The 56,995-nt window shown below is 64.7% G+C and carries 47 protein-coding genes and 7 pseudogenes (2 of these 54 running past the window's edge); 23 read left to right on the forward strand and 31 right to left on the reverse strand.

The window, feature by feature from the left end; all coding sequences use genetic code 11:
* Positions 1-199, forward strand: partial view of an ATP-binding protein gene (locus ABIF91_RS20545; RefSeq protein ID WP_035669611.1) — the end only. It extends 2,855 nt beyond the left edge of the window; only the last 199 of its 3,054 coding nucleotides appear in the window; the start codon falls outside the window, past its left edge; its stop codon occupies positions 197-199.
* A gap of 143 nt (positions 200-342) precedes the next feature.
* Here the strand turns inward: ABIF91_RS20545 and ABIF91_RS20550 are convergent, their stop codons facing one another.
* The 4 genes and pseudogenes from ABIF91_RS20550 to ABIF91_RS20565 form a co-directional block, all read right to left on the reverse strand.
* Complete coding sequence (locus ABIF91_RS20550; RefSeq protein WP_028179948.1) at positions 343-1,455, reverse strand: ABC transporter permease; 1,113 nt, start codon at positions 1,453-1,455, stop codon at positions 343-345.
* 2 nt (positions 1,456-1,457) lie between these two features.
* A pseudogene (gene rbbA / locus ABIF91_RS20555) lies at positions 1,458-4,198 on the reverse strand (ribosome-associated ATPase/putative transporter RbbA).
* Positions 4,195-5,261 (reverse strand): annotated as a pseudogene (locus ABIF91_RS20560) (HlyD family secretion protein). The pseudogenes rbbA and ABIF91_RS20560 overlap by 4 nt, the downstream one beginning before the upstream one ends.
* A gap of 251 nt (positions 5,262-5,512) precedes the next feature.
* The gene (locus tag ABIF91_RS20565; protein ID WP_035669618.1) at positions 5,513-6,715 is read right to left on the reverse strand and encodes an ABC transporter substrate-binding protein; all 1,203 of its coding nucleotides are present in this window, start codon (positions 6,713-6,715) and stop codon (positions 5,513-5,515) included.
* A 212-nt stretch (positions 6,716-6,927) separates the two neighbouring features.
* On the opposite strand from ABIF91_RS20565, the gene ABIF91_RS20570 reads away from it, so the two are divergent.
* On the forward strand, positions 6,928-8,541 hold the full coding sequence (locus ABIF91_RS20570) for an acyl-CoA synthetase (protein WP_028179946.1): 1,614 nt from the start codon (positions 6,928-6,930) through the stop codon (positions 8,539-8,541).
* Between the two features lie 75 nt (positions 8,542-8,616).
* Here ABIF91_RS20570 and ABIF91_RS20575 read toward each other — a convergent pair whose 3' ends face one another.
* Positions 8,617-9,567 carry a helix-turn-helix transcriptional regulator gene (locus tag ABIF91_RS20575; RefSeq protein WP_028179945.1) on the reverse strand — a complete coding sequence of 317 codons (951 nt, stop codon included), beginning with the start codon at positions 9,565-9,567 and terminating at the stop codon, positions 8,617-8,619.
* A 158-nt stretch (positions 9,568-9,725) separates the two neighbouring features.
* Complete coding sequence (locus ABIF91_RS20580) at positions 9,726-10,928, reverse strand: MFS transporter (protein WP_424579337.1); 1,203 nt, start codon at positions 10,926-10,928, stop codon at positions 9,726-9,728.
* 172 nt (positions 10,929-11,100) lie between these two features.
* On the opposite strand from ABIF91_RS20580, the gene ABIF91_RS20585 reads away from it, so the two are divergent.
* The 4 genes from ABIF91_RS20585 to ABIF91_RS20600 all read left to right on the forward strand — a co-directional run bounded on the left by ABIF91_RS20585 (position 11,101) and on the right by ABIF91_RS20600 (position 15,550).
* Positions 11,101-11,904, forward strand: a complete 804-nt coding sequence (locus ABIF91_RS20585; RefSeq protein WP_028179943.1) for an MBL fold metallo-hydrolase — start codon at positions 11,101-11,103, stop codon at positions 11,902-11,904.
* Positions 11,905-12,066: 162 nt separating this feature from the next.
* On the forward strand, positions 12,067-13,083 hold the full coding sequence (locus ABIF91_RS20590) for an alpha/beta fold hydrolase (RefSeq protein WP_028179942.1): 1,017 nt from the start codon (positions 12,067-12,069) through the stop codon (positions 13,081-13,083).
* Positions 13,084-13,097: 14 nt separating this feature from the next.
* Complete coding sequence (locus ABIF91_RS20595) at positions 13,098-14,045, forward strand: fatty acid desaturase (protein WP_028179941.1); 948 nt, start codon at positions 13,098-13,100, stop codon at positions 14,043-14,045.
* 299 nt (positions 14,046-14,344) lie between these two features.
* Positions 14,345-15,550 carry an EAL domain-containing protein gene (locus tag ABIF91_RS20600; protein ID WP_424579338.1) on the forward strand — a complete coding sequence of 402 codons (1,206 nt, stop codon included), beginning with the start codon at positions 14,345-14,347 and terminating at the stop codon, positions 15,548-15,550.
* Positions 15,551-15,604: 54 nt separating this feature from the next.
* Here the strand turns inward: ABIF91_RS20600 and ABIF91_RS20605 are convergent, their stop codons facing one another.
* Together ABIF91_RS20605 and ABIF91_RS20610 are read right to left on the reverse strand one after the other, a co-directional pair.
* Complete coding sequence (locus tag ABIF91_RS20605; RefSeq protein WP_028179940.1) at positions 15,605-15,853, reverse strand: hypothetical protein; 249 nt, start codon at positions 15,851-15,853, stop codon at positions 15,605-15,607.
* Positions 15,854-15,990: 137 nt separating this feature from the next.
* The gene (locus ABIF91_RS20610) at positions 15,991-16,971 is read right to left on the reverse strand and encodes a helix-turn-helix transcriptional regulator (RefSeq protein WP_284282903.1); all 981 of its coding nucleotides are present in this window, start codon (positions 16,969-16,971) and stop codon (positions 15,991-15,993) included.
* Positions 16,972-17,056: 85 nt separating this feature from the next.
* Between ABIF91_RS20610 and ABIF91_RS20615 the strand changes: the two genes are divergently transcribed.
* Positions 17,057-17,701 (forward strand): glutathione S-transferase family protein, encoded by a 645-nt coding sequence (locus ABIF91_RS20615; protein ID WP_028179939.1) that lies wholly within the window; start codon positions 17,057-17,059, stop codon positions 17,699-17,701.
* Positions 17,702-18,028: 327 nt separating this feature from the next.
* Here the strand turns inward: ABIF91_RS20615 and ABIF91_RS20620 are convergent.
* The 4 genes and pseudogenes from ABIF91_RS20620 to ABIF91_RS20635 form a co-directional block, all read right to left on the reverse strand.
* Positions 18,029-19,074, reverse strand: a pseudogene (locus ABIF91_RS20620) (IS110 family transposase).
* 207 nt (positions 19,075-19,281) lie between these two features.
* Complete coding sequence (locus ABIF91_RS20625; protein WP_028182242.1) at positions 19,282-20,067, reverse strand: enoyl-CoA hydratase/isomerase family protein; 786 nt, start codon at positions 20,065-20,067, stop codon at positions 19,282-19,284.
* A gap of 126 nt (positions 20,068-20,193) precedes the next feature.
* Entirely contained in the window at positions 20,194-20,412 is a 219-nt protein-coding gene (locus tag ABIF91_RS20630) for a hypothetical protein (RefSeq protein ID WP_028182243.1), read from the reverse strand.
* 105 nt (positions 20,413-20,517) lie between these two features.
* Positions 20,518-21,962 (reverse strand): annotated as a pseudogene (locus ABIF91_RS20635) (TAXI family TRAP transporter solute-binding subunit).
* A 387-nt stretch (positions 21,963-22,349) separates the two neighbouring features.
* Between ABIF91_RS20635 and ABIF91_RS20640 the strand changes: the two are divergent.
* Positions 22,350-22,697, forward strand: a complete 348-nt coding sequence (locus tag ABIF91_RS20640) for a DUF3307 domain-containing protein (RefSeq protein WP_050995144.1) — start codon at positions 22,350-22,352, stop codon at positions 22,695-22,697.
* Positions 22,698-22,909: 212 nt separating this feature from the next.
* Here the strand turns inward: ABIF91_RS20640 and ABIF91_RS20645 are convergent.
* Positions 22,910-24,039 (reverse strand): IS3-like element ISRj2 family transposase gene (locus tag ABIF91_RS20645; RefSeq protein WP_129557670.1). Its coding sequence is split into 2 segments (ribosomal slippage): positions 22,910-23,787 and positions 23,787-24,039, totalling 1,131 coding nucleotides; the frame shifts between segments, so codons are not numbered across the junction.
* Positions 24,040-24,331: 292 nt separating this feature from the next.
* Here ABIF91_RS20645 and ABIF91_RS20650 point away from each other — a divergent pair.
* The gene (locus ABIF91_RS20650; protein WP_028180693.1) at positions 24,332-24,730 is read left to right on the forward strand and encodes a hypothetical protein; all 399 of its coding nucleotides are present in this window, start codon (positions 24,332-24,334) and stop codon (positions 24,728-24,730) included.
* Between the two features lie 97 nt (positions 24,731-24,827).
* On the opposite strand, the gene ABIF91_RS20655 is transcribed toward ABIF91_RS20650, so the two are convergent.
* Positions 24,828-25,142 (reverse strand): YkgJ family cysteine cluster protein, encoded by a 315-nt coding sequence (locus tag ABIF91_RS20655; protein ID WP_028180694.1) that lies wholly within the window; start codon positions 25,140-25,142, stop codon positions 24,828-24,830.
* A 5-nt stretch (positions 25,143-25,147) separates the two neighbouring features.
* Positions 25,148-25,846 (reverse strand): helix-turn-helix transcriptional regulator, encoded by a 699-nt coding sequence (locus tag ABIF91_RS20660; RefSeq protein ID WP_028180695.1) that lies wholly within the window; start codon positions 25,844-25,846, stop codon positions 25,148-25,150.
* A 127-nt stretch (positions 25,847-25,973) separates the two neighbouring features.
* Between ABIF91_RS20660 and ABIF91_RS20665 the strand changes: the two genes are divergently transcribed.
* Positions 25,974-26,249 carry a hypothetical protein gene (locus tag ABIF91_RS20665; protein ID WP_028180696.1) on the forward strand — a complete coding sequence of 92 codons (276 nt, stop codon included), beginning with the start codon at positions 25,974-25,976 and terminating at the stop codon, positions 26,247-26,249.
* Between the two features lie 38 nt (positions 26,250-26,287).
* Positions 26,288-27,014: pseudogene (locus ABIF91_RS20670) on the forward strand (glutathione S-transferase family protein).
* A gap of 193 nt (positions 27,015-27,207) precedes the next feature.
* Here ABIF91_RS20670 and ABIF91_RS20675 read toward each other — a convergent pair.
* The 9 genes from ABIF91_RS20675 to ABIF91_RS20715 all read right to left on the reverse strand — a co-directional run bounded on the left by ABIF91_RS20675 (position 27,208) and on the right by ABIF91_RS20715 (position 36,198).
* A complete protein-coding gene (locus tag ABIF91_RS20675) occupies positions 27,208-28,359 on the reverse strand; it encodes an ABC transporter substrate-binding protein (RefSeq protein ID WP_028180697.1) in 1,152 nt (383 codons plus the stop codon).
* A 90-nt stretch (positions 28,360-28,449) separates the two neighbouring features.
* Positions 28,450-28,869: an acyl-CoA thioesterase gene (locus tag ABIF91_RS20680; protein ID WP_024340606.1), complete on the reverse strand. Its 420-nt coding sequence runs from the start codon at positions 28,867-28,869 to the stop codon at positions 28,450-28,452.
* A gap of 10 nt (positions 28,870-28,879) precedes the next feature.
* On the reverse strand, positions 28,880-29,641 hold the full coding sequence (locus ABIF91_RS20685; protein WP_028180698.1) for an SDR family NAD(P)-dependent oxidoreductase: 762 nt from the start codon (positions 29,639-29,641) through the stop codon (positions 28,880-28,882).
* A gap of 25 nt (positions 29,642-29,666) precedes the next feature.
* Complete coding sequence (locus tag ABIF91_RS20690) at positions 29,667-31,550, reverse strand: feruloyl-CoA synthase (protein WP_028180699.1); 1,884 nt, start codon at positions 31,548-31,550, stop codon at positions 29,667-29,669.
* Positions 31,547-32,356: a crotonase/enoyl-CoA hydratase family protein gene (locus tag ABIF91_RS20695; protein WP_028180700.1), complete on the reverse strand. Its 810-nt coding sequence runs from the start codon at positions 32,354-32,356 to the stop codon at positions 31,547-31,549. The genes ABIF91_RS20690 and ABIF91_RS20695 overlap by 4 nt, the downstream gene beginning before the upstream one ends.
* 262 nt (positions 32,357-32,618) lie before the next feature.
* Positions 32,619-33,080 carry a DUF3237 domain-containing protein gene (locus tag ABIF91_RS20700; protein WP_028180701.1) on the reverse strand — a complete coding sequence of 154 codons (462 nt, stop codon included), beginning with the start codon at positions 33,078-33,080 and terminating at the stop codon, positions 32,619-32,621.
* A gap of 11 nt (positions 33,081-33,091) precedes the next feature.
* Positions 33,092-34,411, reverse strand: a complete 1,320-nt coding sequence (locus ABIF91_RS20705) for a TRAP transporter large permease (RefSeq protein WP_035669674.1) — start codon at positions 34,409-34,411, stop codon at positions 33,092-33,094.
* A 2-nt stretch (positions 34,412-34,413) separates the two neighbouring features.
* Entirely contained in the window at positions 34,414-34,923 is a 510-nt protein-coding gene (locus ABIF91_RS20710) for a TRAP transporter small permease (protein WP_028180703.1), read from the reverse strand.
* Between the two features lie 258 nt (positions 34,924-35,181).
* Positions 35,182-36,198 carry a TRAP transporter substrate-binding protein gene (locus ABIF91_RS20715; protein ID WP_028180704.1) on the reverse strand — a complete coding sequence of 339 codons (1,017 nt, stop codon included), beginning with the start codon at positions 36,196-36,198 and terminating at the stop codon, positions 35,182-35,184.
* A 261-nt stretch (positions 36,199-36,459) separates the two neighbouring features.
* Here ABIF91_RS20715 and pobA point away from each other — a divergent pair, with 261 nt between their 5' ends.
* The gene (pobA, locus tag ABIF91_RS20720) at positions 36,460-37,629 is read left to right on the forward strand and encodes a 4-hydroxybenzoate 3-monooxygenase (RefSeq protein WP_028180705.1); all 1,170 of its coding nucleotides are present in this window, start codon (positions 36,460-36,462) and stop codon (positions 37,627-37,629) included.
* Between the two features lie 218 nt (positions 37,630-37,847).
* A complete protein-coding gene (locus tag ABIF91_RS20725; protein WP_028180706.1) occupies positions 37,848-38,267 on the forward strand; it encodes a PaaI family thioesterase in 420 nt (139 codons plus the stop codon).
* A gap of 110 nt (positions 38,268-38,377) precedes the next feature.
* Here ABIF91_RS20725 and ABIF91_RS20730 read toward each other — a convergent pair whose 3' ends face one another.
* Positions 38,378-39,262 (reverse strand): LysR family transcriptional regulator, encoded by an 885-nt coding sequence (locus tag ABIF91_RS20730; RefSeq protein ID WP_028180707.1) that lies wholly within the window; start codon positions 39,260-39,262, stop codon positions 38,378-38,380.
* Between the two features lie 123 nt (positions 39,263-39,385).
* On the opposite strand from ABIF91_RS20730, the gene ABIF91_RS20735 reads away from it, so the two are divergent.
* Complete coding sequence (locus ABIF91_RS20735; protein WP_028180708.1) at positions 39,386-40,015, forward strand: pyridoxamine 5'-phosphate oxidase family protein; 630 nt, start codon at positions 39,386-39,388, stop codon at positions 40,013-40,015.
* A gap of 255 nt (positions 40,016-40,270) precedes the next feature.
* Positions 40,271-41,095 (forward strand): IS5 family transposase, encoded by an 825-nt coding sequence (locus tag ABIF91_RS20740; protein ID WP_424579276.1) that lies wholly within the window; start codon positions 40,271-40,273, stop codon positions 41,093-41,095.
* 135 nt (positions 41,096-41,230) lie between these two features.
* Here the strand turns inward: ABIF91_RS20740 and ABIF91_RS20745 are convergent, their stop codons facing one another.
* From ABIF91_RS20745 to ABIF91_RS20755, 3 genes are read right to left on the reverse strand one after another with little or no spacing between them, the layout of a single operon-like run.
* Positions 41,231-41,962 carry an ABC transporter ATP-binding protein gene (locus tag ABIF91_RS20745; RefSeq protein WP_028181802.1) on the reverse strand — a complete coding sequence of 244 codons (732 nt, stop codon included), beginning with the start codon at positions 41,960-41,962 and terminating at the stop codon, positions 41,231-41,233.
* Positions 41,959-43,728, reverse strand: coding sequence for an ABC transporter permease subunit (locus ABIF91_RS20750; RefSeq protein ID WP_051394013.1), 1,770 nt, complete (start codon positions 43,726-43,728; stop codon positions 41,959-41,961). Before ABIF91_RS20750 ends, ABIF91_RS20745 begins: the two co-directional genes overlap by 4 nt.
* Before the next feature lie 7 nt (positions 43,729-43,735).
* On the reverse strand, positions 43,736-44,776 hold the full coding sequence (locus tag ABIF91_RS20755; RefSeq protein ID WP_028181801.1) for a branched-chain amino acid ABC transporter permease: 1,041 nt from the start codon (positions 44,774-44,776) through the stop codon (positions 43,736-43,738).
* A gap of 177 nt (positions 44,777-44,953) precedes the next feature.
* Between ABIF91_RS20755 and ABIF91_RS20760 the strand changes: the two genes are divergently transcribed.
* The 8 genes and pseudogenes from ABIF91_RS20760 to ABIF91_RS20795 all read left to right on the forward strand — a co-directional run bounded on the left by ABIF91_RS20760 (position 44,954) and on the right by ABIF91_RS20795 (position 53,134).
* A complete protein-coding gene (locus tag ABIF91_RS20760) occupies positions 44,954-45,475 on the forward strand; it encodes a MarR family winged helix-turn-helix transcriptional regulator (protein WP_028181800.1) in 522 nt (173 codons plus the stop codon).
* A 248-nt stretch (positions 45,476-45,723) separates the two neighbouring features.
* Entirely contained in the window at positions 45,724-45,993 is a 270-nt protein-coding gene (locus ABIF91_RS20765) for a helix-turn-helix domain-containing protein (RefSeq protein WP_028181799.1), read from the forward strand.
* A 34-nt stretch (positions 45,994-46,027) separates the two neighbouring features.
* On the forward strand, positions 46,028-48,034 hold the full coding sequence (gene hyfB / locus ABIF91_RS20770) for a hydrogenase 4 subunit B (RefSeq protein ID WP_424579339.1): 2,007 nt from the start codon (positions 46,028-46,030) through the stop codon (positions 48,032-48,034).
* The gene (locus ABIF91_RS20775; protein WP_035695233.1) at positions 48,031-48,987 is read left to right on the forward strand and encodes a respiratory chain complex I subunit 1 family protein; all 957 of its coding nucleotides are present in this window, start codon (positions 48,031-48,033) and stop codon (positions 48,985-48,987) included. Before hyfB ends, ABIF91_RS20775 begins: the two co-directional genes overlap by 4 nt.
* A 2-nt stretch (positions 48,988-48,989) precedes the next feature.
* Positions 48,990-49,652, forward strand: a complete 663-nt coding sequence (locus tag ABIF91_RS20780) for a hydrogenase-4 component E (protein ID WP_035671393.1) — start codon at positions 48,990-48,992, stop codon at positions 49,650-49,652.
* A pseudogene (locus tag ABIF91_RS20785) lies at positions 49,649-51,088 on the forward strand (hydrogenase 4 subunit F). The gene ABIF91_RS20780 and the pseudogene ABIF91_RS20785 overlap by 4 nt, the downstream one beginning before the upstream one ends.
* 3 nt (positions 51,089-51,091) lie before the next feature.
* Positions 51,092-52,606 (forward strand): NADH-quinone oxidoreductase subunit C, encoded by a 1,515-nt coding sequence (locus tag ABIF91_RS20790; protein ID WP_035671396.1) that lies wholly within the window; start codon positions 51,092-51,094, stop codon positions 52,604-52,606.
* A gap of 3 nt (positions 52,607-52,609) precedes the next feature.
* A complete protein-coding gene (locus ABIF91_RS20795) occupies positions 52,610-53,134 on the forward strand; it encodes an NADH-quinone oxidoreductase subunit B family protein (RefSeq protein ID WP_028179406.1) in 525 nt (174 codons plus the stop codon).
* 244 nt (positions 53,135-53,378) lie between these two features.
* On the opposite strand, the gene ABIF91_RS20800 is transcribed toward ABIF91_RS20795, so the two are convergent.
* The 3 genes and pseudogenes from ABIF91_RS20800 to ABIF91_RS20810 form a co-directional block, all read right to left on the reverse strand.
* Complete coding sequence (locus tag ABIF91_RS20800) at positions 53,379-54,662, reverse strand: glycerate kinase type-2 family protein (RefSeq protein WP_028179407.1); 1,284 nt, start codon at positions 54,660-54,662, stop codon at positions 53,379-53,381.
* A gap of 190 nt (positions 54,663-54,852) precedes the next feature.
* Positions 54,853-56,082, reverse strand: coding sequence for an ABC transporter substrate-binding protein (locus ABIF91_RS20805; RefSeq protein ID WP_028179408.1), 1,230 nt, complete (start codon positions 56,080-56,082; stop codon positions 54,853-54,855).
* Between the two features lie 175 nt (positions 56,083-56,257).
* Positions 56,258-56,995, reverse strand: a pseudogene (locus ABIF91_RS20810) (ABC transporter substrate-binding protein) (it continues 492 nt past the right edge of the window).

Raw genomic sequence — 56,995 nt, forward strand, 5'->3', positions numbered from 1 at the left:
GTTTTCAGGCCTCGAGGCCGAGGCCCTGTTCGGCGAAGCCGTCGTGACGCCGCCATCGGATGCGGCGAACAAGGCCACCATTCTCGTCGCTCTGCGCGCCGCCATCGCGATCGCTTCCGAACGCGGCGCGCTGCCGCTGAAGCAGAAAGCCGAGGCGATGCTGAACGAGATGCTCGCCCAGGACGATCGGCTCAGCTGAGCCGGCTCCCGGTCAGAGTGGCGATAGCGCCGCCGCGGGCAGGACCTTGCCCGACGCGTCGAATAAATTTCGCAGCTAAAGCAAAGGGATCGCTACTGTGCATGGGGTTGTTTTCGACCGTTTTGAAGCGAAGCCCTCGCGCCTCACGCCAGGAACGCGCGAAACCGCCGCAGCGCGATCACGAAGAAGACGCTGCCGATCACGGTGAGTGCGACGAGCTGCGGCCACACCGCCTCCAGCCCCGCGCCGCGGAACAGGATCGCCTGCGCGAGCATCACGAAATGCGTATTGGGTGCCGCCAGCATGATGTCCTGGACGAATTGCGGCATGCTCTCCCGCGGCGTCATGCTGCCCGACAGGGTCTGCAGCGGCAGCAGGATCATGATCAGCAGCAGTCCGAACTGCGGCATCGATCCGGCGACGGTGGCGAGGAAGATGCCCATGCTGGTGGTGGCGAAGAGCTGAAGTGCCGTCCCGACGAGAAACAGCGCCACCGAGCCGTCGATCGTGACCGCCAGCCATCCCTTGACGACGAAGGCAATCGACAGCGCCGAGGCGACCAGCACCACCGCTCCCATCGACCAGACCTTGCTCACCATGATCTCGAGCGGCGTGACCGGCATCACCAGGAGGTGCTCGATCGTGCCGTGTTCGCGCTCCCGGATCAGTGCGGCGCCGGTCAGGATGATCGAGAGCATGGTGATCGACATGATGAGGTGGTCGATCGCGCCGAACCAGGACCTCTTCAGCTCCGGATTGAAACGAGCGCGCAGCGCGAGGTCGATCTGCGGTGTTTGAGCTTCGCGGGTGCGCGCCAGGAACTCCGCGATCTCGGCGTTGACGATCTGCTCGACATAACCGCCACCGTTGAAGGCCTGTGAGATGCGCGTCGCGTCGACGTTGAGCTGGATCGTCGGCGCCTTCCGCGCCAGGAGGTCGCGCTGAAAGTCCGGCGGGATGTCGAGGGCAAACGTGTCGAGGCCGGCATCCATCCGTCTGTCCATCTCGTATTGCGAGATCAGCCGAGGCGTGGAGAAGTACGGGGCGGTGAACGCCATCCCGATGCGAGTCGAGATCGGCGAATGGTCTTCGTCGACGATGGCGATCGCAGCGCGGTTCAACGTCTCCGGCAGCGTGTTGGCACCCTCATAGACCGCGAACGTGAAGGAATATGCGATCAGCACGAGCAACACCGGGTCGCGCGCCAGTCCGCACAATTCCTTGATTCCGAGCTGTAGCAAGTTGCCAAGGCGCATGGTTAGCGGGCCTGTTTCTTCAGCAGCAGCGCACCTGTGGTGACGAGCACCGGGATCATGACAGCGAGCGCCAAGAGCTCGTTGTGAAGCGTGGCGAATCCCAGTGCCTTCGAGAACGTGCCGCGCGAGATGGTCACGAAATAGCTGGTCGGATAGACAAGACCGATCATCTTGCCCGCCCCCTGCAGCGAGGAGACCGGATCAATCAGGCCGGAATACTGGATCGCGGGAATCAGCGTGATCAGCACGGTGCCGAACAGCGCGGCGATCTGGCTCTTCATGAACGACGAGATCACCAGTCCGATGCCGGTGGTGGTCGTGACATAGAGCAGCGCGGCAGCCGCATAGGTCGGGAAGCTACCGGTGAAAGGCACGCGGAAGACGGTGAGCGCAAAGCCGACCAGCAGCAGGAAGTTGGCAAAGGCCAGCACCACATAGGGCAGCTGGATGCCGAGCAGGAACTCCAGCCGCGTCACCGGTGTGACGTAAAAATTGACGATCGAGCCGAGCTCCTTCTCGCGCACGACCGCGAGTGCTGCGAGCACCGCAGGGATCATGATCAGCAGCAGCGGAATGATGCCAGGCGCCATGGCGACGACGCTCCGGACGTCCGGATTGTAGCGGTAACGCAGCGCGAGCTGATAGGACCCGGCGATCGCCGCATCGCCATAGAGCTCGCGGCCTTTCTGCGCGAGCCAGTTCGCGTGGATCGCCTGGGCGTAGGAGCGCAGCGTCTCGGCCCGCGTCGGATTGGCGCCGTCGACCCAGGCGCCGATCTCGACATCGCGGCCGCGGCTGACGTCGCGGCCGAAGCCCGGCGGCAGCTCGATGGCGAGGCCGATCTCGCCGGCGCGCATGCGGCGGTCGAGAAATAGCGCGAGCCCGCGATCTGAAGGCTGTAGTCGCGGCTGATCGTGGTGTCGTCGCGGTCGAGCACCGCGAAGGTCAGGTTCTCGACGTCCATGCTGATGCCGTAGCCGAGCACGAACAGCAGCAGCACGCTGCCGAGGATCGCGAGCGTGGCGCGGATCGGATCGCGCCGCAGCTCGAGCGTCTCGCGGCGGGAATAGGCCAGCATGCGCGTCGGATTGAACGCGGCGCTGTGCCGACGGACCGTTGTGGGGCCTGCAGGTGCGGGCGGCGGCGAGGCGACCGCCGGCTGGCCGGTCGGCTCCGTCGTCTCCGCGATCGCCTCTTCCAGCCAGGCGATGAAGGCCTGCTCCAGCGTGGCGGTGCCGCGCGCGGCCACGATCGCGGCGGGCGTATCCGACGTCAGCACCTTGCCGGCGTGCATCAGCGAGATCCGATCGCAGCGCTCGGCCTCGTTCATGAAATGGGTGGAGACGAAGATGGTGACGTTGTCCTTGCGGGAGAGCTCGGCGAGGATCTGCCAGAAGCGGTCGCGGGCAACCGGATCCACGCCGGAGGTCGGCTCGTCGAGGATGAGGATGTCGGGCGCATGGATCATGGCGACCGCCAGCGACAGCCGCTGCCGCAGCCCGAGCGGCAGGGCATCGGGCAGGGCGTCGACGACATCGGCACGATCGAACCGGGCGATCATCTCGTCGATGCGCGCGGCGACGGTGTCCGCCGGCAGCTCGAACAGTCGCGCATGCAGATTGAGATTCTGCGCGACCGTGAGCTCGGAATAGAGTGAGAAGCCCTGCGACATGTAGCCGATGCGCCGCCGCACCGACATGTCGCCGGCATCGATGGTGTTGCCGAACAGCCGCGCGGTTCCTTCGCTCACGGGCAGGAGGCCGGTGAGCATCTTCATGGTCGTGGTCTTGCCGCAGCCGTTCGAGCCGAGAAAGCCGAAGATCTCGCCCTTCCTGATGCGGAAGCTGACGTCGTCGACGGCAACGAAACCATCGAACCGCCGCGTCAGGTGGTCGGCTTCGATCGCGATCTCCGCGTGGTCTTCGTCGCGCGGCGGGATGACGACATCGGTATGGTTGCTGCGCTCGGCCTCGGGCAGGAGACGGATGAAGGCGTCATCGAGCGTATCGGCTCCGGTCTGCCGCTTGAGTTCGGCGGGCGTTCCGGTCGCCAGCACGCGGCCGGCGTTCATCGCGATCAGGAAATCGAACTGCGCGGCCTCTTCCATGTAGGCGGTCGAGACAATGACGCTCATGCCGGGCCGGCTGTCGCGGATCGAGGCGATCAATTCCCAGAACTGGCGGCGCGACAGCGGATCGACGCCGGTGGTCGGCTCGTCCAGGATCAGGAGCTCGGGATCGTGGATCAGCGCGCAGCACAGGCCGACCTTCTGCTTCATGCCGCCGGAGAGTTTTGCCGCGGGCCGGTCGGCAAAGGGCGTGAGCCCCGTGTCGCGCAGCAGGCCCGCGATCCGCCTGTTCCGCTCCGCCTTGTCGTGCCCGAACAGGCGACCGAAGAAGTCGATGTTTTCGAACACCGACAATGTCGGGTACAGATTCTTGCCGAGGCCCTGCGGCATGTAGGCGATGTCGGGGCACACGTTGCGGCGGTGGCGCGCGCTCGCCATATCGCCGCCGAGCACGCCGATACGCCCCTCCTGGATCGTGCGCGCGCCCGCGATCAGGGCAAGCAGGCTCGATTTGCCGACGCCGTCGGGGCCGATCATCCCGACCATGCAGCCGGACGGTAGGTCGAGCGTGATGGACTCGAGCGCCCGGGTCTTGCCGTAGCTCAGGCCCACGCCTTCCAGATGCACCACGCTGCCGACGGCAGCCGGTGCTTCGGCTGCGGCAGTCGTGCTCATCTCGTCAACTTGATCTTGAGGTTGTCGGGCCATTGCGCCGCCGGATCGAGCTGCACATAGGCCATGCCGGGAAGGCCGGTCTTCACGTGCTCGATGTGCTGGCGCAACAGATCGGGCGCGATATGCGCCTTGATGCGGAACATCAGCTTTTGGCGTTCCTCCTCGGTCTCGACAGTCTTGGGCGTGAATTGCGCGACGTCTGCAACGAAGGTGGCCTTGGCGGGGATCACATATTTCGGGATGGCGTCTAGGACGAGGCGGACCTCGGCGCCGATCGCGACGCGGCCGGCCTCGGCCGTCGGCAGGAAGAACGTCATGTAGACGTCGCCGAGATCGACCATGTTGAGGACGCGCCCCCCGGCGGCGAGCACCTCGCCGGGCTGCGACACGCGATACTGCACGCGGCCGTCGCGCGGCGCCTTCAGCACGCTGTCGTTGAGGTCGGCGTTGATGCTTTCGATCGCGGCCTTTGCCGCGTCGACCGCTGCGCCGGCATCGATCACCAGGGCGCGGGAGAGCTGATCGCGGCTTCCGATGCCGCGACCTGGGCCTGGGAAGCGGCCAGCGCCGCTTTCGCCGTGGCGTTGGCGGAGCGGTCGTCGTCCAGGACCTGCTGGGATACCGCACTCGTCTTGATCAATTGTTCGGACCGGTCCAGCTTGCGGCTCGTGGTGTCGAGCTGGGCGATGCGCTGGTCGACCATGGCCTCCGCAGCCCGGCGTTCGGCCTCGCGCTGGTTCACCAGGCTCTTCGCGGTCTCGACATTGATCATTGCGCGCTGGAGCTGCGCTTCGGCCTGGCGGCGCTGAGCCTGCAGCTGCTCGGTATCCATGCGTGCCAGAACCTGGCCCGCGCTGACGAAATCGCCTTCGTTGACAAGGATCTCGCGGACCCGTCCCGGCGTCTTGGTGGCGATGTCGATCTCGACCGCTTCGATGCGGCCATTGCCGCGGGCGAAACCCGGTGGCAGCGCGTCGGCATCACGGTGCTGCCAATAGTAATAGCCGCCGCCCGCGAGTAGGATGGCGAGCGCGGCGACGACGCGACCCGGTGTAAAGTTCATCTGTGCACAACGCCGTGTGGTGGCGCCCACTGTTGAGATACGAACGCCCGACCGCGGATTGCGCGGAAAGGGCGGAGCTCAACATTGCAGCTAATTGTGCACCGCAGCTTGATGCAGATCAGACGGCGGTGCGCGGCGTGCTGCCTCTATTTTCGGCCGCGCGTCGTCATCCGCCGCTCGTCCGCCCTGATCGGCCGAGCGGACGCGCGAGCCTTGGTGGAGGGATTGCCGTCGGCTCGATCCGGGCTGCCTCACTTCACCAGCGGGCAGCCGCCGTCCTTCAGCGGCCGGAACGCCTGGTCGGCGGGAACTTCGGCGAGCAGCTTGTAATAATCCCACGGCCCCTTCGATTCCTCCGGCTTCTTCACCTGGAACAGGTACATGCTGTGCACCATGCGGCCGTCCTCGCGCAGCACGCCGTTGTCGGTGAAGGCGTCCCGCACCGGAAGCTCGCGCATCTTGGCCATCACCGTCCTGGTGTCGCGGGTGCCGGCGGCCTGCACGGCCTTGAGATAGTGCAGCGTGGCACTGTAGGTCGCGGCCTGGTTCATGGTCGGCATGCGCTTGACCCGCTCCAGGAAGCGCTTGCCGAAGGCGCGGGTCTTGTCGTTGAGGTCCCAATAATAGGCCTCGGTGACGATCAGCCCTTGCGCCAGCTTGAGCCCGAGGCTGTGCACGTCGGAGATGAACATCACGATCGCAGCCAGGTTCTGGCCCCCGGCAGCGATGCCGAACTCGCCGGCCTGCTTGATCGCGTTGATGGTGTCGCCGCCGCCGTTCGCGAGGCCGATGATTTTGGCCTTGGATGCCTGGGCCTGAAGCAGGAACGAGGAGAAGTCCGCCGTGTTGAGGGGATGCTTGACGCTGCCCAGCACCTTGCCGCCGGAGGCCTTCACGACGTCACCGGTGTCGCGCTCAACCGAATGGCCGAACACGTAGTCCGCGGTCAGGAAGAACCAGGTGTCGCCGCCGTTCTTGACGATGGCGCTGCCGACGGTGTGCGCGTTGGCATAGGTGTCGTAGGTCCAATGCGCGGTGTAGGGCGAGCAGGACTTTCCGGTGATGTCGGAGCTCGCCGCATCCGTCACGATCATGATCTTCTCGTACTGCTTCGACAGCTCCATCACCGCGAGCGCGGTTGCCGAGGTCGGCAGGTCGATGATCATGTCGACGCCTTCGGTCTCCCACCATTTGCGGGCGATGGTGGAGGCGACATCGGGCTTGTTGAGCACGTCGGCACTGAGCATGTCGATCGGCTTGCCGAACATCTGCCCGCCAAAATCCTCGATCGCCATTTTGGTGGCCTCGACATTCCCTATGCCGCCGATGTCTGAATAGACGGACGAGAAGTCGGAGAGCACGCCGATCTTGAGCGGTGCCTGCTGGGCATGAGAAGGGCAGATCGCAGACGCAGCGAGTGCGGCCGCAAATGCGGCGCACATAATCCGGCACATGGTATTTCCCCCGATATTATAGTTGGTGCACGAACCCAGATTTGCCGCTCCGGAGCGTCAATTCTTGCGTGACGGCGCCGCGCGGGCCGGTTGATTTGACGCAGCCAATCGCGCCGACTACGTTTGCGCAAACGCAAAATACGTTTGAATGCGGTGGGCCGACGAATGCCCACGCCGCCATTCACGCAGGCTAAAATCTCAGGGGGAAGGACATGACCGGCGACACCGCAGCCACCATCTCGAAAGCGCGCGAGCATTCGATCGGCGATCTCTTGCGCCGCTCGGCGGGCCGCGAGCCGAACAAGCTCGCGGTAAGGTGCGGCGGTGTGAGCTGGACCTTTGCCGAAATGGACGCGATCTGCAACCGGCTCGGCCGCGGCCTGCTCGGGCTCGGCGTCAGGATGGGTGACCGTGTTGCCGTGCTGTCGCGCAATTCGCACGCCTTCGCCGCGCTGCGCTTCGCGGTGGCGCGGATCGGCGCCGTGCTGGTGCCGATCAACTTCATGCTCAATCCGGACGAGATCAATTTCATCTTGAAGAGTTCCGGCGCGAAACTGCTCGCGACCGGACCGGACTTCCTCGAGCAGGCACGCGCGGCGAGCGCTAGGGATTGCGCGGTCGAGCAGATGATCTGGCTACCGGGCGAGGATGCTGCCACGGCGCCTGCGGGCCTCACCGCCTTCGACGATCTCCTCGACGCCGACGGCTCGTTCCTGGACGCATCGGTCGACAGCCGCGATCTCGCGCAGATCGTCTACACCAGCGGCACGGAGTCGCTGCCCAAGGGCGCGATGCTGACCCACGAGGCCGTGATGTGGCAGTATGTCAGCTGCATCATCGACGGCGGCATGAGCGCGGACGACAAGTTCCTGCACGCGCTGCCGCTCTATCATTGCGCCCAGCTCGACGTCTTCCTGGGCCCGCAGATCTATCTCGGCGCCTCGGGCGTCATCACCGGCAAGCCGACTGCCGACAACATCCTGGCGCTGATCGAGGCCCACAAGATCACGTCGTTCTTCGCGCCGCCCACGATCTGGATCGCGATGCTGCGCTCGCCGAATTTCGACAAGACCGATCTGTCGAGTTTGCAGAAGGGCTATTACGGCGCCTCCATCATGCCCGTGGAGGTGCTGCTCGAGCTCCAGCGCCGGCTGCCCAATGTCAAGTTCTGGAATTTCTACGGCCAGACCGAAATCGCGCCGCTCGCCACCGTGCTGCGGCCGGAGGACCAGCTGCGCAAGGCCGGATCGGCCGGCAAGCCCGTGCTCAATGTCGAGACGCGCGTGGTCAACACGGCGATGGAGGACGTCAAGGTCGGCGAAGTCGGCGAGATCGTGCATCGCTCGCCGCATCTGCTGTCCGGCTACTACAACGATCCCGTCAAGACCGCGGCGGCGTTCTCCGGCGGCTGGTTTCACTCGGGCGATCTCGCCACTGTCGACGACGAGGGTCACATCACCGTGGTCGATCGGGTCAAGGACATGATCAAGACCGGTGGCGAGAACGTCGCGAGCCGCGAGGTCGAGGAGATGGTCTACCGCATCCCCGCCGTCTCCGAGGTCGCCGTGGTCGGCCTGCCCGATCCGCGCTGGATCGAGGCGGTGACCGCGATCGTCGTGGTCAAGAGCGGGGAGATGCTGGACGAGGACGCCGTCATCAAGCACTGCGCCGGCCAGATGGCGCATTTCAAGGTGCCCAAGCGCGTCATCTTCGTCGATAGTCTGCCGAAGAATCCGAGTGGCAAGTTGCTGAAGCGCGAGCTGCGTCAGCGCTTCGTCGGCGGCGACACATTGGACAAGGCGATCCAGAAGAATTTTGGGACCTGAGACGGAGCGATCGTGCCGGAGCGATGCGCCTGATGCAGCACGGTGGCCATTCGGCAAGATCGTGGTCGAGTTCGCCTAGTTTGTCTCACCGGCCAGCTTCCTCACGTCGTCCGGCGTTTGTCCGAAGCGGCGGCGAAACGCGCGGTGGAAATAGGATACGTCGTGAAATCCCGCCAGATGCGCGATCTCGATGATCTTGCGCGTGCGCATGGCGGGATTTCGCAGCAACCGCTCGGCTCGCAGCAGCCGCTGCTCCAGCACGAAGCCGCTATAGGTGATGCCGGCGCGCTCGAACAGCAATTGGATGGTGCGCGGGCTGATCCGGTGCGCGGCGGCAAGATCGGACAGCGACAAGGCGGGGCTGTCCAGCTGCGCCAGGATGTCGGACTTCAGGGCTTCGAGACGCGCCGCGGCAAGGCCGCGCGTCCGCGCCTCCTCGGCGGCATCGCCGCGTGCTCCGATCATCAACACGGCGAGGTCGAACAAATGCTGCGAGACCGCATCGAGCTCCGTCGGGGCCAGCTTGTCCGCATGCGTATGTGCCAAGTCGTAGTACCGCAGGAACATCGATGTAATCGGCATGGCGCCAGGGATCGACTGGGCGATCAGGTCTTCGGCATTCGGGCAGGCGCGCAGCAGTGCCTTGCGAGGCAACAGTGCGGTTTGGAAGTTGCCGTACGCCGTCTGAGTGACTCGGGCGCCCCGGATCGACGGATCTCCGATCGTGAGGTCGCCGGCGGCGATGTTGAGCGCGCGCCTGCCCATGGTCCCGCTCAGAGCCGAATTCGGTGACGCGACGATCACCAACTCGTCGTTGGTGCCCATGGAGACGAAGCTCATCGGTGTACCGTAGGAGGCGGACAACCTCACGCGTGGAAGGATGGCGGGCGCGATGGTCCGCTGCACCGGGCCGTCCCCAACCGGGACGAAATCGGTCCCCATCACCTGCCGGCAGAACTGCTCGCGCCACCCCTCATAGGCCGGTCCCGTCGGATCGCCGCTGAATGAGAGCTGAGGCTGGATCATCGGTTGGAAAGCGCGGGTTTGACGGCAATTCGGCAGGTTGTATCGTTTAACCCGTACTCGGCAACGGTAAAAGCGCGGAATTGCGTGATACGCCATTCGCGACGGCGCGCTACGCCAGCGACCAGGTGCCGCAGCTCGGAAAGCCGCGCTGGCGAGCCTCAATATTTCTTCACCGCCGCCGCGAAGGCCAGCCACAGCGCGATCGACGCGAGCCCGAAGCCGCTGAGCAGCAGGAAGGTCGGTCCGTAGCCGATCCATTGCGCGATCCAGCCGCCAAGCGCGGGGCTTAAGCTTGCGCCGACGCCCTGCACGGTGATCACGGCGCCCTGGCCGAGATTGATGCGGCCGGTGCCGTTGAGCGCGCGCGCGACCATGCCGGGGACGGCGACCGTTTGCAGCCCGGTGCCGATGCCGTCGAGCACCTGCATCGGCACGACGCCCCACCATCCCGTGACGAAGAAGGCGAGCACGCCCCGGATCGGCAGGAACATGAAGGAGACCAGGATGATCGGCCAGTAGTTGCGCTTGCTCGCCGCCTTCATCGCGATCAGCGAGGTCACGACCATTACGCCCTGCGCGATCACGACGGTGTTCGCGACGAAGCTCGGGCCGTTGGCCTGTCCCTCCGCCACCGCCGCAAGTCCGTAGAGCGGAACGATGGCGGCGTTGCCGAGGTGAAACAGCGCCAGCGCGAGCGCCAGCACGAGTAGCGCCCGGTGCTTGAGCAGCATCGTGAACGCGTCCGGAGCGCTGTCCGGATCATCCTCCTTGCTGCCGCGTGCGGCACGGTCGTCGATCGCCTTGGCCGGAATCATCATGACGCAGGCGATCGCGATGGCGCCGAACACGGCGGCCAGCGCGAACACGGCGACATAGCCGAACTTGTAGCCGAGATAGCCGGAGAGCGCAGCGCCAACCATGTTGCCGGCGTGGTTGTAGGCCTGGTTGCGGCCGTTGAGCGCGTTGAAGCCCTTCTGCTTGGCGATGCCGAGCGTGATGCCGGTGACCGCGGGCACGATCGCGGCGCTCGCCAACGACTGCGCCACTTGCGAGAACGTCACCGCCCAGAAATTCTGGGAGATCAGGATAATCGCAGAGGCCGAGACCACGCAGATGCCGGGAATGACGACCCATAGCCGCTTGTTGCGGCTGGAATCGATGAAGCCGCCGATCGGCGTTGTGACCAGCATGCCCGCGACGTTGCCGATGGTCATCGCGGTGCCGATCAGCCCGGTCGCCCAGCCGCGTTCCTGGAGGAAGACGCCGACGAACGGCCCGATGCCCGACTGCATGTCGGCCATGAAGAAGTTGAGCGCGAACAAAGGCCAGATACGGGAGGAGGTGGGGGACCGCGATGCCATCGATACTCGAATATGCTCTTCGTGTGTCGTGATCCCCTTGGCCAATCGTTCTGGCGTGGACCTGAACGTAACGAGCGCTCACCGCGTTGGTTCCAGTCACTGCTGCCAGCCATCGATCTTGCCGGGTGCTTGTCCGCAATGTCATCCTGGATCTTCCCACGGAGCCCGAGTCATGCCTCTCTGGACCTGCGAAACCTGCGGCGCGCAATTTCCCTCGCGCGGAGCGCCGCCCGACTCCTGCCCGATTTGTGAGGACGAGCGACAGTTCGTGAACTGGAAAGGACAGACCTTTCTCGCGCGCGAGGAGCTCGCGCGGAGGCATCGACTGGTGGGCCGCGACGATCTTGGCCTCACCGGGATCGGGATGGAGCCGAGCTTTGCCATCGGGCAGCGCGCACTGCTGGTGCCTCAAGACGACGGCTGCGTGATGTGGGACTGCATTCCGCTTGCGACAGACGAGGCCATCCAATATGTCGCGGCACTCGGCGGGCTGAAGGCCATCGCGATCTCGCATCCGCACTACTACGGCGCGGTCGCGGACTGGAGCGATACGTTCGGCGGCGTGCCGGTCTACCTGCACGCCGATGACCGCGCCTTCGTCACACGGCCTCATCCGGCGATCGTGCACTGGACCGGCGAGCGCCATCGGATCACCGATGACGTGCTGCTGCTGCGCACCGGCGGCCATTTCGCCGGCGCCACCATGTTGCATTATGGGCGTGGTGCGGACGGCAAGGGCGCGTTGCTCACAGGGGACATCGCGCAGGTGACGATGGACCGCCGCTTTGTCAGCTTCATGTATTCCTATCCGAATTACATGCCGCTGGGCGCCGCCGCGGTGCGGCGGATCGCGGCCGCCGTCGAGCCGCTCGCCTTCGACCGGATCTACGGAGCCTGGTGGGGCCGCAACATCGCCAGCGGCGCCAAGGCCGCGTTCGCGGCGTCGGTCGCGCGCTATCTGTCGGCCATCGCCTGAGCCGGTGTGCGGACCGGATTTATCTTGCCGACCCAAAATAACTGTACTAATAGTACAATTATTTTGGTCTTGCCGCAAAACGACGCATCTGCGGGTCCGGCATGATCGATGCATCGCGGAAGCCGTGGGGTTTTGCGGCCTCCGTGAGCGGGAGCTGAATGCATGACGGGGCAGCGCGACTACGAGATCTTCGAGGCCGGCGACGTGCCGCTCCGGTCCGGGACCGTCCTTCCCGCCATGAAGCTCGCCTACAAGACCTACGGCACGCTGAGTCCGGCCCGGGACAACGTCATCCTCTATCCGACCTCGTTCGGTGCGCAGCACACCGATACGGAATGGCTGATCGGGCCCGACGGCGTGCTCGATCCCACGCGCTATTTCATCATCATCCCGAACCTGTTCGGCAACGGCCTGTCGTCCTCGCCCTCGAATACGCCCGCGCCATTTCCCGGGGTAACCTATCACGATGCCATCGCGGTCCAGCACCGGCTGCTTACCGAACGCTTCGGCATCTCCAGGCTTGCGCTGGTCTATGGCTGGTCGATGGGCGGTATGCAGGCCTATCACTGGGCGGCGCTGCACCCCGACGTGGTCGAGCGTGCGGCGGTCGTCTGCGGCAGCGCCCGCTGCGCGCCCTACAATTACGTCTTCCTGGAAAGCGTGAAGGCCGCGCTCACTGCCGATCCATCCTTCCGCGACGGCCGTTTCGCCGAAAGACCCGTCGCCGGCTATCGCGCCATGGGGCGCGTCTATGCCGGCTGGGCGATGTCGCACGGCTTCTACCGCGACGAGCTCTGGCGCGAGGCCGGCTTCAATTCGCTGGAGGATTATCTCGTCCGCGCCTGGGACGCGACGTTTGCGCGGCGCGACGCCAACGACCTCCTGGCGCAGATCGGGATCTGGCAGAATGGCGATGTCAGCCGCTGCCCGACATTCGCGGGCGATTTCGACCGGGCGCTGGCGGCGGTCAAGGCACACATGCTGCTGATGCCGGGCGCGACCGATCGCTATTTCGATGTCCGCGACAACGAGGACGAACTCGGCCGGCTCGTCAATGCGACATCAGCCGTGCTGCATCCGATCCCATCGCTGCATGGCCATCGCGCCGGCAACCCCGTCAACAATCCGCGCGACCAGGCCTTCATCAAGGCCGAGATCGCCGCGCTTCTCAGCAAGTAGGGCAGCAACCGATCATGAGCGACGCAACCGTTTCTGAGCCTGGCCATCGCCTGAAGCCGCTGACACCGGCCATGCTGCGCGAATTGTCGGTTCGCTCCAATGTCAGGGGTGCGGCGCAGAGCCTTGGCCATTACGGCGTGATCCTGCTGGTGGGCGCGTTGATCTGGAAGGTCTCGTCGACATGGGGCGTGCTCTGGGCGCTGCCGCTGATGGTGGTGCAGGGCTATGTCGTCGCCTTCCTGTTCATGGCGGTGCACGAGACCGCGCACAAGACCGCGTTCAGGAACCGTGGACTCAATCTCACGGTGGGCTATCTCTCGGCCTTCATCATCGGACTGCCTTACGAATATTACTGCCTGTTTCACTGGGACCATCACCGCTACACGCAGGATCCGGAAAGGGATCCCGAGCTGATCGTCGGGGTGAAGCCGGCATCCGACACGCATCTCGCGCTCGCCTATAGCGGCCTGCTCCAGGTCGCCGGCCGGCTGCGGCTGATGCTCGGCCATGCGCTCACCGGCACGGTCACCGTGCCCTGGATTCCCGAGAGCAAGCGCGCCGTCATCGTGACGGAGGCGCGGATCCATGTGGTCCTCTATGCGCTGCTGCTCGCGCTCTCACTCTGGTTTTCCTCGGCGCTGCTGCTCTGGGTCTGGATCGTGCCGCTGATCATCGGGCAGTTCTTCCTGCGGCCCTACCTCTATGCCGAGCATACCGGCTGTGACCACACCCGCAGCGCCTTCCACAACACCCGCACCACCTACACCGGCGCGGTCGTCAAATGGTTCGCGTGGAACATGCCCTACCATGTCGAGCACCACGCCTATCCCTCGATCCCCTTTCACGCGCTGCCGAAGCTGAACGAGATCGTCGACGGCGAGATCGTGCATCGCGGCCGCGGCTACATCAGGACGACGCGGGAGACCTGGGCCTGGTTTCGCCGGCAGCGGCAGGCCGGCTAGTCGCGCGCGCCTCTCCCGCACGCGTTTTGCCAGCTCCCGGTAGAAAGCTTCATTGCACGTTCATCACACGCGCTTGTCTCGCGGGTCATTTCGATACCGTCTCGCCGAGCGGTCGCGAGTGGTTCGAAATTTTATATTGAAATCAATGATTTGGGCCGGCCGCAAGACATGGCTAACAGGTGCTTCCCGATAGGGAAAGTTTTAGCCGTGTTGTATTCACGACCAAGCGAGGCCCGCCGCTCTAGCGTGCAAGCGGTCAAGGGAGATTGACGATGAGCGCGACGAGAGGCCGTCTTCTTGTGGTCGACGACGATCTGGTGCAGCGGGTTTTGATCAGCAAGATCGGCTCGAAGCTCGGGTACGATTCCGTCGTTGTTCCATCGTACGAGGCTGCAACCGAGCTTCTGGCGCGCGAAACCTTCGATATCATGGCGCTGGACCTGTCGCTCGGCGAGCGGGATGGGGTGGAGCTGTTGCGTTTCGTCGCAGAACGAGACCTCCGCGCGATGTCGATCGTGATCATCAGCGGCTGCGATGATCGCATCATGAAGGCGACGCGCCGGGTTGCCGTCGGGTTGAAGCTGCCGTTCGCTGGATGTCTGACCAAACCGCTCGATCTTAACCGCCTGCGCCGCGCGCTCGAACTGCCGCAGCGCTCGCCGCTGGTCGCGAAGACGGCCTCGCCGCCGCCCCGGATCACGCCGGACAGAATTGCGCGTGGTCTCGCCAATCGCGAGTTCTTCGTTGAGTTTCAGCCGAAGGTCGCGCTGCGGACCGGGAGAGTTGTCGGCGCCGAGGCCCTCGCACGCTGGCGCACCGCCGAGTTCGGCATGGTCTCGCCCATGGTCTTCATTCCGATCGCCGAGCAGGCCGGCCTCATGCGCGAGGTGACCGATTGCATCCTTTCATCGGCGCTGTCGCAGGGCCGAAAGATGATCGAGCGCAATCCCGGTTTCACCATCGCCGTCAACATCTCGGGCTCGCTGATGTCGGACTTGACCCTGCCCGACCGGATCGAGGAGATCCTGCGCCGCGAGAACGTGCCCCCGTCGTCGCTGACGGTGGAAATCACCGAAACCACGGCAATGGCCGACGTCGACCGCGCCAACGACATTCTGGTGCGTCTGCGGCTCAAGAACATCGGCACGGCAATCGACGACTTCGGCACCGGTTATTCATCGCTCGCAGTCCTGGCGCGGCTTCCGTTCAGCGAACTGAAGATCGATCAGTCCTTCATCAAGGGCTGCGAATCCGACGACGACATGATGAAGATCGTCGATGCGTCCGTTGCGCTTGCCAAGGCGTTCAACATGAAGGTCGTGGCCGAGGGTGTCGAGAACTCGGAAGCGCTCGAAATCATCCGCCGGGTCGGCTGCGACGTTGCGCAGGGCTTCTACTTTGCACCTTCGCTGCGGCGTTCGCGCGCCGAACGATGGATATCCGAACGCAATTCTCTTGCCGACGAGCAAGCCGCGTCGGCAACGCCGGCGGCTCTTGCGAGTTGAGACGACGAACCCCGGTCGCGGAGCGACCGGGGTTGCGCCAGCCGATCGATGTGCTCAGTAGATCCCGTAAGCGCAGACATTCACGACGCGCACGCGCAGGCCATGACGGGTGCGGACGAGGCGCTCCTGGTAGCAGTTGCTGACGCCCGTGTTGAGGTAGATACCGCCAACGCCCCAGCCGGGACCCCAGTGGTGATGACCGTGATGGTGATGGAAGCCGCCCGCCGAGGCCGCGGTGGGCGCGAGGGCGGCAACACCGAGCGAGCCGGCAGCGATCAGACCGAGAGCAAGCTTACGAAACATCTTCATTCTCCATTTGGCGCAGGGGCCATTGTTGTGTCCCTGCATCTCGGTCGAGATGAGATGCGATCGCGTTCACACGGGATGCGGAGAATCGTGTTTCAGGATTGTTTCGTGGGCTGCGGCAAAGTGTGCCGCCGTCAGGCTTTTCGCACCGCGCGATAGCGCACGGCCATCGCCTGCGTCATCTCCGCCATCTTCTCGCGGAGATCGGCAGGCTCCAGCACTTCGGCCTCGGGGCCGAGCCGCAGCAATTCCGCCGCGGCGTGCCACGACGTCTTGCCGACCGGGACTCGCGCAATGCGCCAGCCATCGGCATCTACGGTCTCTTCAAGCTGCGTGCGTGCCTTGACATAGGGCTGGCTCAGCGCGTCGAGCAATTTGACGCCAAACGGCGACAGCCGCACCATCGCGACATTGGGATGCATCTCGGCTTCCAGGCGCAGCGTCGCGGCCTGCCAATAGGCGGCGAGATCGAAGCCGGCGGGCCTGTCGAAGCGGTCGTCGAGCGCCGTGCAATCCAGCACGCGCGCGACGCGATAGGTGCGCACGCTGCCGTCGACCTGGCCGGCGAGATACCAGCTGCCGCCCTTCAGCACGAGGCCGAGCGGCGCGACGCGGCGTTGCTTCTCCGCGCGCCAGCTCTGGTAGCGGATCCTGATCTGCGTCCCGCGCAGCACGGCGCGGGCGATGGCGCGCAGGCGCTTTGGGTCTTCCGCCTCGCCGAACCAGCCCGGTGCGTCCAGATGAAAACGCTCCTGCATCCGGCCGGCGTCTTCGCGCAGAGTCTCGGGCAGGGCAGCCATCAGCTTGTTCTGCGCGGCGATCATCGCGGCGTCGAGCCCGAGCGCGGCCGCCGGGCCGGGCAATCCCGCCAGGAACAGCGCGCCCGCCTCGCTCTGCGACAGGCCGTTCAGCCGCACGCGATAGCCGTCGAGCAGGCGATAGCCGCCTTCGGCGCCGCGGTCGGCGTAAACGGGAACGCCGGACGTCGCGAGCGCATCGATGTCGCGATAGATCGTGCGCACCGAGACTTCGCAGGCCTCCGCGAGCGCAGGCGCGGTGACCCGTCCCCTGGCCTGGAGGGTGGTGAGGATCGACAGCATCCGGCTCGCGCGCATGATCCCTTAAACCATACCTGACAGAAGATGTCAGGTATGGTCGGCTACAAGCAGTCCCGCGCCAGCCGGCCAGAGGGAGACTGCCATGACCGATCCGAACCGCATCACGCTGTATTATTCGCCACAGACGCGCGCCACCGGCACGCGGGTGCTGCTGGAGGAGCTGGGCGCTCCTTACGATCTCCACGTTCTCAACATGAAGGCCGGCGAGCAGCGCATGCCCGCCTATCTCGCCATCAATCCGCTCGGCAAGGTGCCGGCGATCCGCCATGGCGAAGCGCTGGTGACGGAGCAGGTCGCCATCACCATCTACCTCGCCGACCTGTTTCCGCAGGCCGGCCTCACGCCCGCCCTGAACGATCCGCTGCGCGGCCCCTATCTGCGCTGGATCGCATATTACGGATCGTCGTTTGAGCCGGCCCTGATCGACAAGTTCATGCAGCGCGAGCCGGCGCCGATCACGCAATCGCCCTATGCCGATTACGACGCCATGCTGGGTGCGCTCGAGGCCCAGCTGTCGAAGGGCCCATATCTGCTCGGCGAGCGCATGACGGCCGCCGACGTGTTGTGGGGCGTCGCCTTCAGCTGGACCATGATGTTCGGCATCGTACCGAAGAAGGACGTGTTCGTTCGCTATGCCGAACGCATGACGGCGCGGCCGGCGTTCCATCGCATCAATGCGGCGGATGCGGAGATGGCGGCGCAGCATGCGGCTGCGGCTGGAGGGTAAGGGCGCGCCTCACATTCGGTATCGTCCCGGGGCGCGCGAAGCGCGAACCCGGGACCCATATGTGGACGGCCTCCGTGGCACAAGAGCTTTGTGAAGGTTTTGATCGGATCGCTTGCATCCATATGTCCGGCCTGTTGGTTCGGCGTGTTAGACCGCTGGCCAAGATGGTTTCCGCGACACGAGCTCCAATCAACCACGCGACCTTGATCGGCCAATGGGTCCCACGGATTTGCTCGCATCTTCGGTCGATCGATCGCACCATCTCCTCTGCTCTTGCAGCTCCGGTTCGGCCGGTGGGTGAACCCGCCGGTCGGCCGAATCTCTCAACTATGCGGCGGCTGGCGCTTGGTCGGCTCGGGCATTCAGCCGCGCGCTGTCATATTCCTGTGCCGTCGTCATCAGCTTCCAGGCGATGCGGGCCATCTTGTTGGCGAGTGCCACTGCGGCAAGCTTCGGTGTCTTGCGCTTCAAGAGCTCGACGAGCCAATGTGGACCGGAATCTTTCGCCATCGCTTGCTTGACCACCGAGGTCGCCCCGACCACCAGCAGTTGACGCAATCTCTCATCGCCAGCGCGGGTGATCTTGCCGAGCCTGGTCTTTCCCGCAGTGGAATGGTCCTTGGGGGTCAAGCCGAGCCAGGCCGCGAACAGTCTTCCTGAGCGGAAGGCATGCGGATCTGGCGCCTTCATGACCAGTGCCGCAGCGGTGACCGGACCGACCCCCGGGATTTGTGCCAATCGCCGGCTCATGGCATCGGCACGGTGCCAGGCCACAAGCTTGGCCTCGACCGCCTTCAGCTCGACTTGCACCTGGTCATATTGGCGGGCAAGCATTGCAAACAGCTCGCGAGCCAGCGCTGGAACACGATCGTCCTGTTTGATCGTCGCCAGGAACGCGGCAAGCTTGTCCAGCCCCTTGGCTGCTATCAAACCGAACTCCGCCGCATGACCGCGGATCGTATTGGAGAGCTGGGTGCGACGCGCGACCAATTGCTCGCGTACGCCAAGCAGCATCAGCGCCGCCTGCTGCTCGGCCGTCTTCACCGGAACGTAGCGCATCCGCGGCCGGCTCGCCGCCTCACACAGTCCTTCCGCGTCGCGCCCGTCGTTCTTGTTGCGCGGCACGTAAGGCTTGACCAGCTGCGGCGCGATCAGCTTGACCGTGTGCACTAGCTTGCCAAGCTCCCGCGCCAGGTAGTGCGCCGCCCCGCAAGCCTCGATCACAATCACCGTCGCCGGCAGCTTGGTAAAAACTCCAGCATCGCCTTGCGGCTCAGCCGCTTGCGCAACACCACTTGCTCCGAAGCGTCAACGCCATGGAGTTGAAAAATTTGCTTCGACGTATCCATCCCAATGCGGATAATCTGGCTCATGGACGGCTCCTGTGAATGGGTCTTTGACAACCTCATTCTGGCACAACTGATGCCGTAGGGGCCGTCCACACCATCAACCACCGGATTTGATTTGGCGAAGACTCGGAGTTACCAGCTTTGCGTCACAACCACTCCCTGTGGTTGCGGGTCCCGGCGCGCGCTTGACGCGCGCTTGTCCGGGACGACGAATGTGCCTTGGCTGCATCGTCAAAACCGTGGTGCCCGCTTCTCCGCAAACGCCTTGATGCCTTCCTTAATCTCGTCGCCGCGCATGCTGTCGCGGTGGCGCTGGTCGGCGGCGGCTTCATCGAACTCGCCGCGGGCGAACTCGTTGATGGCGCGCTTCATGCCGCGCATCGCCTGCGGGGCGTTGCCGGCGAGGACACCAGCGAGCCTGTCGACTTCCTCGTCCAGGAATTCCACCGGCACCATCGCGGTGAGATAGCCGATGCGCAGCATCTCCGGCGCGCTGATCTTCTGCGCGGTCAGGAACAGCTTCTTGGCATTGTCCACGCCGAGACGCGTCACGTAGCGTTTGATGCCGCTCGGGTAATAATGCAGCCCAAGCCGCGCCGCCGGCATGAACATTTCCGCGGTATCGACGCCGATCCGGAAATCGCAGGCGAGCGCTAGGTCGGTCGCGCCGCCATAGACGCCGCCGTTGAGCCGGCAGATGGTCGGTACGCCCAAATCCTCCAGCCGGTTGACGATCACCTCGAAGGCCGAGCCCGCGCTCTGCTGCTCGCTCGCGCTGACCGCGCGCTCCGCCACCGAGTTGAGATCGTAGCCCGCGGAGAAGGCACGCCCGGTGCCGGTCAGCACCAGCACGCGAATATCGGGATCGGCCTCGACCCGGTCGAACAGTCTCGTCAACTCGCCGAGATCCTCCGCCTGGAGCCGGTTGAGATGTTTCGGTCGATTGAGGCGGATGGTGGCGCGTGCGCCGGTGATCTCGATCAGGGGGCCGGTGGCTGCCTCGGCGGTGTCCGACATTCTTGTCTCCATTGTCGGCGCCAAAGTGCCCGCCCCGGCGGAGGCCGTCAACGACGGGCGCGGGCAGTTTCATTGGCGCGGCTGCACCGAGCGCGCTCATCCGTGCCGCCGTCGCTCGTGGAGTGCCTACTTGAAATTTGGCGGCTCGTCGTAGCCGCGGCGGCTGCTGAAGAACAGCAGCACCATGAGCCCGACGCCGACGATGACGGAAAACCCCGCGCCCAGCGCCAGCGCCACATAGCCTTCCGTCGGGATCGGCTCGCCTTCGACCGCCATTGCGGAATAGGCGAAGTAGCCGGCCGCCGCCAGCATGGCCAGCAGAAGGGTGATAAGGAGTGCACGCATGCCGCATTCTCCGGTTGCAGCCGGAAAGCCAACAATTGCGAATGGGCGGAGTTCCAGGCGGCCGGCTGACGTGCGGCGTGGCGGTGGGCGGCCCAAACCGGCGGATCAGGCGCTCTGGGCGGTCTTCACCACCACGACATTGCTGTCGTCCAGCTGGGCCGGGCCAACATCGCCCACCGTCTTGTCGGCTTCGCCGGCATGACGTTTGAGATAGTCGCGGCGCATGCCGATCTCGTCGCGGACGAATTCGTAGCCGAGCTTGAAGGTGTCGAGCCCGTCGGTACTGATCGTGCCGTCTCTGAGGCCGACAACGGCGCCGCGCAAGATGGCCTCCAGCTCGTCCTGGAGACATTCGAGCTGGTCCAGCGAGTGGGCATGCTCGATCCGCTCGCCGATGTCGAGGATGGCGGTGGAGAGCTCGCTGGCCTTCTCCGGCGCGATCCTCGTGATCTTGGCGTAGATCGCCGCGAAGATCGAACCGATGATGCTGAGCGCGGCCACGCCCACATACATCAGGTCGCTGTACTTATCGATGAACGACTTGGTGTCGTCGTTGATGTAATCGGCGGCGCCCCGGTGCGCGATCACGAACGCATCCTTCTCGACGGACGCGGGTTCTATCCTGGTGGCGAAGCCGTTGTCGAGGCCGAGCGCGGACTTGTTCTCGTAGATGGTACGCGCGAGCTCGCCTGCCGTCGTCGGGGACATTCTGGATTGTGCGACCAGGAGCCATTCGAGCCCGATCGTGTCGAGATCGTCGTCGGGAATTTGCGGCGATGTCGACAACGTGCCTGCCGTCAGTGTCTCGCCGGAGATGCCCGGGAATTTGCGGGCCAGCATCTTCGCTTCGTCGATCGCGTTCAGCGTGAAGCCGCCGCGTCTGGCGACTTGCTCATAGGATTTGTCCCTGACGGCCCTGGAGGCGTGGACGATGGCGACCACCGCGCCAAAGCCGTTCGGCGGGCCAAACAGCCTGTCGAGCGTTGCGCCCTGCGGCGCCATCTGGACCCTCGCAGCCTCAGGGCCGTCCGGGGCCTCGAGGATGCTGCGGACGAAGGCGAGCGAGGCTTCGTTCTCGGCGACGACCGCGACTTTCTTCTTCCTGAGCTCGGAGAGGGACTTGATCTTCTTGTTGCCGGGCCTGAGCAGCAGCACGAGATCATGCTCGAGGATCGCGAGCGTGCGCGCGCGCAGCGGCACCTTGGAGTCGCTGCGCAGGACGGCGAGGTCAGCCTGCTTGCGGTCGAATTGGGCGAGCGCTTGGCGTTATCCGCGTTGTTGACGATCTCGATCCGGACGCGGGAGGCGTTGTCCTTCACCACAGTGGCGAGCTTGGCCGCGAACAGCGCCTCATCACTGTCGGGAGCGCCGACGGCGAAGGTCAGCGTCTCCGAATTGTGCAGCAAGGCGCGACCGCCCCAGACGGTGGCGAACGACAGCAGCAGGGTCAGCACGACGTAGAGGAAAACCTGCTGCTGGTTTGTCTTGATTACCTTGGGGCGCCGGGGCGGCGGTTCGGTCGGCGATGAGGTGGGGCCTTCAGTACTCATGGCAGCACCTGGCCTTAATCTCGGATGGCGGTCGGCTCGCGGCGGGCGCCCTGCAGTTCGTAAATGCCTGAAAAAAGAAAGATTTTCTCTGTCGCCGATGATAGCGCGACGGTAACAGAACGCAAATTTCGAGCCGGAGGCAACCGGACGCGACACGTCCGCGGCGATTGGTCATCCTATCACCAGTTAGCCACACTTGGCGATTTTCCGGTTCCCCCGGCTGCATTCCGCCGCGGGAAATGTCATAAATCGCGCGTCCCGGCGATTTGACCGGCCCAAGAAGAAGTTGCGCTGAACGCTCCAATTCTTCTCGTCACGTCATGAGGCGTCAGCTTGTCGTTTCCACCCATGTCATCGGCGATTCCGGTTGAAGCGCTCATTGGCTGGATGTTGCTGCTCACCTTCAAGCACATCATCGCCGATTTCGTTCTCCAGACCGCCTGGATGGCGCACGGCAAGGACCAGAAGCATGGCTGGGCCCTGCCGCTTCTGGTGCACTGCCTGATCCACCTTGCTGTTGCGCTGCCGCTGATCCTGATCGTGGCGCCGAGATTCTGGTTCGTGGCGCTGATCGACTTCGCGATCCACATCACGATCGACCGCGCCAAGGGGTTCGTCTCCGCCAATTTCGGCGTCGACCTTGCGCATCCCTGGTTCTGGACCCTGATCGGCGTCGACCAGGCGCTGCACCATCTTACCGGCTTCGGCCTCTCCATCTTCATGGCGGCGAACTGAGGGCGGCCGTCCTGCCGCCTTTGGCTGGAAGCAATCGCTTGCATCACGAAAGGTCGTCATGCCCGGAGAGCTGGCCCCGGTTGTTTGGACAGCGCCCCGCTGGATTTAAGTGGATTCCTGCCGGGTTATGCTGAACGCGGGGCTTTACGGTTTTGTCGTTGCGTCGGGAGGGCGTAGCCCGACCAGAGCGACGACAAAACCGTCGGCGACGGTCATGCGGCCATCACCATAGCTTGCGTGCCGAAGTAAGCCTCGTCGGGCGTGCGCCCGTCAAGGCTCGAGTGAGGGCGTCCCTGATTGTAGAAGGCCAGATACTTGGCAATTGACGCTCGCGCCTCGGACACGCTGTCGTAGGCGCGGAGATATACTTCTTCGTATTTGACCGTGCGCCAGAGCCGCTCGACAAACACGTTGTCGCGCCAGGCGCCCTTGCCGTCCATGCTGATGGCGATCTTCGCGTCCAGCAGCACATCGGTGAACTCGAGGCTGGTGAACTGGCTGCCCTGATCCGTGTTGAAAATCTCGGGCCTGCCGTGCTTCGCCAACGCCTCCTGGACCGCTTCGACGCAGAAGGCCGCCTCCATTGTGATCGAGACGCGATGGGCCAGGACCCGTCGGCTGAACACATCGACGACCGCCGCGAGATAGACGAAGCCACGCCGCATCGGAATGTAGGTGATGTCCATTGCCCACGCATGGTCGGGCCGCTCGATCTTCAATCCGCGCAACAGGTACGGGTAGATCTTGTGACCCGGAGCCGGCTTGCTCGTGTTCGGGCGACGATAGACCGCCTCGATCCCCATGCGCTTCATCAGCGTCGCGATGTGGCGGCGACCGGCGTATACGCCCTCCCGCCGCAGCAACGATCGCAGCATACGCGCTCCCGCGAAGGGATAATCGAGATGCAGCTCATCGAGCCGACGCATCAAGGCAAGGTCCTCGGCCGAAACTGGCCGAGGTTCATAGTAGACCGTGCTGCGAGCCAGCTTCAGGACCTTCGCCTGGCGCACGATAGAAAGATCATGATCGCGGTCGATCATCGCTTTGCGCTCAGCAGGCCCGCCTTGGTGAGCGCGCCGGACAAAAAATCGTTTTCCAACGCCAGCTCGCCGATCTTGGCATGTAACGCCTTCAAATCGACCGGCGTCTCGGCCGATGTCTTGTCATGCCCAAACACGCCGGCGGCGCCTTCCAGGAGCTGGTTTTTCCAGATCGTGATCTGGTTCGGATGAACATCAAACAGTTGCGCCAGCTCCGCCAGTGTCTTGTCGCCTTTGACCGCAGCCAAAGCAACCTTCGCCTTGAATGCCGGAGAATGCGTCCGGCGGCTCTTCTTCGTCATCTTCGCTCCTGATTCGCAGCAAGAATCCTCGCCGCTGTCAGGCAGAAAATCCACTCAAGCTACTGTCCGAATTTGCGGGGCCAGCTCTCGGGCTTGTCCCGGGCATCCACGTTCTTCGCGGCTCTCCGTGGATGGCCGGGACAAGCCCGGCCATGACGCCGGAAAGGGCATTTGCGCCCCGCGCGTCCGATTCGCGGCCAGGGGGCAAGCACCCCGGGTGACTACCGGGCAGCGTGGTTAACCTTTCGTTAGAGAATTGCGCTGCATCTTCCTGACACGAGGGAGAACTGCAATGTTTTCAAGCCGCGACACCTTTGAAAGCGATTTCTGCCCGGTCCGCGACGAGCTCCTTGGCGAAATGTATCGCGCCAGCGAGAGTGGGCTGCCGAGGCTGGTTGAGAGTGTTGCCCCGGACGCGCGCGCCAGGCTGGCGCTGTTCTGCTACCGCCGCAGCCATTTGCACTCGCTGGCGGTCGCGATCGCAGCAAGCTGCAGCGAGCGCGACCTGGTCGAGAACGGCGGCCGCGTCGGCTCGACGCTCTACGCGCTGTCGCGCGAAGGCGCGGTGAAATCCTCGCCGTCGCTGTCGGGCGGGCGCAAGCCGATCACGCTGTCGACCAAGCCGCTCTCGGTGCTCGCACCGCTCGATGACGAGCTCGACGACGAAATCGGCGAAGCCGTTCCCGCCTAAAGCGAGATGCGATTAGGATGAATCGTCATCGCGCTTTAGGCTATTGTTTGAGCATGATCTTTTCGGAAAACCGCTGCACACTTTTCCGGATCATGCTCTAAGCGGCCTCGATAACGGGCAACCCGAACTTCCGGCGTGCCATCGCGCATTCGGCGTCGCCCGGCATGCAGGTGCGGCACACCTCCGGCCGCACTTCATAGATGCCGCAGGCCGTCATCTTTCCGATCTCTCCCTGCAGGGCCGAGCAGCGATCACCCTCGCAGCGCATGCCGGACTGGCGCGCATTGACCAGCCCTTCGGGAATCGCGGCAAGCTCCTCGTCGCTCTCGATCGAGAAGCGCGGCCAGTTTTGCGAATAGCCGCAGCAGGCGCCGCAACCCTGGCAACAGCTCGACAGGTCGATCTCTTCCATCGTCTTCACGTATCCTTTGGCGGACCCCAGACCAGGCTCTGCCGCCATCTTGCGCGCAGCACGTCGCGCCGCTCCGGATATTTCTCGTCGAGATAGGTCGCCTCGACCACGCGGTCGGTCCGGAAGCTGCGGAAGTCGCCGCGCAGCTCGCACCAGGCCGCCAGCAGCCGCACCGCTTCGAGATAGCCGACCGAGATCGGCCAGATCACGCGCTCGCTGGGACGCCCCTGCTCGTCGCGGTAGCGTAGCATGATCTTCCTGCCTTCGTGGATCTGGGTGCGGGTGCGCGCCATGTCCAGGCGGTCCGGTTCCCTGTTCCAGCTCGGCCGCGCCCGGCTCGCCGGCTCCAGCACGAAGGGCCGCAGGCGCTCAGGCACGGTGTCGGCGATCTTGGCCATCAAGTCTTCGGCCGCGCGCGCCAGCGTGGAGTCGGCGTGACCCGCGACCCATTGCGCGCCCAGCACCGCCGCCTCGATCTCGTCGGGTGTCAGCATGAGCGGCGGGAGGTCGAAGCCTTTCTCCAGAATGTAACCCATGCCGGCTTCGCCGCGGATCGGCACGCGTTGGCCGATCAGCGTCGCGATATCGCGATAGATCGTGCGCTTCGAGGTCTCGAGCTCGGCCGCGATCGCGTCCGCCGTCAGCGGCTTCCGCGTGCGCCTCAGCACCTGGATGATTTGAAACAGCCGGTCGGCGCGTCTCATGACAGGTCCCTTGTCGCTGCTTTTTTCCCGGTGGTCTTTTCAGAAGGCGGCGCGCGGCTGCTGACAGGATGTTGGCAGCAGGGGAGTTCTATACCGGGACAACACATCGACTGAAGAGGATTTGTCCATGATCATTCCAACCCATTTCGGCCCGGCCGGCCCGTTGTGGCGGAGCCAGCCTTTCCAGCTCCAGGCGTGGCAGGCCTGGGCATTCCGCCGCCTCGTTTCGCTTGATGTCACGGTCGTCGACCTCCGCTTTGCGCTCGCGACCGCCGTGACGCGTTCGCTGCTCCATGCCGCGGATGCGCTGGTCCGCCACGTGATGGGCCGCGCCTGGCGAGGGGCCCGCTTCGCAGAAGATATCACGGCTGCTGCCACCATGGTGGCAGCAGCCGGTCGCTAGGTTCCGTCAACTCGTTCGACAGGTTCAGGAGAGCCCGCATGATCACGCTTTACGGCTTTGGCGCCGGCTTCGGCCTGCCGGAAATCAGCCCCTTCGTCACCAAGACGGAGGTGCAGCTGAAGATGGCGGGGCTGCCTTACCGGAAGGAGCGGGCGATGCCGCCCGCGTCCCCCAAGGGGCAGCTGCCATTCATCGACGACGGCGGCGAGGCGGTGGCCGATTCCACCTTCATCCGCGCCCATATCGAGCGCCGCTACGGCTTCGATTTCGATGCCGGGCTCTCGTTGCAGGAACGCGCGCAGGCCTGGCGTTCGAGCGCATGATCGAGCATCACGTCTACTGGGCGCTGGTCGGCGCACGCTGGGTCGATCCGGTCAATTTCGCCAAGGGGCCCGCGCATTTCTTCGACGGCGCGCCGGAGCACAATCGCGAGAAGCTGCGCGAGGATGCGCAATTCCGCGTCGCCGAGAACTATCTGCTCTCCGGCCTCGGCCGCCATGCGCCGGACGACGACGTCGATCTCGCGGTGCGCTCGCTGTTCGCGCTGTCGGTGCAGCTCGGCGACAAGGCGTACCTGATGGGCAGCAAGCCCTGCGGCGTCGATGCTACCGCTTTCGGCATGCTCGCCGGCGTTCTTTCGCCATTCTTCGAATCGGCTTGCGCGAGCGCGCCGAGGGATTTCCGAACCTCACCGCCTATGTCGACCGCATGATGGACAATTACTATCCGGAGTTCGCCTGGACCCCGCTGCGGCAGGCGGCGTAGGAACGCGGTGTATCCGCTTCGTCATGCCCGGGCTTGTCCCGGGCATCCACGTTCTTCGCGCCGCGTGGCAAGGCGTGGATGGCCGGGACAAGCCCGGCCATGACGGCCTCAGTGGCGATGCCATTCTAGAAGCGCAAAACAAAAGAGCCGGCCCATTGGGCCGGCTCTCGTCGTCTCTCAACTCTCGCTGAGCCTACTTCACCAGCATGTACTTGCCGTCCTTCACCGTGAGCAGGATGCGCGAGCGCTCGTCGAGGCCGTAGCGGTCCTTTTCGGTGAAGTTGTAGACGCCCTGGCTCGCCGCCAGCTCCTTCTCCGTCAGCAGTGCCTGGCGAATGGCTTCGCGGAATTCCGGCGTGCCGGGTTTTGCGGTTTTCAGCGCCGTCGGGATCACGCGCTTGAGGATTTCGAACGCGTCATAGGAATGGCCGGCGAACTGGCTGCGGCTGTTCGGACCGTACTTGGCTTCATAGGCCGAGTTCAGCGCGAGGCCCGGCTTCTTGGTCAGCGCGGTGTCCGGCTGGTCCTCGGGGTCCATCACAGGGCCCGAGGCCATCAGCACGCCCTCGGCCGCCTTGCCGGCGATGCGGATGAAGTCCATGCTGGCAGCACCGTGGGTCTGGTAGATCAGGCCCTTGTAGCCGCGTTCGCGCAGCTCGGTCTGCGGCAGCGCGGCCGCGGTGCCGGAGGCGCCGACCAGGATCGCGTCCGGATTGGCGGCGACCAGCTTCAGCACCTGTCCGGTCACCGAGGTGTCCGGACGGGCAAAGCGCTCCTCGTCGACGATGGTCATGCCCATCGGCACGGCCTGGGCCTTGAGGTCGTTGAACCAGAGGTCGCCGTAGGAATCGGAATAGCCGATATAGCCGAGCGTCTTCACGCCCTTGGCCTTCATGTGATCGTACAGCACCTTGCCCACGATCGGAATCGGCTGCGGCATCGCGACCGACCACTTCATGCGCTCGGGCGTGATCGGGAACGGCGCAAGACCGAAATGCGGGATGCCGGCTTCGTTGGCGACGTTGGACACCGCGATGGTCGGCGGCGTCAGCGCCGAGCCCATGATGATGTCGGCCTTGGATTCGGTCACGAAGCGGCGGGCGTTGGTGGTCGCGGTGGTGGGATCGCCGCCGTCGTCGAGCACGATCACCTTCAACGGCACGCCGCCGATCTCCTTCGGCACGAATTCCAGCGCATTGCGCTCAGGAATGCCGAGGGCCGCTCCCGGGCCGGTCGTGGTGGTGGTGATGCCGATGGTGATTTCGCTGGTCTGGGACAGCGCAGGCAATGCCGGCAGCGCCAGCGCGGCCGCGGTGATGGCGGCGGTCAGGTAAAAGCGTTTCATCTATTCCTCCCTTGACGTGTTTCTTTGAAAGCAGAAATCGGGGGGTAATTCAGCCCCCTCTTTTGGTGATGCGGCGATTTAGCTCCAGACTTAACTCCCCGTGAATTTCGCTACCATTTCCGCCGGGAATGGTGCGGATTTCAGCTTGTCGGGGTTAACGGGGTCGCGGCCGACAAGGACGCGGGTCTCGAACCCCTCGATCGCCAGCGCCTCGCCCTTGTAGACGTTGTGCTTCACCTCGAAGCTCGAGCGCTTGATGCTCTCGATCCTGGTTTCGATGGTGATCCAGTCGCCATAGGTCGAGGGGATGTAGAACTTGGCCCGCGTGTCGACCATGGGAATACCCACCAGGCCATATTTCCGGACCAGGTCCTGCTTGGAGAAGCCAGCGACCTCGAACAGGGTCGAGGTCGAATCGTCGAACATCGCGAAATAGCGCGGGTAATAGACGATGTTGGCGGGGTCGCAGTCGCCCCACTGGATCTGGACCTCGCGCCGGTTCACGAACATGCGCGGCGCCTTACTTCGGCGCCATGCGCAGCGAGCCGTCGAGACGCACCACTTCGCCGTTCAGGTAGGCGTTCTCGACCATGTGCAGCGCGAGCGCGGCGAACTCGTCGGCATTGCCGAGCCGGCGCGGGAACGGGATCGCTGCGGCGAGCGAGTCCTGGGCTTCCTGCGGCAGGTTGGCGAGCAGCGGCGTGAGGAACAGCCCGGGCGCAATGGTCAGCACACGGACGCCGAACTGCGCGAGCTCGCGCGCGATCGGCAGCGTCATGCCGACGATGCCGCCCTTGGACGCCGAATAGGCCGACTGGCCGATCTGGCCGTCATAGGCGGCGACCGAGGCGGTGTTGATGATGACGCCGCGCTCGCCGGTCGCCTGTGGCTCGAGCTTGGACATCTCGGTCGCGGCAAGGCGCAGCATGTTGAAGGTGCCGATCAGGTTGACCTTGATCACCTTGTCGAAATCGGCCAGCGCCATCGGGCCGTCGCGGCCGACCACGCGCTTGGCAACGCCGATGCCGGCGCAATTGACCAGCACGCGGGCCGGGCCGTGGGCCTTCGTCGCCTGCGCGATCGCGGCTTCAGCGGAGGCGGCATCGGAGACGTCGCAGGTCACGGCGACGCCCTTGATCTCGGCGGCGACGGTCTCCGCGAGCTTGGCATTGAGATCGAACACCGCGACCTTGGCGCCCTGCGCCGCCAGTTTTCGCGCAGTGGCAGCGCCAAGCCCCGATGCACCGCCGGTCACGATGGCTGCCTGATCCTTCAACAACATGGCGTTCTCCTTTGGCGATGATTTCTCAAGCGACCGATATCACACGGTTCGACGGATTGGCAGCGTAGAGCTCCTCGATCAGCTCGCCGCGATGCTCCAGCACCGCGCGCTGGTTGATCGAGCCCTTGTCGGTGACCTCGCCCTTGTCGATCGACAGCGGCGTGTCCATCAGGATCGCGCGCGTGATCCGTGTCGAGGAGCCCGTGGCCTGGCTGAGGAAACGGGTCAGGCGCTCGCGGAAGGCTTCGCGCACCAGCCGGTCGCGCGTCGCGACGACGAGATCGTCGGTCGGCAGCGTCGGGTTGATCAGCCGGCAACCGTCGAGATCGAGCACGACCAGCGCGGAGATCTCGTCGCGGTTGATGCCGGCGATGACGACGTCGCGCACCAGCGGCGCACAGGCCGCAACGAAGCGCGCCCGCAGCGGGCCGACGCTGACCCAGGTGCCGCTGGCGAGCTTGAAGTCTTCGCCGATGCGCCCGTCGAAATCGAAGCCGGCGTTGAGATCATCAGGATCGGCCGGCTTGAGCGCATCGCCGAGCTTGTAGAAGCCTTCCTCGTCGAACGATTTCGCCGTGATGTCGGGCTGGCGCCAGTAGCCGGGCATCACGTTCGGCCCCTTGCAGCGGACCTCCAGCTTGCCGTTGTTCGGCACCAGCTTGGCATCGTTGCCCGAGACCGGCAGGCCGACATGGCCGGAGCGGCTGGTGCGCGGATTGACCGACATGAAGAACGGCGCAGTCTCGGTCGCGCCGAGGCCCGTCAGCATCGGCACGCGGTAGCCCTTTTCCTTCACCGCGAGTTCGTCGAGGCTGTCCCAGACGAAGGGCGACAGCGCCGCGCCGGAGAAGAACATCGCGTGCAGCCGGTCGAAAAACTTTGCGCGCAGGCCCTGGTCGTCGCGCAAATACGGCAGCAGCGATTCGTAGCCCTTGGGCACGTTGAAATAGACCGTGGGCGAAATCTCCTGGAGATTGCGCACGGTCTCCTCGATGCCGCCGGGCATCGGCTTGCCGGCGTCCAGATACATCGAGCCGCCGTTGTAGAGCGTCAGGCCGATATTGTGGTTGCCGCCGAAGGTGTGGTTCCAAGGCAGCCAGTCGATGATGACGGGCGGCTCGTCCTTGAGGAAGGCGAGCGTCTCGCGCAGCATCACCTGGTTGGCGCAGATCATGCGCTGGGTGTTGATGACGGCCTTGGGATTGCCGGTCGAGCCCGAGGTCAGCAGGAATTTTGCGATCGTGTCGGGGCCGATCCTGCCGTGGACGTCGTCGAGATCGCCGCGGAGCGGCGTCGCCATGAGATCGGCGAGCAGGGTGACGTCGCGGCCCGGCACGTGGCCATAGGACGCGGCGATCTCGGTGCCGAGCGAGACATTGGCGGTGAGTGCGTCGGCGAACCTGTCGGCATCCTCGGCGAAGACGAGGCCGGGCGTCAGCAGCTTCATCAGATAGGACAGCTTGCCGTAATCCTTCGACACCAGCGAATAGGCCGGCGACACCGGGCAGAACGGAACGCCCGCATAGAACGCGCCGAATGCGAGCAGGGCGTGGTCGATCGAGTTGCCCGAGAGAATGACGACCGGGCGCTCTGCGGACAATCCGCGCGCAATCAGGCTTGAGGCGATGTGCCGGCTCGCGGTCAGCAGCTCGGCATAGGTGATCTTGCGCCAGAAGCGGCCGCCTTCGCGCTCGGCCATGAAGACGCGGTCCGGCGTCGTCGTCGCCCAATGATGCAGGCGCTCGGTGATGCGGACGGGATAGTCGCCGAGCGGCTGCTTCGGCCTGAGGTAAATCGTGCCGTCATCGCGGCGCTCGACGTTGACGGCGGGATCGCCGAACGAGATCGGCCGCAGCGGGAAATTGCTCGCGCCGCGCTCCGTGCTGGAAGAGGACGGCTGCGCGCTCATGACTTCGGCTTTACCTTCGCGGTCTTGTGTTCGAGGAACTCGCGGATCCGGCGCTTGGCCTCCTTGTCGCTCTGCGCGACGGTCGCCATCAGCGATTCCATCAACAGACCCGTCTGCGGATTGGCCTCCGCGATCATCGGCAGCGCCTGGAGCACGGCAAAATTGGTCAGCGGCGCGTTGGAGGCGATCTTGGTCGCAAGCTCCAGCGCCTTGCCGAGCCCGTTGCCGGCCTCCGTCAGATATTGCGCGAAGCCGTAGGACGCGCCCTCGGTCGCGCTATAGACGCGTCCGGTCAGCATCATGTCCATCATCCGGGCGACGCCGATCAGCCGCGGCAGCCGCACCGAGCCGCCGCCGCCGACGAAGATGCCGCGTTGCCCCTCCGGCAGCGCGAAATAGGTCGAGGGCTCGGCGACGCGGATATGCGCGGCGCAGGCAAGCTCCAGCCCGCCGCCGATCACGGCACCCCGGAGCGCGGCGATGACGGGCACGCGGCTGTACTGGATGCGGGCGAACACCCGGTGCCACATCTGGGAATGGAGCAGGCCGCCGGTCGCATCGTGCTCGGTCAGTTCGGAGAGGTCGAGACCTGAGGAAAAATGGTCGCCGATGCCGTGGATCACGACCGCGCCGATGTCCTCGGGCAGGGATGCAAAACACTCGCCGATTTCCAGGATGATGCCGTCATTGAGCGCATTGCGCTTGGCCGGCCGGTTCAGACCCACGGTCAGAACCCGGTCCGCCCGCTCGATCTTCAACAGCCCGGAGGCGCCCGCGCTGGCGGTCTCGGCGTTTCCCTGTGTCATTTGCGTCCTTATCAGAATAGTTATGTTGTATAACGAATTTGGAAGGAGTCAAGGAGGAGCGGCGCGGGGGAAATGCGGATGATCGGTCAGAGGGGGTCTCCAAATTCGATGTCGTCCCTGCGAAAGCAGGGACCCATAACCCCCGGGATTGGCGGAGATAGGTCGTTCGGTACTTCGACCGCCGGCAATCGATGGATTCCGCGGTATGGGTTCCGGCTTTCGCCGGGACGACGAGCGGAGTGCGCCGAAACGGGGGTGTCTCTCACACAACCTGGTGCACGTCGATCACGACGCGGTCCGCATGGCGCGCGGCCGAGCCGACGAAGATGTGCTCCATCAGCCAGCGATACTTCTCGTGCCCGGTCTCGAACTTCGGCACGGTGCGGAAATAGATCAGCTTGGGATCGACCGGCTCGCCGCGCTTGAGCTTTTGCAGGAGCTCGACCGGCCCGAAGCGCATGCCCTTGTTCTCGACATAGACGATTGCGCCGTCGTCGGTCTCGAAGGCGTATTTCGCCTCGAGCTCGATCAACTCGTTGGGACGGATGATCTGGAAGTCGGCGCCGAACGGCAGCACATTCCCCGTGATCGCGCCTTTCACCTCGCCGCCGATGATCGGGATGATCCGGCGGACGCCGATGCCGGTCTCGCCGGCGGTGACGACGTCGCCGATGCGCGCGGTGATGGTGAAGACGTACTTTGTTTCCAGCGTGGGTGTGGTCATCGCTTCATCTCTCAATGCGCCATCATGCGCGTCGGCAGCCAGGTCGCCAGCAGCGGGAAGGCGATCAGGATCACGAGGCGCACGAGGTCGGTCGCCACGAACGGGATCACGCCCTTGAAGATGGTCGAGAACGAGACGTCCTTCACCACGCTTTTTATGACGAAGACGTTCATGCCGACCGGCGGATGGATCAGGCCGAGCTCGACGGTCATGACGATGATGATGCCGAACCAGATCGGGTCGAAGCCGAGATGCATGATCACCGGGAAGATGATCGGCACGGTCAGGATGATCATCGCCATGGCGTCCATCAGGCAGCCGAGCACGAGATACATCACCATGATCAGCGCCAGCACGCCGTAGGGCCCGAGGCCGAGACCGGTGAGGAATTCCGTGACCTTCTGCGGCGTCTGCGTCACCGTGAGGAAATAGCCGAAGATCAGTGCGCCGATCAGCACGGTGAACACCGCGGCCGCGGTGCGTGTGGCCTGCAGCAGCGAGGCCAGCACCTTCTCGCGGTCGAGGCGGCCGGTCAGCACGCCGATGATGAAGGCGCCGGTGGCGCCGACGCCGCCGGCCTCGGTCGGCGTGAAGCGCGGCAGGAAGGGCAGGCCGTAGAGGCCGCCGATCACGAAGACGAACAGCAGCACCGGCGCCCAGATCTCCTTCAATCCGGCGAAGCGTTCGCGCCACGGTGTCACCTTGCCCTTGGGCAGGAAGTCGGGGCGGAAATAGCCGATCAGGAAGATCGTGATCATGTACATGGTCATCGCCAGCAGGCCCGGGATGATGCCGGCGATGAAGAGTTTGCCGATGTCCTGCTCGGTGATGATGCCGTAGACCGCGAGCACGGTGGAGGGCGGCAGCATCGCGCCCAGCGTGCCGCCCGCCGCGATCACGCCGGTGGCGAAGGATTGCGGATAGCCGAACCGTCGCATCTCGGGATAGGCGACGGCGGAGAAGGTCGCGGCCGTCGCGACCGAGGAGCCGCAGATCGCGGCAAAGCCGCCGCAGGCGCCGACGGTCGCGATGCCGAGGCCGCCGCGCAAATGGCCGACAAAGCCGTTGGCGGCGCGGAACAGCTCCCGGCTCATGCCGGAATTGCTGACGAAGGAGCCCATCAGCAGGAACATCGGAATGACGCCGAAGGTGTAGTCGGTCACCGTGCGCATCGAGGTCTGGCCGACCAGCTTCAGCGCCGGCGTCGCGCCGACCAGATAGGAAAAGCCGGAGACGCCGACGAGGCCCATGGCCATGCCGACGGGCACGCGCAGCAGCATCAGGGCGAAGAGGGAAACGAAGCCGATAACGGCGACGGCATCGGTGCTCATGATTACTCCGTCGCCTTGATCTTGGGGTCGTGCATCTCTTCGGGATGGAAGATCAGCCGGTAGGTGCGGATCGCGATCAGCAGCACGGCGCAGACGTCGCCGATCCAGGCGACGAGAAAGAAGGGCCATGTCGGCATGTGCAGGTCGAAGGTCTGGACGTTGTCGTTGTAGGTGCCGCGCACCTTGTCGAACAGCGTCCAGGTCTGCACGGTGACGACGAACAGCAGCACCAGCGTCGCGAACACGTCGATCCAGCGCTGATAGCGCGGGCCGACATTGCCCCAGACCAGGTCCACCGTGATGTGAGTGCCGCGATAGGAGGTCGCCGCGATGCCCCAGAAAATGAGGATGCCGAGCAGCATGCGGCCGATGTCGAAACTGTCGGGGATCGAATAGTTCAGCGTGTTGCGTAGCAGCACCGACAGGAAAATGTCGAGCGCGACGATGCCGACGAAGCCGGCCGCGATCCATTCGATCGAGTCGATCACGCGATCCATCCAGGAGCGCTTCATGAGGAAGAATCCTATCTAGATCCAGCGAAGCCGGGTTCAGTTTCCGCGAGGGAGGTGCGCTCCCTCCCCCGCTTGCGGGGGAGGCATAGGCGGCCTTCGGCTGCCGTTCTTGAAGCCAACGCCGATGCGGAGCATCGGCTACGGGAGAGGGTGCTTCCACAATCGGGAGCCCCCAAGAGAGAGCCCTCACCCGCGCCTTCGGCGCGACCTCTCCCGCAAGCGGGAGAGGTGCAGTGAGCGCATGGTCGCAGTTGGGCGTCACTCCGCCAGCGCGTTGTACTTCTTCAGCGATGCCTTCAGGTCCGCGAGCGCCGCATCGGGATCGGCGCCGGCCTTCTTGGCATTATCGCTCCAGGTCTTGACCAGCGGCTCGGCGGCCTTCTTCCAGGCGGCGGTCTGCTCGGCCGTCAGCTTGTAGACCTCGTGGCCGGACTCCGCCTTCACCTTGGCGATGCCGGCATCCTCGAACTTGCCCCAGTGCTCGCCGACCGCGCCCGCCATCTCGACCGTGCAATTCTTGTCGATCGCGGCCTTCTGCTTGTCGGACATCGCATTGTACTTGTCCTTGTTGATCACGAACACGAAGGTCGTGGTGTAGAGCGGCGCCTCCATGTCGTATTTGGTCACCTTGTCGATGCCGAACAGCACTAGGGAGCCCCAGGGGAAGGTGACGCCGTCGGCGACGCCGCGCTCGATGATGTCGCGCACTTCGGGTGCGGAGGACTGCACATTGGTGCCGCCGAGCGAAGTGACGAAATTCGCCATGGTGGCATGAGCGGGACGGATCTTCAGGCCCTTCACGTCCTCAGGGTTGACGATCTTCTTGGTGCGGGAGTGGAACGAGGAGGGCGAGTGGACGAAGGCGAGACAGTATTTGACGTCCTTCATCTCCTTCTCGGCATATTTGCGATACCAGGCGTCGAGCCCCATCGAGCCGCCCTTGGCGTCCGAGATCAGGAAGGGCAGCTCGCCTGCGCCGATGATCGGGAAGCGGCCGGGCTGATAGCCGGGATTGACATAGGTGACATCGGCGATGCCGTCGCGCGCCATGTCGTAATGGTCGAAGGCCTTGCCGAGCTGCTGGGCCGGAAACACCTTGCCCTTGATGGTGCCGCCGGAATCCTTCTCGACCGCGGCGGCCCAGTCCTCAAGTGATTTCTGCAGCGGATGCGAGGCCGGCACCCAGTGCGAGATCTTCAGATCGAAGGTCTTCTCCTGCGCGAACGCTGGGCTCACGCTTGCTGCCAGCAGCAACGCCAGACAGGCTCTTCTCATCACGCGTCTCTCCCTGTTTTTGACGGCGGGCTTCGATGGCCCGGTCTCGTTAATTAACATGTTATCTAATTGGCCGGCGCGTTCAAGCCGGAACTGGCGCGCACCTCGCCGCGCCGTCTACATCATCCATGTTGCATGGATTTGTCGCGCTGCGGCGAACGCCTCCCTTCTTCCCAACCGTTATATGATATAAGTATCCTGCGCGGAGCGAGGCGACAAGCGATCCGCGACGAAAGCCTACAGGATCGGAAGGAGCAAGTATTGCGGACAAAAGTCGCAATCATCGGAGCCGGGCCGGCCGGATTGTTGCTCGGGCAACTGCTGCACACCTACGGCATCGACAACGTCATCCTGGAGCGGCAGAGCCCGGATTACGTGCTCGGCCGCATCCGCGCCGGTCTCCTGGAGGAAGGAACCGTCGCGCTGCTCGACCAGGTCGGCGCCGGCGCGCGGGCCCATGCGGAAGGCCTGGTGCACGAAGGCATCGAGCTTGCCTTCTCCGGCCGCCGTCACCGCATCGACATGAAGGGCGCGACCGGCAAGACGGTGATGATCTATGGCCAGACCGAGGTCACGCTCGACCTGATGAATGCGAGGAAGGCCGCTGGTCTCACCTCCGTCTACGAGGCCCGGGACGTGCAGCCGCATGATTTCGACGGCAGTCACCCGCGCGTGACCTATGTCAAAGACGGCGTCACCCACACGATCGATTGCGATTTCATCGCCGGCTGCGACGGTTTCCACGGCGTCAGCCGCGCCAGCGTCCCGTCTTCGGCGATCGAGGAGTTCGAGCGGGTCTATCCATTCGGCTGGCTCGGCATTTTGTCCGACACCCCGCCGGTCAGCCACGAGCTGATCTATTCCAACCATGCCCGCGGCTTTGCGCTTTGCACCATGCGCTCGACCAAACGCAGCCGTTACTATGTGCAATGTTCGCTCGACGACCACGTCGATCAATGGCCGGACGACCGCTTCTGGGACGAATTGAAGCGCCGGCTCGACCAGGAGGCGGCCGACAGCCTCGTCACAGGCCCGTCGATCGAGAAGAGCATCGCGCCGCTGCGCAGCTTCGTCGCCGAGCCGATGCGCTTCGGCCGGATGTTCCTGTGCGGCGACGCCGCCCACATCGTGCCGCCGACCGGCGCCAAGGGATTGAACCTCGCCGCCAGCGACGCGCATTATCTGTCGAGCGCGCTGCGCGAGTTCTACGACGAGAACTCCAGTGCCGGCCTCGACGCCTACTCCGCCAAGGCGTTGGCACGCGTCTGGAAAGCCGTGCGGTTCTCCTGGTGGATGACCTCGATGCTGCACAAATTCCCCGACACCGGCACCATCGGCGCGCGCATCCAGCTCGCCGAGCTCGACTACGTCACGCAGTCGCAGGCCGCGATGACGTCGCTGTCGGAGAATTACGTCGGGCTGCCGTTCTAAGATGGTGTCGTAGGGTGGGCACAGCGAAGCGTGCCCACCACTTCGGTCTGAACGGAGAGAAATGGCACGGCGCGTTGCGCCTTTGCCCACCCTGCGGAATCTGTGCTTGCGGTGCGCCCGTTTCAAACGCCCGCGCAAATTCCGTTTGAAACTTTGTAATTGATGCAACCGTCATCCACATCGCGTTCAATGCCGGCAACCAGCAACGCGAGACAGCCATGACCTCCATCGACGTTCCCGCCGGCTTCGAGCCGCATTTCCGCAAATCCCCGCTCACCGATCCCTGGGAGCCGCTCTATTCGAAGAAGGCCGATAAGAGCGTCACCGTGGGATTGCGGCTGGCGACGCCGCACACCAATGCGCGCGGGCTGATTCATGGCGGGCTGATCGCGGCGCTGGCCGATGCCGCCATGGGCTATAGCTGCGCGCAGGCGACGGGCTGGACGACGTCATTCGTCACCATCTCGCTGTCGGTCGACTATGTCGGCGCCGCCGGGATCGGCCAATGGCTTGCGGTCGAGGGCGAGGCCATCAAGACCGGCTCCACGATCTGCTTCGCGCAGTGCCTGGTAAGGGCCGACGATGCCGTGATCGCGCGGGCGAGCGGGACGTTCCGCGTGGTGCCGAAGAAGGGGTGAGCTCTCTCTCCGTCGTCATGCCCGGGCTTGACCCGGGCATCCACGTCTTTGGCGCTTCATGTGAGGAGGCGCGTGGATGGTCGGGACAAGCCCGGCCATGACGGAAAGCATCACCCGAACCTCCACTCCGCCGTCTCCACCACGAGATCGACGAACGCCCGCACCTTGGCCGAGAGCAGGCGCGAGGTCGGATAGACGATGTGGATCGGCAGTGCCGGCTGCTCATATTTCGCCAGCACGATCTTCAGCCGTCCGCGCTTCAAGCCCTCGGCAGCCTGATAGGCCAGTACGCGCGTCACGCCGCCGCCGGCCTCGGCATATTGCAGCGCCGCGTCGGCGCTGTTGCTGGTGAAGCGTGGGGTCGGCATGACCTCGATGTCGCGGCCGTCGTGCTGGAAGCGCCATTCTGACCAGGGGCCGAACTGGATGGTCCGGTGCTCGCGCAGCGCCTCCGGCGTCTTCGGCTCGCCATGGCGCTTCAGATAGCCGGGCGCTGCCACCACGATCCGCCGCATCATGCCGACCTGGCGCGCAACCAGCGAGGAATCGGCAAGGTGGCCGATCCGCACCGCGGCATCGACGGCGTCCTCGACGAGGTTGACCAGATGATCCGACAGCCTGAGCTCGCAGGCGACCTCGGGATAGCGCTTGAGATAGGCGGTCATGACCGGCCCGACATGCAGCCGGCCGAAGCCGACCGGCGCCGACACCACCAGCCGCCCGCTCGGCCGGTTGCGCTCCTGCCGCGCCGAGCCGTCGGCCTCCTCGACATCGGCGAGGATGCGCCTGGCGCGCTCGAGATAGCGCGTGCCCACATCGGTCAGTGTCACCTGCCGCGTGGTTCGCTGCAACAGCCGCGCGCCGAGGTGCTCCTCCAGCGCGGCGATCAGCCGGGTCACCGCCGAAGGCGACAGGCGCAGCTTGCGCGCCGCCGGCGCGAAGCCGCGCAGATCGGCGACGGTGACGAACACGTGCATGGCTTCGAGCCGGTCCATGGGATTATTGCATAAATTGCAATGATGAAGTGTCAAGCGGCCAGATTGTTCTAGCGGCTGGCAAGTCTATTTTATGCCAGGAAAGACGCAGGAATGCGCCGGAATTTTTCAGGAGACGTTCCGATGACGACAGCAGCTGATGCCTATGCCAGCGACGTCGCCTTCTCGCCGGCGGTGAAGGCGATCCAGGCGCGCAAGGGTTCCCGCGAGGCCTATGCGCGCAGCGAGCAGCGCGGCTGGCGCACCGAGGTCGACGACAACCTCGCGGCCTTCCTTGCTGACGCCAACAGCTTCTATTTCGCCACCGCATCGGCGGACGGCCAGCCCTACATCCAGCACCGCGGCGGACCGAAGGGGTTTCTCAAGGTACTCGACAAGCAGACGCTGGCCTTCACCGATTATGCCGGCAACCAGCAGTTCATCACGCAAGGCAATTTGTCGGAGAACCCCAAGGCCTACATCTTCGTGATGGACTACGCGCACCGCCGCCGCGTGAAGATCTGGGGCGAAGCGCGGGTGGTCGAGGACGACGAAGCGCTGACGACCTCGCTGATGCCGAAAGGCTACCGCGCACAGCCGGAGCAGGTCATCCTGTTCAAGATCGCCGCCTGGGACACCAACTGCCCCCAGCACATCCCGCAGAAGTTCGACGCGGGCGATGTGGCAGCGGCGCTGGCGGCGAGGGACGCGAGGATCGCGGAGCTGGAAGCGGAGGTGGCAGCGCTGAAGGGGGCGAAGGCGGAAACTTCGTAAACGCGCCGCTCGCTGACCCTCCCCTTGAGGGCAGGGCAATCGCATATGGAAGCGCCGCGGGAAACTCGCCCCGCGGCCATCCTTCGAGACGCCCGCCTCCGGCGGGCCCTCAGGATGAGGGCGGAGTGTGCAGCGGCAGTTTCAAAGGACACCGCTCTAGCGAAGCCTCATCCTGAGAGCCTGACCGAAAAAGGGTGAGCGGTTTTGGCGGGCCTGTGATTCCTTCGGATTTGCAAAGATTCGAGGGAGGACACCATGCCGTGGACCAAAGCCGCTCGTCTCCAGTATCAGCGCAGTGGGCTGCGTTACACAAGTGATCTGACCGATGCAGAATGGGCGTTGATCGCCCGGCAGATGCCGCCGCGCCGGCGATTGGGCCGGCCGCGGGAGGTCGACCTACGCGAGATCGTGCAGGCAATCTTCTATATTCTGTCGAGCGGCTGCCAATGGCGAGCCTTGCCGAAGGAGTTCCCGCCATACTCGACGGTGCAGGGCTATTTTTACGCTTGGCGCGACACGGGTAGATGGCAGGAGATCGTCGAAGCCTTGGTTCGGAAGGCACGTCGGAAACTAGGACGAAAGCCCACACCGACAGCTGCCGTCATCGATAGTCAGACGGCCTCGACAACGGAGGCCGGCGGGCCGCGTGGATTCGACGCCGGCAAGCGTCTCCATGGGCGCAAGCGCCATATCGTGACCGACACCAACGGCTTTCTGCTGGCTGCATATGTTCATCCCGCCAACATTCAGGACGTCCATGGTGCCGTTCCCCTGTTGGAGGACTTGCGAGGCCGCTTCCCAAGGCTTGAGCATGTCTTTGCCGACCGGATCTATCGCGGCAAACAGCTTGTCAACGCACTCTCCGGCTGTGGGCCGTGGACGATCGAGATCGTTGAGCGACCGCTCGGAGTCAAAGGCTTCCAGCTCCTGCCCAGGCGCTGGGTTGTCGAGCGTACCTTTGCATGGCTCGGCAGATGCCGGCGCCTGTCCAAAGACTTCGAAGGCTCGGCCGCCACCGAGCTCGCATGGCTGCTCATCGCCCATCTGAGGGGCCTAATTCGCCGACTGGCCAGACCTTGAAAGCGTTCTTGCGCTTTTTGAGTCAGGCTCTGAGGAGACCGCGGAGCGGTCGTCTCGAAGGACGAGGCGCTTGCTCAGACCTTTCCGAAAGATCATATGCGATTACCCTCCCCCTCCAGGGGAGGGTAAGAAGAGCTAGACTGCACTCTCGCCTTCGTGCTGGAAGCCGAGATAGCTGGCCGCCACCCGCTCGTTCGCGGCGATATCGCTTGCTTTGCCGCTGAGAACGAATTCGCCGAGCTCCATCACATAGGCCTGGTCCGCGATCTTCAGCGCGGCCTGCGCGTTCTGCTCGACAAGCAGGACGGAGACGCCGGCGGCGCGCAGCTCGGTGACGATGCGGAAAATGTCGGCGACGATGATCGGAGCGAGGCCGAGGCTCGGCTCGTCCAGCATCAGGAGCTTCGGCTCGCCCATCAGCGCGCGGCCCATCGCGAGCATCTGCTGCTCGCCGCCGGAGAGCGTGCCGGCAAGCTGCTTGCGCCGCTCCTTCAGCCGCGGGAACAGCGTGTAGACCCGCTCCATCGAGGCTTTCGCCCGGCTCCGCTCGATGCGGAACGCGCCCAGCTCGAGATTGTCCTCGACATTCATGGTCACGAACAGTTCGCGGTGCTCGGGCACGAGGCCGAGGCCCATCGCGACGCGGTCCTCGATGTCGAGCCGGGCGAGATCCTGCCCGGCGAAGGCGACGCGGCCTTTCAGCGGCAGGATGCCCATGATGGCCGAAAGCAGCGTGGTCTTGCCGGCGCCGTTGGCGCCGACGATGGTGACGATCTCGTTGGCCCCGACCTCGAGCGAAACCGAACGCACCGCCTCGACCTTGCCATAGGCGACATGCGCGTCGGTGACGGACAACAGCGCGCTCATGCCGCCACTCCGAGATAGGCCTTGATCACTTCGGGATTGGTCTTGATCGTGGCGGGGGTGCCCTCCGCGATCTTGGTGCCGAAATCGAGCACCACGATGCGGTCGGCGAGATTCATGACGAAGCCCATGTCGTGCTCGACCAGGAGGACGCTCATGCCGCCGTCGCGCAAGTCGCGCAGCAGCGTCGCGAGGCGCTGCTTCTCCATATGGCGCAGGCCCGCGGCCGGCTCGTCGAGCAGCAGCAGCATCGGGTCGACGCAGAGCGCGCGGGCGATCTCGACGATGCGCTGCTGGCCGAGCGAGAGGCTGCCTGCGAGCTGGTGCATCTGCTCGGTGAGGCCGACGCGCTCGATCTGGCGGGCGGCCTCGGCGAGCAGCTTGGCCTCATCAGTGCGGTCGAGGCGCAGCATCGAGGAGATCGGTCCGGAATGGCCGCGCAGATGCGCGCCGATCGCGACGTTCTCCAGCACGGTCATGTCGGGGACGAGCTTGACGTGCTGGAAGGTGCGGGAAATGCCGAGCTTGACGATCTCCTGCGGCGGCGCGTTGTCGACCTTCTTGCCGAGCACCGAGATCGAGCCCGAGGTCGCCGACAGCACGCCGGTGATCAGGTTGAACGTCGTGCTCTTGCCGGCGCCGTTCGGGCCGATCAGCGCCACGATCTCGCGGGCCTTGACGTCGAAGGAGACGTTGTTGACCGCGACCACGCCGCCGAACTGCTTCCGTGCCTTCTCGACCTGGAGCAGCACGCCGGCCTCGCCGGGCGCGCGGGTGCGGTGCCCGAGCTTCAGCGAGGTATCGGGCTTCTTGCCGCTGGTGCGCTCGGGCAGGAACGACATCAGCCAGGGCCAGAGGCCGCCGGGCGCGAGCTGCAGCAGCGCCACCAGCATGATGCCGAACACGATGGTCTCGACCTGTCCGGAGCCCGGCAGGATCAGCGGCAGATAGCTTTGCAGCACCTCTTTCAGCACGACGACGATCGCCGCGCCCAGGACGCCGCCCCAGACATAGCCCGCGCCGCCGACCACGGCGATGAAGAGATATTCGATGCCCATATGCGCGCCGAACGGGGTCGGGTTCACCGCACGCTGGAGATGGGCGTAGAGCCACCCCGAAAGACCGGCGAGCACGGCGGCATGGATGAACACCAGCAGCTTGGCGCGCGGCGTGTGCACGCCGAAGGCTTCCGCCGCGACATGGCCGCGCCTGAGCGCGCGGATGGCACGGCCGGTGCGGGAGTCCAGGAGGTTCATCGTCAGCAGGGCCGAGAGGATCACGGCGATCCAGATCGCGTAATAGATCGAGCCGGGCGAGAGCATCTTGAACGTGCCGATCGACAGCGGCGGGATCGCCGAGATGCCGTCGTTACGACCCAGGAATTCCAGCTTGCTGAAGAGATAGAACAGCCCTAACCCCCAGGCGAGCGTGCCGAGCGGCAGATAATGGCCCGAGAGCCGTACGGTGATCAGCCCGAGCAGCACCGCGAGCGATCCGCTGACCACGAGCGACAGCGGCAGCGTCAGCCACGGCGACATGCCGTAGGCCGTCGACAGCACCGCGGTGGTGTAGGCGCCGAAGCCGACGAAGGCCGCCTGCCCGAACGAGGTCAGGCCGCCGACGCCGGTGAGCAGCACGAGGCCCATCGCGACCAGCGCCGCGAGGCCGATATTGTCGAGCAGCACGATCCAGAACGGGGGTACGCCAGGGATGAACGGGATCGCCGCCATGACGGCTGCAAAGACGATGATGGGAAGCCGGCTCTGCATCTTGGCGTCAGTCCTTCTCTTCCTCGACCGCGGGCGCGGCGAGCGAGCGCAGCAGCAGCACGGGGATCAGCAGCATGAAGACGATGACCTCCTTGTAGTTGGAGGCATAGAAGGACGAGAACGCCTCGACGATGCCGACGACCAGCGCCGCGACCGCGGTGAGGGGATAGCTGACGAGCCCGCCGATGATCGCGGCGACGAAGCCCTTCAGGCCGATCAGGAAGCCCGAGTCATAGTAGAGCGTCGTGATCGGCACGATCAGGATGCCCGACAGCGCGCCGATGACCGACGCCAGCAGGAAGGCGATCTGCCCGGACAGCGTGGTGCGGATGCCGGCAAGCCGCGCCCCCAGCCGGTTCACGGCGGTCGCGCGCAGCGCCTTGCCGTAGAGCGTCAGGCCGAAGAACAGCCAGAGCCCGACGATGAAGGCGATGGTGATGGCGTAGACGGTGATGCTCTGGCCGGTGAAGCGCAGCGCGCCGGCGGTGAAGGCGCCGGACAGCACGGCAGGCCCGCGCTGGCCCTCGGCGCCGAAGAACAGCAGGCCCAGCCCCTGCAGCGCGAGATGGACACCGACGGACGCAATCAGCAGCACCAGCACCGAGGTGTGCGCCAGCGGCTGGAACGCGATGCGATAGAGATAGAGCCCGATCATCGCGACGATCACCAGCGACAGCGCGATGCAGACCGCGACCGGCGGCTTCTGCGCGGCGAAGTACAGGGTCAGCGCCAGCACGATGGCCGGCAGCACGACGTTGGTGACGAGGCTGCGCACGATCAGCCGCGCATGCAGCGCCTTGCGCGCCACGAACAGGTCGAAGCCGAAGGCGCCGATGCCGAGCGCGAGCGCGAGCTTGGCCGTGCCCGGCATCTGGCCCGCGGCCAGCGAGGCATAGGTCAGCGCGCCGTAGGTGACGAATTCGCCCTGGGGAATGAGGATAACGCGGGTGACGGCGAACACCAGCACCAGCGCCAGGCCGAGCAGCGCGTAGATCGCGCCATTGGTGATGCCGTCCTGCACCAGGAACAGCATGATGGTGGTATTCAAGACCGGACGCTCCCCCTCAAGATTGAGGACCGGTCTCCGCAATTGCGGTGGATGGTCCCCTCACAGCCATTGAAATACGCTGACGATATTTGATATGGTCCATAACAATTATCAAATATAACATCAAGGGTGGGGAACGACCCGTCCCGAATTTAGCGGGATTACGAGCACGAGGCGATGACCGTTTCCAGAACCGCTGAAAAGTCCTCCGAAAAACCGGCCGACGCGGCCAAGGGCCGCAAGGACGCGGGCGAGGTCCAAACCGAAGCGCTCCAGCTGGGCGAGCTCTCCGAACAGCTCGGCTATGTCCTGAAGCGGGCCCAGCTCAAGGTGTTCGAGAACTTTCTGCGCTGCATGGCCTCGCTCCAGCTGACGCCGGCGCAGTTCTCGGTGCTGCTGCTGGTCGAGAAGAACCCGGGCCGCAACCAGACCGAGATCGCCTCCACGCTCGGCATCCTCAGGCCGAACTTCGTGGCCATGCTCGACAATCTCGAAAGCCGCGACCTCTGCGCGCGGATCCGCTCCACCAATGACCGCCGCTCGCACATCCTGGTGCTGACCGACAAGGGCAAGGCCGTGCTGGCGCGGGCGAAAAAGCTCGTCGCCACCAAGCACGAGGCGCGGCTGAACGATCTGCTCGGCCAGGCCAACCGCGAGGCCCTGATCGGGATGCTCTCGAAGATCGCCAACGAGTTCTGAGGCGGATAGTCATTCTTGGGTGCGCGCGCGATCCAGGAATTTCGCGCCGCACTTGCACGTATCGCCCTTGGGACCAGAGATCAGATGCGCAATTGCGCATTGAGGATCGCGCCCACGCGCCCGGAATAACGGACGAGCCTGATGGCGGAGTGCGAGGGCGTGAGCTCCGAGGACGTCGAACGGAATGATGCGCCGCATATAGAAAATGATGCTTGAAACGTCATTTTGTGCGCCCTAAGCTTGGTTCATTGATCACCGCCGCGCAGCTTCGAGCCGCCCGTGCCTTGCTCAGGATCGACCAGCGCGAACTCGCGCAGCGCTGTTCGCTGTCTCTGCCGACGATCCAGCGCATGGAGGCCTCCGAAGGGGTGATCCGCGGCAATGTCGACTCCCTGGTGAAGCTGGTCGAGGCGCTGTCGGTTGCCGGCATCGAGCTGATCGCCGAGGGGGCGGCGTCGAGCACCGGGGGCCGCGGGGTGCGGCTGAAGTCTCCACCCCCGAGAGCAGGCGACCAATAGCGATGGCGACGCGCGCGCAGATCATGATCGAGGAGTGGCCATGATCGCCGTGGCGCTGTGGTCAGTGGCGGTTCTGCTGGCGCTGGCGCCTGCGGGAGTCGTGCTGTCGACGCGCCCGCGCGGCTCGATCATCCTTTACGGCGGCTGCCTGGTCGCCACATCGACGCTATGTGTCACAGCGCTGACCGATCTGCTCTATTTCCCTCATCTGGCACCGAGGGTGACACTGCCGATCGGATTGCCCTGGCTCGGTGCTCATTTCCGGCTCGATGCACTGTCCGCCTTCTTCCTCGTCGTCGTTAATCTCGGCGGCGTCGCTGCGAGCCTGTTCGCGCTCGGTTACGGCCAGCACGAGGACTCCCCCGGCCGCGTGCTGCCGTTCTATCCCGCCTATCTCGCAGCGATGAATGTCGTCGTGCTGGCAAACGATGCCTTCAGCTTCCTGGTCGCCTGGGAATTCATGTCGCTGACCTCCTGGGCGATGGTCGTGTCGCATCACCGGGAGGCCGAGAATGTCCGCGCCGGCTATGTCTATCTTCTGATGGCGAGTTTCGGCACGCTGGCGCTGCTGCTCGCCTTCGGCCTGCTCGCGAGCGGCGCCGGTTACGATTTCGATGCGATCCGAGCCTCGCATCCTTCCGCTGCGCTGACCGGCATGGTTGTGATCCTCGTGCTGCTGGGCGCCGGCTCCAAGGCCGGCCTGGTGCCGCTGCACGCTTGGCTGCCGCTCGCCCATCCCGCCGCACCCAGCCACGTCTCTGGTCTCATGAGTGGCGTCATGACCAAGGTCGCCGTCTACGGTTTCGTGCGCATCGTCTTTGATCTTCTGCCCGAACCGGTGTGGTGGTGGAGCATGGTCGTACTGCTGGTCGGCGGCCCTACGGCGACGCTGGGCGTGCTCTATGCGCTGATGCAGCGCGATATCAAGCGCGTGCTGGCCTATTCAACGATTGAGAATATCGGCATCATCTTCACCGGCCTCGGGCTGGCGCTGGCTTTCAAGGCGGAAGGGCTCGACTGGGTGGCGGCGCTCGCTTTCACCGCGGCGATGCTGCACGTCTTCAACCATGCGCTGTTCAAGAGCCTGTTGTTCTTCGGCGCCGGTGCGGTGCTGGGATCAACCGGCGAGCGCGACATGGAAAAGCTCGGCGGGCTGATCCATCGCATGCCGAAGACGGCGTTCGCGGTACTGGTCGGCTGCGTCGCGATCTCGGCATTGCCGCCGTTCAACGGCTTCGTTTCGGAGTGGCTGACCTTCCAGGCGATCCTGCTCTCACCGCAACTGCCGAACTGGGGATTGAAGCTGATCATCCCGGCGGTCGGCGGACTGCTGGCGCTCGCCGCCGCGTTCGCCGCGGCGTGTTTCGTCAAACTCTACGGCATCAGCTTCCTCGGCCGTCCCCGCTCGGATGTCGCCGCATCCGCGCACGAGACGGATCGCTTCTCGCTTGCCGCGATGTTCGCGCTAGCCGCTCTCTGCTTTGTCGCCGGCGTCTTGCCCGGCCTCTTCATCGACGCGCTCGCGCCGGTGAGCGAGGCCATGGTCGGCAACGTCATGCCGCGCCAGACCGGACTGGACTGGCTGACCATCGTGCCGATCGCGCAGAGCCGCAGCTCCTATAACGGCCTCTTGGTGTTTCTGTTCGCGGCGCTCAGCGGCATGGCCGCAGCCTCCGCCATTCATCGCCTGGCGTCCGATCGCTTGCGTCGCGCTCCGGCCTGGGATTGCGGCTATCCGGATCCGAACCCCGCGATCCAGTACTCCGCCTCCAGCTTCTCGCAGCCGATCCGCCGCGTGTTCGGCAGCGTGATCTTCGCTGCGCGCGAGATCGGCGAGATGCCGCAGCCCTTGTCGTCTGCGCCGGCCCGGTTCACCGTCGAGATGCGCGACCTGATCTGGGAGGCGCTCTACGCGCCGATCGCCAAGGTGATCGGCGTTGCGACCGAGCGCGTCAATATGCTGCAGTTCCTCACCATCCGCCGCTACCTGACTCTGGTCTTCGCCGCGTTGATCGTGCTGCTCCTGGTGGTGGCGCTATGACCGCGCTTCGTGACCTCCTCTCGCAAGGCGTTCAGATGTGCCTCGTGCTGCTGCTTGCGCCATTGCTAACCGGCTTCGTCCGCAAGGTGAAGGCGCGGCTGTTGCGTCGGCGCGGTCCGCCGCTCTTGCAGCCCTATCGCGATCTCATCCGCCTGATGCGCAAGGACGTCGTGCTCGCGGACAACGCCTCCTGGCTGTTCCGCGTCATTCCCTATCTGATGTTCGCAGGAACCTGGGTCTCGGCCTCGTTGGTGCCGACTTTCGGCAATGGTCTGTTGTTCTCCTGGAGCGCCGACCTCATCGCCATCACCGCACTGCTCGGCAGCGCGCGTTTCTTCCAGGCGCTCGCCGGCATGGACGTCGGCACCGCCTTCGGCGGCATCGGCTCCAGCCGCGAGGTGATGATCGCCTCGCTCGCCGAGCCTGCGATGCTGATCACCGTCTTTTCCGTCGCGATGATCGCAGGCTCGACCCAGCTCTCCAACGTCGCCGAATTCATGGGCTCGGACGCGGTCGGTCTGCGTGTGTCGCTGGGCATGGCGTTCGTGGCACTGACCATCGTGGCGCTGGCTGAGAATGCCCGTATCCCCGTCGATAACCCAGCCACCCATCTCGAGCTCACCATGGTGCATGAGGCCATGGTGCTGGAATATTCGGGGCGGCATCTCGCGCTGATCGACCTGTCGTCGCAGCTCAAGCTCCTGCTCTATGTCTCGCTGATCGCCTGCGTGTTCCTGCCATGGAGCACCGCGACTGCGGACGCGAGCGTTGCGAGGCTCGTTTCCGGCGCGCTGCTCTATTTCGGCAAGCTGGCGGTCCTTGGCTTTTTGCTCGCCGTGTTCGAGACGTCGATCGCCAAGATGCGGGTATTCAGGATCCCCGAGTTCCTGGGCGCGGCGCTGATGTTGGCGCTGCTTGCCACCCTGTTGCGCTTCGTGTCCGGGAGCCTCTAGCGATGAGCAGCCTGCAATTCGACATCGCCCATCTGCTCTCCGGCTCTCTGGTGCTCGCGAGCTTCATGATGCTCTATCAGGACCGGCTCTATGCGTTGCTCAATGTCTATGCGCTGCATGCCGGCGTGTTGGCGCTGTCGGTGGCGTGGCAGGCCTATGTGCAGCACGCGCCACATCTCTACGTCACGGCGCTGATCGCACTGGTCTTCAAGGCCATCATCATTCCGGTGGCGCTGCACCGGATCATCCGACGACTCGGCATCCACCGCGAGATCGAGAACGTGATCGGCGTGGGCCTGACCATGATGGCCGGCATCGGCCTCGTCGCGCTGTCGATGGTGGTGATGCTGCGCGTGACCCCGGGCGCCGACGCGCTGGCGCGCGAAGACCTTGCCTTCGCGCTGTCGGTGGTGCTGCTCGGGCTCCTGATCATGGTGACGCGACGCAACGCCGTGAGCCAGGTGGTCGGCTTCATGTCGCTGGAGAACGGGCTGGTGCTGGCGGCGACCGGCGCCAAGGGCATGCCGCTGGTTGTCGAGATCAGCGTCGCCTTCTCGGTGCTGATCGCCTTCATCGTGATCGGCATCTTCCTGTTCCGCATCCGCGAGCGTTTTGACAGCGTGGACGTGCAGGCGCTCGATCGCTTCAGAGGAGAGCGGCGATGACGATCGATGCGCTCGGTGCGATCCTGCTGATCCCGGTCATCTCGGCCGCGCTGCTCGCGATCCTGCCTGGCTACGTGCTGACGGCGAAGCTCAACGTCGTTGCGGCGCTCGCGACCTTCCTCACCTCGCTGTCGCTGTTCGTGATCGAGCCGACGTCGGGGCAATATCTGCTGCTTGACGACCTCAACAAGGTTTTCATCGTGCTGACGACCTTCGTCGGCTTCACGACATCGGTGTTCAGCGCGAGCTACATCCACCACGAGATCGAGATCGGGCGGCTGACGCCGGCCTTCCTGCGTTTCTATCACGCGATGTATCAGATGCTGATGTTCGCAATGAACCTCGCGCTCGTCGCCAACAATATCGGCCTGATGTGGGTGGCGGTCGAGACGGCGACGTTGACGACCGTGCTGATGGTCGGCATCTACCGCACCCATGAGGCGCTGGAAGCCGCCTGGAAATATTTCATCCTCGGTAGCGTCGGCATCGCGCTCGCGCTGTTCGGCACGATCCTGGTTTACATGGCGGCGCGTCCCGCGGTGGGCGAGGGGCCGGACGGCATGGTATGGACGGTGCTGGTGAAGCACGCCGCACAGTTCGACCCGGCGTTGCTCAACGTCGCCTTCGTCTTCCTCTTGCTGGGCTACGGTACCAAGGTTGGCCTCGCACCGTTGCACGCCTGGCTGCCGGATGCGCATGCCGAGGGCCCGACGCCGATCTCGGCGGTGCTGTCCGGCCTGTTGCTCAATGTTGCGCTCTATGCGCTCCTGCGTTTCAAGATGATGCTCGCGGTCAACTCCGAGGCGATCGCGCCGGGTCCGCTGATGGTGACCATGGGCCTGATCTCGGTGATCTTCGCTGCGCTGATGCTGTACCGTCGCCGCGACATCAAGCGGATGTTCGCCTATTCCTCGATCGAGCATATGGGCATCATTGTATTCGCCTTCGGCATGGGCGGGCCGCTCGCGAATTTCGCAGGTCTGTTGCACATGACCATGCATTCGCTGACCAAGTCGGCAATCTTCTTCGCCGTCGGCCATATCGCACAGGTCAAGGGCACACAGAAGATCGCCGATATCGGCGGCCTCACGGCGACCAATCCCGTGCTCGGCTAGGGCCTGATGCTCGGCGTCATCGCCATCGTCGGGCTACCGCCGCTCGGCATCTTCATGAGCGAGTTTCTAGTGGTGAGCTCGACTTTCGCCCGCGCGCCCTGGCTGACGGTGATCCTGGTGCTCGGCATCATCATCGCACTCGGCGGGCTCTTCTTGCGGGTCGGCGAGGTGATGTTCGGCGAGCCCAAAGGCAAGACCGCGCCCGCGGAAGCCTCCTACGTACCGATGTTCATGCACCTCGGATTGGTACTGATGGCCGGGATCTATCTGCCGCCGGTGCTGGTCACCGGCTTCCAGAACGTCGCCAAGCTCCTGGGGTAAGCGATGGGCATCCTCGACGGCATCCCCCATGTCAATGCGGTGTTGTCGCACCAGCCCTGGCCGCGCGCGGTCGTGACGGAGGCGGGCTGGCAGGCGGCGATCGATCGACTGGTCGAGGGAGGCCTCACACTGCTTGGCTTCTGGGGCGAGCCGACCGCTGTGCACATGGCGATGCTCGATGGAGGCTCGGCCGAGATCGCGGTCGTCACTTACGAGTGTACGGCCGGCACATTTCCAAGCGTCGCCAGCCGTCACCCGCCGGCGCTTCGGCTGGAGCGGACCATCCATGATCTGTTCGGGCTTGTTCCGACGGCTGCTGACGATCTGCGGCCATGGCTCGATCACTATGCCTGGGGCAAATCCTATCCGTTCTCCGGCCGCAACGCATCGCGCGACGTGCGGCCATACCAGTTCCTTCCGGTCGAGGGCGAGGCGTTGCATCAGGTGGCGGTCGGCCCCGTCCATGCCGGGATCATCGAGCCCGGCCATTTCCGCTTCACCGCCAATGGCGAGCATGTGGTGCGGCTGGAGCAGTGGCTCGGCTACACCCACAAGGGCATCGAGTCGCTAATGCAGGGCGCGAGCCTCGAGGCCGCGGCAAAGCTCGCCAACCGCACCTCCGGCGACAGCGCCGTCGCCTATGCCTTCGCCTTTGCGTGTGCCGTGGAAGCGGCGCTGCAGATCGAGGCGCCGAGGCAAGCGACCCTTTTGCGGGCGCTGATGGCGGAACTGGAGCGGCTCGCCAATCATTTGGGCGACATTGGAGCCATCTGTAACGACGCGTCGTTCGCGCTGATGCATGCCCAGACCGGCATTTTGCGTGAGCGTTGCTTGCGCGCTGCGAATGTCGCGTTCGGCCATCGCCTGATGATGGACGTCATCGTGCCCGGTGGTGTGATGCGTGACATCGCGCCGGACGGCGTTCCCGCGCTACGGGCGCTGCTCGCGGAGCTACGCAAGGTCTTTCCGCGCTTGATCGAGCTCTATGACAACACGGCGTCGTTGCAGGACCGCACCGTCACCACGGGGATCGTGAAGGCGGAATATGCGTGCCAGTTTGGCGCCGGCGGTTATGTCGGCCGCGCCTCTGGCCGCGATTTCGATGCGCGGCGGGCGATCGCCTACACGCCTTACGACGCGTTGTCGTTCGAGGTACCGGTACTACAGGCCGGTGACGTGAACGCGCGGGTCTGGATCCGAATCCGCGAGGTCGAGCAGAGCATCGAACTGATCGAGCAGATCCTCGACCAACTTGGGCCGGGAGGGCTCGAAACCGCGCTGCCTCCCAGGATCGGCCGCGGTGCCTGTGAAGGCATGGCGCTCACCGAGGCCTTCCGCGGCGACGTCCTGGTGTGGTTGCGGCTCGATGGCGAGTTGCGCGTCGAACGCTGCCACCTGCGCGATGCGTCGTGGTTCCAGTGGCCGCTGCTGGAAACCGCAATCGAGGGCAACATCATTGCCGACTTCCCGCTCTGCAATAAGTCGTTCAACTGTTCCTATTCGGGCGCGGACCTCTAACCCATGCGCAAGACCCTGCTCGAAAGCCTCACCCATGGTTCGCTGACGGAGCCCGCGCCGACGCCGGACGATTCGGGGCTGGCGGAGCTTGCAACGAAAGTCGACCGCGCCGCCCGGGCCAGGCTCGGGCGTTCTCTTGCCATCCGCGAGGTCGATGCCGGGTCCTGTAACGGCTGCGAGCTGGAGATCCACGCGCTTGCCAACGCCTTCTACGACATCGAACGTTTCGGCCTGCGCTTCGTCGCCTCGCCACGCCATGCTGACGTGCTGCTGGTCACGGGTCCCGTGACGAAGAACATGCGACAGGCGCTGGAGCGGACCTACAACGCGACACCCGATCCGAAATGGGTCGTCGCGGTCGGCGGCTGCGCGATCGATGGCGGCATTTTCAGAGGCAGCTACGCCTGCGTCGGCGGCGTATCGGAGACCGTTCCGGTGGATCTGCACATCAAGGGCTGCCCGCCGTCTCCGATGGAGTTGCTGAAGGGCCTGCTCGCGCTGCTGGAGCACGTCAGCGGCAAGCGGTAAGCCGCATCCGCACCCACATACTCCGTCATTCCGGGCCAGCGGGTTGCGCTCGCCGCACTCCCGCTGTCATCGCCCGCCTTGTGCGCACTTGCGGCGCTGGGGCGCGCGATCCAGTATTTCAGAGACAGCGCGAGGATACGGAGAAGCCGCTGCTTGCTGGATTCCCCGCGTCCGCGGGGAAATCCAGTGGTGTTGTAGTCGAACTGGTGCCCAAATGCGGAGACGACGCCGGACAGAGCACCTCTCAATCCACCAGGATCACCCGGATATCGTTCACGTTCGTCAGCGTCGGCCCGGGCTGCAGCAGATCCCCCGTGGCCTCGAAGAACGAGGTCGCGTCGTTGTTGTCGAGATAGGCCTGCGGCTGCAGTCCCTGCGCCTTCATCCTTGCGAACGTTGCCGCGTCGATCAGCGCGCCGGCGGGGTCGGTGGGGTTGCCGGCGCCGCCGTCGGCGCCGTCGGTGTCGCCGGCGAGGGCCGAGATGCCGGCCGTGTTCTGCAACAGGCCGGCGAGCGCCAGCGCGTATTCCTGGTTCGGTCCGCCGCGTCCCTGGCCACGCACCGTGACCGTGAGCTCGCCGCCGGAGAGGATGGCGATGCGCTTGCCTTGCGCACGCGCCTCGAGCGCCAGCCTGGCGTGATCGGCGGCGACCTCGCGCGCCTCGCCTTCGAGATCGGCGCCGAGATCGATGGTCTCGTAGCCGGAGGCGCGCGCCAGCTTCACCGCGGCGTCGAGCGACTGCTTGGGCCGCGCGATCAGCTCGAAAGTCGCACGCCCGAAGGCCGCGTCACCCGGTTTGCAGCTCTCATTGGCGGGATCGTCGAGCGCGCGGCGCACCGCATCGTCGATGTCGAGCTTGTATTTGGCCACGATCGCGCGCGCATCTGCCAGCGTCGTCGGATCCGGCACGGTGGGACCGGAGGCGATCGCGGAAGGGTCGTCATGCGGCACGTCGGAAATCGCGAGCGTGACGATCTCGGCGGCGTTCCTGCCGGCGCGCGCCAGCCGCCCGCCCTTGATGCGCGACAGATGTTTCCTGACGATGTTCATGTCGCCGATCGGCGCGCCCGAGCGCAGCAGCGCCTTGTTGACCGCCTGCTTCTGCGCGAAGCTGACGCCGTTCGCCGGCGCGATCCAGTTGGCCGAGCCGCCGCCGGTGAGCAGCACCAGCAGCAGATCGTCAGGCCCGGCCTCGCCCGCGAGCGCGAGCGTGTCGGCCGCGCCTTTCAAGCCGGCTTCGTCAGGCACGGGATGCCCGGCCTCGACCACGCGGATGCGGCGGGTCGGCACGCCGTAGCCATGGCGCGTGGTGGCGATGCCGACCAGCCGCTCCGGCGGGAGCTCGAGCGCGTCGAGATAGTGCCGCTCGGCCGCCGCGGCCATCGCGCCTGCGCCCTTGCCGGCGGCAAGGCAGATCACGCGTCCCCTGGGCACGGGACGCAGATGCGGCGCCAGGATCGTATTCGGATGGGCGGCAGCAACGGCGGCGTCGTAGAGCGCGCGGAGCAGGGGACGTCGGTCGGTCATGACGATGGCCTTCGGCAGACTGAAGTAGCGGCGATGAGGTCGCCGGCCAACTGCCTACCGCATCGTGCGTCAAAGCGTAAGCGGCCTCCGCCATCATTCGATTGTGCAATCGCGTGATCAAAACCGCCGCGCAAGCAGAAACCCCCTGCGCGACCGGCGCAGGGGGGCCGTCGTGCCTTTCAGGCGCCAGCTAGCCGCCGGCTTCGGCGTTGATCACGTCGCCGAACAGCTCCCATCGCTCGCCCTTGAAGCGTTGCAGCTGCAGCGAGCTGATCGGGGCGAAATCGGTCGCCGACGTGTTGATCTTGATGCCGGGCAGCAGCGCTTCGGTGCGGAAGTCCTTCAGGCTCGCGGCCTGTTTCATGACGTTCGCGCGCGTGAGGTCGTCGCCGCAGTTCTTCAGCACCTGGACCAGCGTCTGCGCGACGCCGTAACCGACGATCGTGCCGCCGTCGGTCTTGTCGCCTTCGGGGAAGTACTTCGTCATGAAGTCGAGGAACGCCTTCATGCCCGCGTCATTGGCCCATTGCGCGTCGGTGGTGTCCTTCAGATAGGCCGCGGAGATGATGCCTTGCGCGCTCTCGAAGCCTGCCGGCTTGATCACGCTTCCGACCGAGGCCGAGACGTTGTTCAGGAAGTGGATCGGTTTCCAGCCGATCTCGGCGTTCTTCTTGATCGCCTGCGCCGCGAATTTCGGCGTGGTGATGTTGATGAAGACGTCGGCGCCGGTCGCCTTCAGCTTGACGATGTGGTTGTCGATGGTCGGCTCCGAGGTCTCGTAGCTTTCCTCCAGCACGATCATGCTTGCGGCCTTGGCGCCGAGGCCGTCCTTCAGGCCCTTCAGGTAGTCCTTGCCGTAATCGTCGTTCTGGTAGAGCACGCCGATCTTGGCGTTGGGCAGCTCCTTCAGGATGTATTTGGCGTAGATCTGCGTCTCGCTCTGGTAGTTGGGCTGCCAGCCCATGGTCCAGGGGAAGTTCTGCGGATCGTTCCACTTGGTGGCGCCGGTGGCGACGAACAGCTGCGGCACCTTCTTCGAGTTCATGTATTTCTGGATCGCCGTGTTCGGCGGCGTGCCGAGCGAGTTGAAGACGAGCAGCACCTCGTCGCTCTCGACCAGCTTGCGCGCCTGCTCCACCGTCTTCGGCGGTGAGTACGCGTCGTCGTAGGAGATGAAATTGATCTTGCGGCCGTTGATGCCGCCCTCGTCGTTGATCTTCTTGAAATAGGCGGCTTCGGTGCGCCCGATGATGCCGTAGGCGGAGGCCGGTCCGCTGTAGGGCATGATGTTGCCGATCTTGATCTCGGTGTCGGTCGCGCCGGTATCGTATTTCTTCTGGGCCGATGCAGTTGAGGTCGAAGCCGCAATGAGCGCGAGCGCCAATGACGCGGCCGCGAGTTTGCCGGTGACAGCAGGCATTCCAATCTCCCTATTCTTCTTGGTGTGTGCGTCCCTTTTCTTGTCTCGTTTTTTGGCGACGCGACCGCAATTCAATACGATTTGCCCGGAAGCTTCAAGGAAAAGCCCCTGCGGCAAGGCCGCAGGGGCTGCGTCTTTAGTCGATTGGGATGATATCTTTAGTGGCTGGTTAAGGTTAGCCGCCGACGTCGCCGCTCAGGACCTCGCCAAATCGCTCCCAATGCTCGCCCTTGAAGCGGATCAGTTGCAGCTGCGAGAGCGGCGCGAAATCGGAGGCCGACGTGTTGACCTTGATGCCCGGCAACAGCCCCGCAGGCTCGAAATCCCTGATGCTGGCCGCCTGCTTCATGATGTTTTCGCGGGTCAGATTGTCACCGCAGGCCTTGAGCACGTGCACGAGGCCCTGGCTCACGATATAGCCATACATCACCGAGGCGTCGGCGCGGTTCGCTTCCGGATAGTACTTGTCCAGGAATTCGTTCCAGCCGATCATCGCCTTGTCGTCCTTCCACTGCGCGTCGGTCGGGTCCTTGAAGTATTGCGACGAGATGATGTCCTGGGCGTTCTCGAAGCCGGCCGGCTTGATCACGCTGCCGATCGAGCCCGAGACATTGTTGAGGAAATGCAGCGGCTTCCAGCCGATCTCGGCGTTCTTCTTGATGGCCTGCGCCGCGAATTTCGGCGTGGTGACGTTGAAGAAGATATCCGCGCCCGTCGCCTTCATCTTCACGATGTGGGAATCGATGGTTGGCTCGGAGACTTCGTAGCTGTCCTCAATGACGATCATCGAGGCGGCCTTGGCGCCGAGCCCGTCCTTGAACCCCTTCAGATAGTCCTTGCCGTAGTCGTCGTTCTGGTAGAGCACGGCGATCTTGGCGTTCGGATGGTTCTTCAGGATGTACTTGGCATAGAT

Origin of the sequence: Bradyrhizobium sp. USDA 241 (genome assembly GCF_049739505.1) — a bacterium.
Lineage (GTDB): Bacteria > Pseudomonadota > Alphaproteobacteria > Rhizobiales > Xanthobacteraceae > Bradyrhizobium > Bradyrhizobium liaoningense.

Coding starts and splice junctions, on each gene's coding strand:
- ABIF91_RS20550 (WP_028179948.1), bottom strand. CDS start 1,455: ATGCGCCTTGGCAACTTGCTACAGCTCGGAATCAAGGAATTGTGCGGA.
- ABIF91_RS20565 (WP_035669618.1), bottom strand. CDS start 6,715: ATGTGCCGGATTATGTGCGCCGCATTTGCGGCCGCACTCGCTGCGTCT.
- ABIF91_RS20570 (WP_028179946.1), top strand. CDS start 6,928: ATGACCGGCGACACCGCAGCCACCATCTCGAAAGCGCGCGAGCATTCG.
- ABIF91_RS20575 (WP_028179945.1), bottom strand. CDS start 9,567: ATGATCCAGCCTCAGCTCTCATTCAGCGGCGATCCGACGGGACCGGCC.
- ABIF91_RS20580 (WP_424579337.1), bottom strand. CDS start 10,928: ATGGCATCGCGGTCCCCCACCTCCTCCCGTATCTGGCCTTTGTTCGCG.
- ABIF91_RS20585 (WP_028179943.1), top strand. CDS start 11,101: ATGCCTCTCTGGACCTGCGAAACCTGCGGCGCGCAATTTCCCTCGCGC.
- ABIF91_RS20590 (WP_028179942.1), top strand. CDS start 12,067: ATGACGGGGCAGCGCGACTACGAGATCTTCGAGGCCGGCGACGTGCCG.
- ABIF91_RS20595 (WP_028179941.1), top strand. CDS start 13,098: ATGAGCGACGCAACCGTTTCTGAGCCTGGCCATCGCCTGAAGCCGCTG.
- ABIF91_RS20605 (WP_028179940.1), bottom strand. CDS start 15,853: ATGTTTCGTAAGCTTGCTCTCGGTCTGATCGCTGCCGGCTCGCTCGGT.
- ABIF91_RS20610 (WP_284282903.1), bottom strand. CDS start 16,971: ATGCGCGCGAGCCGGATGCTGTCGATCCTCACCACCCTCCAGGCCAGG.
- ABIF91_RS20615 (WP_028179939.1), top strand. CDS start 17,057: ATGACCGATCCGAACCGCATCACGCTGTATTATTCGCCACAGACGCGC.
- ABIF91_RS20625 (WP_028182242.1), bottom strand. CDS start 20,067: ATGTCGGACACCGCCGAGGCAGCCACCGGCCCCCTGATCGAGATCACC.
- ABIF91_RS20630 (WP_028182243.1), bottom strand. CDS start 20,412: ATGCGTGCACTCCTTATCACCCTTCTGCTGGCCATGCTGGCGGCGGCC.
- ABIF91_RS20640 (WP_050995144.1), top strand. CDS start 22,350: ATGTTGCTGCTCACCTTCAAGCACATCATCGCCGATTTCGTTCTCCAG.
- ABIF91_RS20650 (WP_028180693.1), top strand. CDS start 24,332: ATGTTTTCAAGCCGCGACACCTTTGAAAGCGATTTCTGCCCGGTCCGC.
- ABIF91_RS20655 (WP_028180694.1), bottom strand. CDS start 25,142: ATGGAAGAGATCGACCTGTCGAGCTGTTGCCAGGGTTGCGGCGCCTGC.
- ABIF91_RS20660 (WP_028180695.1), bottom strand. CDS start 25,846: ATGAGACGCGCCGACCGGCTGTTTCAAATCATCCAGGTGCTGAGGCGC.
- ABIF91_RS20665 (WP_028180696.1), top strand. CDS start 25,974: ATGATCATTCCAACCCATTTCGGCCCGGCCGGCCCGTTGTGGCGGAGC.
- ABIF91_RS20675 (WP_028180697.1), bottom strand. CDS start 28,359: ATGAAACGCTTTTACCTGACCGCCGCCATCACCGCGGCCGCGCTGGCG.
- ABIF91_RS20680 (WP_024340606.1), bottom strand. CDS start 28,869: ATGTTCGTGAACCGGCGCGAGGTCCAGATCCAGTGGGGCGACTGCGAC.
- ABIF91_RS20685 (WP_028180698.1), bottom strand. CDS start 29,641: ATGTTGTTGAAGGATCAGGCAGCCATCGTGACCGGCGGTGCATCGGGG.
- ABIF91_RS20690 (WP_028180699.1), bottom strand. CDS start 31,550: ATGAGCGCGCAGCCGTCCTCTTCCAGCACGGAGCGCGGCGCGAGCAAT.
- ABIF91_RS20695 (WP_028180700.1), bottom strand. CDS start 32,356: ATGACACAGGGAAACGCCGAGACCGCCAGCGCGGGCGCCTCCGGGCTG.
- ABIF91_RS20700 (WP_028180701.1), bottom strand. CDS start 33,080: ATGACCACACCCACGCTGGAAACAAAGTACGTCTTCACCATCACCGCG.
- ABIF91_RS20705 (WP_035669674.1), bottom strand. CDS start 34,411: ATGAGCACCGATGCCGTCGCCGTTATCGGCTTCGTTTCCCTCTTCGCC.
- ABIF91_RS20710 (WP_028180703.1), bottom strand. CDS start 34,923: ATGAAGCGCTCCTGGATGGATCGCGTGATCGACTCGATCGAATGGATC.
- ABIF91_RS20715 (WP_028180704.1), bottom strand. CDS start 36,198: ATGAGAAGAGCCTGTCTGGCGTTGCTGCTGGCAGCAAGCGTGAGCCCA.
- ABIF91_RS20725 (WP_028180706.1), top strand. CDS start 37,848: ATGACCTCCATCGACGTTCCCGCCGGCTTCGAGCCGCATTTCCGCAAA.
- ABIF91_RS20730 (WP_028180707.1), bottom strand. CDS start 39,262: ATGGACCGGCTCGAAGCCATGCACGTGTTCGTCACCGTCGCCGATCTG.
- ABIF91_RS20735 (WP_028180708.1), top strand. CDS start 39,386: ATGACGACAGCAGCTGATGCCTATGCCAGCGACGTCGCCTTCTCGCCG.
- ABIF91_RS20740 (WP_424579276.1), top strand. CDS start 40,271: ATGCCGTGGACCAAAGCCGCTCGTCTCCAGTATCAGCGCAGTGGGCTG.
- ABIF91_RS20745 (WP_028181802.1), bottom strand. CDS start 41,962: ATGAGCGCGCTGTTGTCCGTCACCGACGCGCATGTCGCCTATGGCAAG.
- ABIF91_RS20750 (WP_051394013.1), bottom strand. CDS start 43,728: ATGCAGAGCCGGCTTCCCATCATCGTCTTTGCAGCCGTCATGGCGGCG.
- ABIF91_RS20760 (WP_028181800.1), top strand. CDS start 44,954: ATGACCGTTTCCAGAACCGCTGAAAAGTCCTCCGAAAAACCGGCCGAC.
- ABIF91_RS20775 (WP_035695233.1), top strand. CDS start 48,031: ATGACCGCGCTTCGTGACCTCCTCTCGCAAGGCGTTCAGATGTGCCTC.
- ABIF91_RS20780 (WP_035671393.1), top strand. CDS start 48,990: ATGAGCAGCCTGCAATTCGACATCGCCCATCTGCTCTCCGGCTCTCTG.
- ABIF91_RS20790 (WP_035671396.1), top strand. CDS start 51,092: ATGGGCATCCTCGACGGCATCCCCCATGTCAATGCGGTGTTGTCGCAC.
- ABIF91_RS20795 (WP_028179406.1), top strand. CDS start 52,610: ATGCGCAAGACCCTGCTCGAAAGCCTCACCCATGGTTCGCTGACGGAG.
- ABIF91_RS20800 (WP_028179407.1), bottom strand. CDS start 54,662: ATGACCGACCGACGTCCCCTGCTCCGCGCGCTCTACGACGCCGCCGTT.
- ABIF91_RS20805 (WP_028179408.1), bottom strand. CDS start 56,082: ATGCCTGCTGTCACCGGCAAACTCGCGGCCGCGTCATTGGCGCTCGCG.